This window comes from Allosphingosinicella sp., from assembly GCF_059502505.1.
Genome location: NZ_JCACEU010000014.1, coordinates 822,322 through 877,529, shown reverse-complemented (window position 1 = coordinate 877,529; position 55,208 = coordinate 822,322). Strand labels below are relative to the sequence as shown.

The following is a 55,208-nucleotide window of genomic DNA, read 5'->3' as shown; positions in this document are numbered from 1 at the left end:
CTGGTCGATAGCCCTTCCAGCCCGAGCCCACCGTCCATGCCGCGCATCGAATCGGCGGCGCTGTCCTGGTGAAAGGCTTCGCTGTCATAATCGACGTCGAGTGGCGCGTCGGCCGCGGCATCCCCGCTCTGGACGAGAAGATCGACCGTGGCAGGCTCCTCGCCTTCACCGACGCCGGCATCCGTCTCGGGAGCCTCCGCATGGGCTTCCTCGTCGCCGCCGCTGCTGTCGAGCAGTGGGTTCTTCTCGATCTCTTCGGCGATAAAGCCTTCGATCTCCAGGTTCGACAGCGCCAGCAGGCGGATCGCCTGCTGCAGCTGCGGGGTCATCACCAGCTGCTGGCTTTGCCTGAGGTCGAGGCGAGGCCCGAGACCCATGACGGTTACAGCTCGAAGCTCTCGCCGAGGTAGAGGCGGCGCACATTTTCGTCGGCGACCAAGGCCTCGGGGCTGCCTGCGAACAGCACCTGGCCATCATAGATGATGCAGGCGCGGTCGACGATGTCGAGCGTCTCGCGGACATTGTGGTCGGTGATCAGCACGCCGATGTCGCGCTTCTTCAGCTCCATCACGAGGCCGCGAATGTCCGAGATGGAAATGGGGTCGATGCCGGCGAACGGCTCGTCGAGCAGCATGATCGACGGATCGGCCGCGAGCGCGCGGGCGATCTCGCAGCGCCGCCGCTCGCCGCCCGACAGCGCCATGGCGGGGGCATCGCGCAGCCGCTGGATGTGGAACTCGTCGAGAAGTTGCTCCAGCCGCTGCTGACGGACCCGACGGTCCGGCTCCGCGACCTCGAGCACCGCCATGATGTTCTGGCTGACCGTCATGCCGCGGAAGATCGACGTCTCCTGCGGCAGATAGCCGAGGCCGAGGATGGCGCGGCGATACATCGGAAGGCCGGTAATGTCCTCGCCGTCGAGGAGAATGCGGCCGCTGTCGGGCTTCACGAGGCCCATGATCGAATAGAAGCAGGTCGTCTTGCCGGCGCCGTTGGGGCCGAGCAGGCCGACCACCTCGCCGCGCTCCACATGGAGCGAGACGTCGGTCAGGACGATCTTGCGATCATAGCTCTTGGCGATCGAGACGACCGAGAGACCACGCGTCGGATCGCCCGCCATCGCGGCTTCGAGCGGCCTTTCGATTGCGGCACTGTCGTTCATGCACCCCCGCTAGCACGCCCCCCGGCGCAGGCGAAGCGCCAAGCGCTCCGACTGGCAAGCTTCGTGCATGACTTGTCCGAAAAGGTCGAGACCGTTCGAAGCCAAACCATTCAGATTGCGCCGAACTGTTGCGCTTTAATCGCGCTTTTGCGGGACGGTGAAGGTGCCGGTCACGCGTCCGCCGGTGCCGGTGGTCGTGCCGGCGGGTCCAGCCGCGGCGCGGCCGCCGCCGTCCATCACGGCCCGCCCGCTCTCGAGATCGAGCACGAGGCGGCCGCCGCGCACCTGCGATTCGCCGCGGGTCAGCACGACGCCGCCGAGCAGCGTGATGAGCCGGTTGTTCAAATCATAGATCGCGAACTGGCCCACTGCTGTCTCGGAGGGGCTTCGCACCGTCACACCCCCGCTCGCGTCGATACGCTGGATCTGGATCCCGCCGGCATCGGAATAGGCGACGGTGACCCGGGCGGCGCGCAGCGTGAGATCGGCCTGCGTCGCGACCACGTTCCCCGAGAAGACGGCGCGATCCGCCCGGTCCTGCACCTCGATGCGGTCCGAAGCGACGGTCACCGGCGCGTTGGTATTATGCCCCTGCAAAGCGGAGGTCGCTTCCTGCCCCACGGCCGGTGCGCCGACCAGAAGCGATACGAAAGCCGCCGCTAGAGAGATGCCGAGCCTCTTCATGATCGCTATCTGAGACCGCCCTGCTCGATATGCAAGCGGGCGCGCCCGGTGAGGACGACCTCGCGGCTCGGCAGGTCGACCGTCATTCGGTCGGCTGAGAAGCGGCCGAGCGGGATGCGGCCGTCAACCCGGCCCCGACTGGCCATCGTGCGGGTGTTGAGGTCGACCGCCACGTCGCGCGTCTCCAGCCGGTAGCCGTCGGCGGCGCTGAACAGGATCGGCCCGATCACGTTCACCTTCTCCGCTTCCATGTCATAACGCCCCCTGTCGGCTTCGATCAGCGCCGGACCGCTGGTGAGCGCCATCCGCGCTTCCATGCCGCGGACGTCCACCACCGGATCGCGCGAGGACACCTGCACGGCCGACGCTGCATCGAGCGTGAACGGCCGCCCCTGATCGTCCTGGCCGCGGTAGCGCGCGGTCTGCACGCGCATGCGCTCCTTGGTCGTCTCGACCTTGTTCTTGTCGAGGATGAAGCTGATCTCCGGGCCCTTCTGCAGCGGCGCCATGGCGAGATAGGCGGTCAGCACGCCGATGAGCGCCGGAAGGCCGATCTTCATCAGCCGCACGATCACGTCGTGAGCGCCGCCCGGCGCCGCCCAGCCCTGTTTCCTCACCCGCTCGCGGGCGGCAGCTTCAGACATGCCGGTCAGACATGGGCGAAGATGTCCTCCTCGGGCCAGCCGGCGAGGTCGAGACGGGCGCGGTGCGGCAGGAAGTCGAAGCAGGCCTGGGCGAGCTGCGTCCGCCCTTCCCGCGCAAGCCGCTCGTCGAGCTTCTCCTTCAACGCGTGAAGGTAGCGCACGTCGGTGGCGGCATATTCCTTCTGCGCGTCGCTGAGCTCGGGCGCCCCCCAATCAGAGGATTGCTGCTGCTTCGAAACTTCGTGACCGAGCAGCTCCTTGACGAGCTCCTTGAGGCCATGCCGGTCGGTATAGGTCCGCACCAGCCGCGACGCCGTCTTGGTGCAATAAACGGGGCCAGCCATGACGCCCAGATAAGCCTGCATGATCGCCAGGTCGAAACGGGCGAAATGATAGAGCTTCAGCCGGCTCTGGTCGGCGAGCACCGCCTTCAGGTTGGGCGCGGCATAAGTGCTGTCCGGCGCGAAGCGGACGAGATGCTCGTCGCCGCGGCCGTCGGAGATCTGGACGACGCAAAGCCGGTCACGGTTCGGGTGGAGCCCCATCGCCTCGGTGTCGATGGCGACGGGCCCGGGGGCGAGCACGCCCTCGGGCAGGTCTTCTTCATGGAAACGCACGGTCATGAGGAGGGCATAGGCGCAAGCGCGGCCCGCCTCAATGGCCGCCGTCGCCCGTCTTTTCCCGCCGATCCTTGCGCCGCCGCGAGATGATGTTGAGCGTCTCGACGCCTGCCGAAAAGGCCATTGCGGCGTATATATAGCCCTTCGGGACGTGCACGCCAAAGCCGTCGGCGATCAGCACCGCGCCGATCATCAGCAGGAAGCCCAAGGCGAGCATCACCACCGTCGGGTTCTTGTTGATGAAGTTCGCCATCGGATCGGCGGCGACCAGCATAACGACGACCGCGACGATCACTGCGATCACCATGATCGCCAGATAGTCCGTCATGCCGACCGCGGTGAGAATCGAATCGATCGAGAAGACGATGTCGAGCAGCACGATCTGACCGATCGCCGCCCCGAAGGTCAGCGTCCCGCGCGGCGCATCGAACATGTCGTCGCTGGGATGCGGATCGACATTGTGGTGGATTTCCTTGGTCGCCTTCCAGACGAGGAACAGGCCGCCCGCGATCAGGATCAGGTCGCGCCAGGAGAATTGGGTCTCGAACGCCGGTTCGCCGTGCGTGCCCGGCGGGCCGGTGATGCCGAGGTCGAAGACGGGTGCGGTGAGGCCGACCAGCCAGGCGATCATCGACAGCAGGGCGAGCCGCATGCCGAGGGCAAGGCCGATGCCGATCCGCCGCGCTTTCTGCCGCTGCTCTTCAGGCAATTTGTTCGACAGGATCGAGATGAAGATAAGATTGTCGATGCCGAGCACGACCTCCATCACCACCAACGTCACCAGAGCGGCGACCGCCGCCGGATCGCTGAAGATGCCGAGAATGTCGCCCACGTCGCCCTCTTTTTCGGTTTCGGTTGGGCGCCTCTCTGTCGCAAATCGGCTTGCGTCGCCACCCGAAAGCGCCTCTGGGGCCGCGATGCAAAAGGCGACTCGCAGTGGGCTGCCTTTTGCGCTACAGAAATCAAAGGTGCGCCGTGATTCCGCGCCGAAACCGTTTGCGCGTTTGCCCAGCGCGGTGGTTCTTGAACAGGGTTGGGCGCGGGAAAGAATGAGACGGCATGAGTTTTGACAGAGGGCGTCGCGGCGATCGCGGCGGGCGCGGCAGAGACAAGCGCGACGGTTTCGGAGACGACAATTTCGGCAGCTCCTATGGCGGTGATCGCGGCGGCTTCGGCGGCGGCGGCGACCGTTTCGGCGGCGGTGGCGGCTACGGCGGCGGCGGTGATCGCTACGGTGGCGGTGGCGGCGGCGGTTACGGCGGCGGCGGCGGTGGATATCGCGGCGGCGGCGGTGGCGGCTTTGGTGGTGGCGGCGGCGGCGGCTTCGGCGGCGGCCGTGGCGGCGGCATGCCCCCGCAGGTCGTTGGCGAAGGCAAAGGCGTCGTGAAATTCTTCAACGGCCAGAAAGGCTTCGGCTTCATCGTCCGCGATGATGGCGGCGAAGACGTGTTCGTCCACATTTCGGCCGTCGAGCAGGCGGGCCTCACCGGCCTCGCCGAAGGCCAGCCGCTCGAATTCACGCTCGTTGATCGCGGCGGTCGCATCTCTGCGACCGACCTCAAGATCGAGGGCGAGCCGATGCCGGTCACCGATCGCGGGCCTCCGCGCGAGCGTGAAGGCGGTGGCGGCTTCGGCGGCGGCGACCGCGGCGGGCCGCAGCGCCAGCTCACCGGCGAGAAGGCCTCCGGGACAGTCAAGTTCTTCAACGCGATGAAGGGCTTCGGCTTCATCAGCCGCGACGACGGTCAGCCCGACGCCTTCGTCCACATCTCGGCCGTCGAACGCGCCGGCATGGTCTCTCTCAACGAGGGCGACCGCCTGGAGTTCGAGCTCGAGGTCGACCGCCGCGGCAAGACGGCGGCGGTGAACCTGACGCCGATCCAGTAAGGCTTCCGCTCCGGCGGATCAGAGGCCCGGCCGCTCACCCGAGCGCGCCGGGCTTTTTGTCGGTCCCGGATGGTCGGCAAGCATGAACAATAGCGGGGTGACTGCTCCTGCTCAGCTCACCATCCGGCGCAGCGTCTCGATCGTATCCGCCTCGTGCGCCGGCTTGTCGCGGCGGATGCGCGACACCCGCGGGAAGCGCATCGCCAGTCCCGATTTGTGCCGCCGGCTCTCGTGGATCGAATCGAAGGCAACTTCGAGCACCAGGCTCTTCTCCACCTCGCGCACCGGTCCGAAGCGCTGCACCGTATTGTTGCGGACGAACCGGTCGAGCCACATCAGCTCCTCGTCCGTGAAGCCGAAATAAGCCTTGCCGACCGGCAGCAGCTCCCCCTCCGGGCTCCAGCAGCCGAACGTATAGTCGGAATAATAGCTCGAGCGCTTGCCGCTCCCCCGCGCCGCGTACATCAGGACGCAGTCCGCGTTCAGCGGATCGCGCTTCCACTTGTACCAGTGGCCGACGCGGCGACCCGCCACATAGGGGCTGTCGCGCCGCTTCAGCATCACTCCCTCAATCGAGGCGTCGCGCGAGCCGGCGCGGATCTCCTCCAGCTCCTCAAAGCTCTTCGCCTCGATCAATGAGGAGATGTCGAAGCGCTCCGGATCGAGCTTCGGCACGAACGCCTCCAGCCGCGCCCGCCGCTCCTGCCAGGTCAAAGAGCGCAAGTCCTCAGGGCCATCGAATAAGACATCGTAGAGCCGGACGAAGGCGGGATAGTCGCTCAGCATCTTCGCGGACACGACCTTGCGTCCGAGCCGTTGCTGGAGGGCGTTGAAGCTCGCCGCCGCCCCGCCATGCTCCTCGGCCCCCTGGAACTCGCCTTTCACCAGCAATTCGCCGTCGACGACCCCGTCGCAGTCGAATGATTCAGCCACTTCGGGAAAGCTGCGAGTGATGTCGTCGCCGGCGCGGCTGTAGAGCCGCGTCTCGCCGCCGACCCGGACGATCTGGACGCGGATGCCATCCCACTTCCACTCCGCCGCGTAATCCTCCATCGACACCCGCGTGTCCTCGAGACCGTGCGCCAGCATGAAGGGCCGGAAGACCGGCACGTTGCTGGCGGTGGGCTGCTCCCCCCTTCCCTCCGCCCAGGCGAACAGTGGGGCGTAGGGCGGCCCTATCCCGTGCCACACTTCCTCGACGGCATCGACATCGAGCCCGAACGCCTCGGCCAGCGCCACCTTGGCCAGCCGCGCCGAGACTCCGATCCGGAGCTCTCCGGTCGCGAGCTTGAGCAATGCGAACCGCCCGCTGGCGTCGAGATGGTCCAGCATTTCGGCGAGCACCGCCGGCGCCTCCGACCGGCCGAGGCCTGCCAGCCGCTCGACGACATTGCCGATCCTGAGCGTGCCGTCGTCGATGTCGCTCGGCTGCTCCAGGCGCTTCGGCCACAGCAGCGACACCGTCTCAGCCATGTCGCCGACATAATCCCGGCTCATATGGAACAGCACCGGATCGACCCGCTCCTCGGTAATGGCCCGGATCAGCGCCGGCTTCACCGCCTTGATGTCCAGCTCACCCGTCAGCGCAGCCAGCGCATAGCCGCGATCCGGATCGGGCGTGCGCCTCAGATAATCGCCGATCAGCTTCAGCTTGGCGTTGCGCGAGCGGGTATAGACGAGAGCGTCAAGCAGCTGGGAGAAGTCACGCATCGCGATCAGGCAACCGGTTGGGCCAAGTCGTTTCGCCCCGGCTCGCCAAGGCTTCCGGCGAAGAAGCGGCGGACGCGAGCGCGATATTCCTCGGATCTCAGCTTGCTGACCTCGACATGATCAGCCTCGACCATCCAGAGCTGCTTGGCGCCCTGCGCCGCTGCGAACAGCGCCCGTGAATCGGCGGGTGTGGTGTCCCTGTCCTCCATTCCGCCGATCAAGAGCAACGGTCCGCGATAGCGCCGCAGCCCCTCCCTGGGCGATATCAATTCAGGCGCGACCCCGTATCGGAAATAGGATTGGTAGCTCAGCAACGGCTCCGACATGGCGGTGAGCACCGGCACGCCCGCGCGATCGAGCCGGTTGGCGATGGCCGTGCGAATGTCCGGATAGACGCCCTGCAGCACCAGGGCATCGACTGGCAGCGGCCCTCTGGGCCCCAGCAAGGCGGCCGCTCCGCCGAGCGACACTCCGATCACGCCTACCTTTCGACCAGGGGCGTCCTTGCGAAGCCACGCCAGCGCCGCCGCTGCGTCGCCCGCCTCGAGCCAGCCGAATGTCCGCTCGGTCGCAGCCGAGCCCCCGTGACCACGAAAATCCAGTGCAAAAACGGAATAGCCGAGACCGTTCAGCCACTCGGCATTCTCCTGGAACATCGCCCGCGACGCTTTGATGCCGTGGAGCAGCAGGATCGCCGGTGCATCTCGCTGCGCGCCCGGCCAGTAGGTACCGGCAAGCGGCGTGCCGTCTTCCGACCGCAGGCTGACGAGCCTCGCCGGCGCCTCTGGTGGCAGCACCACGCGGTTGAAAGGCCGCGCGATGATCGATCCGACCGCCCACACCGCCGCCAAGCCGAGCAGCCCGAGCAGCAGCAGGACGGCGGCGAAACGAACCGGCTTCATGGCCACCAGATTGGCACGGTCCTGCCCTTTGGCAAACCGATGCCGATCAGTCGGCATGCGGCGAGGTGAGTTCGAGCCCCCGGACGTGCCCGGCGAGTTGACCGCTGGCGAGGTTCTTGGCCTTGGCTTCCACTTCGATGTCGCACCAGGCGAGATGCTCGGCCACCAGATCATTGACGCGCAGGTTCCACATCATGTCGCTGTGCCCGCGCAGCTCGCTCGCCTTGAACCCGGCCGCGCTCAACTCGGCATAATCGGGCCGCTCCTCGTCAAGCAGCTCGGAATAGAGGCTCTCCCGCGAGACAGAGATATGTGCCGCCGGCCGCACCCCCCGCCAGCTCGCCTTCAGCCGATCCACCCGCGGATCGTCCGGTTCGAGATATTCGCCGCGGCTGTGGATCCAGTGATGATGGAAATCGACGACCAGGGCAACTTCCTCCGCGAGCGGCAGAAGGTCGTCGACGCCGAAGCTGAGCTCGTCATTCTCAATCGTGACTAGGTCGCGCGCCGCCTGAGGCAGGCGCCTGAGGCCGGCGCGCAGCCCCTCGATGCCTGCCGAAGCGGCCCCGCCATGGATGTTCACATGCGCACCCTCGGGATGCCAGCCGCCGCCGAAGCCGAGCATCGCCATGATCTCGACATGCTCCATGATGTCGGTGAGAGCGTTGGCGAGTGCCGCCTCGCTTTTCGTGGCAAGGATCGCATGCTGGCCAGGATGCATGGAGAGGCGGATGGCGTTGGCTCGCGCGAACGCGCCCGAGCCTGCGAGCCGCCGCTCGATCAGCCGGCGGAAGTCGGCGTCCGTGTAGAGATGCTTCGTCCCCGCATGGGACCAGCCCGGCAGGAAGCCGCTGACAATACGGAACATGCGCTCGAGCGGCGGCAAGGCGGCAACGAAGGCGAGCTGCGCATCGAGGGCGTCGAGATTGTGCGCCACCACTTCGGAGAGCTTCTCGAAACCGTCGATGGGTCCGAGGCGCGCCAGCTGGGCGAGAGTGACGCGGCGCATGTTGAGCCGCCTTTCCTCCGCGGCATCGCCAGTGGGCGAGACGAAGGTGCAGCAAAATCCGATCCGCGGCTGGATTGCGAGACTCATGCGCCCATAACCGCGTAGCCGCGCTTTTGGGTGCGTCAGATCAGGCGGAGCGCATTGACTGCGACCACGAGGCCCCCGAACAGGAACAGGATAGCGACGCCGTAGCGGATCGGCCGCAGCGGCAGGGTGTCCTGAAATCTGCCGCCAAGCAGGGCCGCCGGCGTGGAGGCGGCAAGGACGCCGGCCGTCGCGCCGCCCGCCGCCAGCACCATCGCATCATATTGCGCGGCGACGGCGAAGGTCAGGAACTGCGTCTTGTCGCCGAACTCGGCCAGGAAGAAAAGGATCGCGCTGGTGAGGAACGCTCCGAGGCGCCAGCCTTGGCCGATCGCGAGCGGCTTCTTGTCGAAAAAGCTGGTCGCCCCCGCATAGATGAGCGCCACCGCCACCAGAAGCGAGATGGCGCGCAGGGTAATCCCGTCATTCACCAGGGCGCCCGCGACGCTCGCGATAAGGGCGTTGGCCAGCCCGCCGACGGCGACGCCGGCAAGGATCGGGAGCGGCCGGCCGAACCGGACGGCGAGAAGGGCGACGAGAAGCTGCGTGCGATCGCCGAACTCGCCGAGCGCGGCGGCCAGGAAGCTGATGAGGAGGGCGTCCACTTGAGTGTCGTCAGGCTCCGAAGCGGACCGAGATGGAGGCGATCATCGCTTCCCCGGCGGCTTCGTCAAGCCGCGTGCAGCCGATCGCATCCTGCAGCCGGTCCAGGTAGAGCGCCGTCTCGCGGCCGCCGCAGCTGCTCGCCCGCGCCGCCCGCTCGAGCGCCTGGCCGAGGCGCACGACGGGCGTCAGGCCGTAGGCGGAGGCGAGCTGGCAGATGCCGGCGACGTTATGGGCGAAATCCCGCGGTCCCCGCCGAGTGGAATAGCTTCTGAGCGTGGCGAGGCGCTCGCACAGTTCCGCCCGGACAAGCATCATAGCATCGTGGTTGGCATGCATCCTACGGCTCCCACCGCTTAGGACCAGCATGGGCGCTTATGCTTACAGGCCGGTTAAAGAGCGGGTCGTCTTGACAAAGGCGGCGGGAGGATGCACGGGCCTCCGCCGAACGGGCGGCTTTGCGCCGCCTTCATTTTTTCGACAACTCAGGATCCGAAGAGGCTGCCATGGCCAAGCCGACGACCGTCAAGATCAAGCTCGTGAGCACCGCCGATACCGGCTTCTTCTACGTCACCAAGAAGAACCCGCGGAACATCACCGAGAAGATGACCTTCCGCAAATATGACCCCGTCGCGCGCAAGCACGTCGAGTTCAAGGAAGCCAAGATCAAGTAAGCCGCCGCGGGCTGAGGCTCGCGACGCTGGGCAGCCAGGGGCGCCACCGCGCAAGCGGGCGGCGCCCTTCACGCGTTCAGGTCATCCGGCTAGCCCTAGTCAGCCGCCGGCCGGAAGCGCCGACGCCGCTCCTCGATCTCGCATCGGAAGTGAGGCTTGATCTCGCTGTTCACGAAGGCGCCGGCCGACTCCGCCGTCAGCAGCGCGTCGTAGATCGGGCGGGGCACATCGAAATAGCTGTAGCGGTCGCCGCCCGCATACCAGATGTCGAGGAGCTGGCGGTCATCGTCATATTCCGCACGCTCCACGGCGCTTGAGGAGAATTCAGGCATCTGTTCTCGATCCTTGAGCAGCCCCTTCACCGCCTCGACGAAGCGGATTACCGAGATCGGCTTCGACACATAGCCCTCGGCCCCCGCAGCGCGGATGCGGTCCTCGTCGCCTTTGGCGGCGTAAGCGGTGACCGCCATGATCGGGATGGCCTGCAGCGCCTCGTCGGCCTTCAGTTGCTCGATGATTTCGAGGCCGCTGATGTGCGGCATCTGGATGTCCATGATGATGAGATCGGGCGCGAAGCCGCGGGCGCGCTCCACCGCCTCGCGGCCGTCGCGCACCGGCTCGGCCTCGTAGCCGTGCACGCGCAGGATGTCGCAGAAGAGCCGGAGGTTGAGTTCGTTGTCCTCGACAACGAGGATTTTTTGTCCCACGCGCGCCACCCTAAGCCATGACGATTCAGAGCACAAACGAAGAGGCGGAGACGCTCGCGCTCTCCGCGCTGGGCTGGACGTTCAGCGACGGCGAGCGGGCCGCGCGCTTCCTCGCGCTGACGGGCCTCACGCCGGAGCAGCTCCGCGCCCGGATCGGCGAGCGCTCGCTGTTGTCGGCGGCGCTCTCCTTTCTCGAGGCGCATGAGCCCGACCTCACCGCGTGCGCCGACGCCCTAGACGTCGCCCCAACGCAGTTGGTCGATGCCCGCCGAGTGCTTGAACGATGAGCCGCCCGCTCCTCATCACCGATTGCGACGAGGTGCTGCTCCACATGGTCGGCCATTTCGCCGAGTGGCTGGACGAGGCGCACGGCATGAATTTCGCGCTGGAGACGCCGGGCTTCGCCGAGGCGATCCGCTACAAGGAAGGCGGCCTCCCCGTTCCGGCCGAACGGATCTGGCCGCTGCTCGACCTGTTCTTCGACACGGAGATGCACCGCCAGAATGTCGTACCCGGCGCGGCCGAGGCCCTGACCCGGATCGGCGAGGAGGCGGACATCGTCGTGCTCACCAATATCGGCGATCAATATCAGGCGGGGCGCGTCCGCCAGCTCGAAGCCTTCGACATCCGCCACCGCGTCCTCTGCAATCGCGGCGGCAAGGGCCGGCCGGTGATCGAGCTGCTCGACGAGCTCCGCCCCAGCGTCGCTGTCTTCGTCGACGATCTCCCGGTCCATCATGAGTCGGTCGCGAAGCACGCCCCCCATGTGTGGCGCCTCCACATGGTGGCCGAGCCGCGCGTCGCCGCCCACACGCCCGCGGCGCCGCACGCCCACGCGCGGCTCGACGAGTGGGATGCGGCCACCGGCTGGATCCTCGACCGCTTCGCCGAGGGGCCTCCCCGGGCTTGACCCGGCACCGTGCCCGGTGCTTACGGCTGGCGCATGAGCATCACCGATCGCCTCGCCGAGCACGGCATCACCCTTCCCGAGCCGGCCGCGCCGGTCGCCGCTTATGTGCCCGCGGTGCGGGCGGGCAATCTGCTGCACATCTCCGGGCAGCTGCCGTTCGATGGCGGCGCGGTGATGACAGGGCGCCTCGGCGAGGATCGCGACCTCGCTTACGGCCAGGCGGCTGCGCGCGCGTGCGGCGTCATGCTGCTCGCACAGATCAACAAGGCCCTGGGGTCCCTCGACAAGGTGGAGCGGATCGTGAAGCTCGGCGTGTTCGTGAACAGCGCCGGCTCGTTCACCGACCAGCCCAAGGTCGCCAACGGCGCCTCCGAGCTGATGGAGCAGATTTTCGGCGAGGCGGGCCGCCACGCCCGCAGCGCGGTCGGCGTGCCGGTACTGCCGCTGGGAGCTGCGGTCGAAATCGATGCGGTTGTGGCCGTCCGGGCTGAATAGGCTCGATTTCCTCGACCGCGCGCTCGCGCCGGCGCCGAAGCCCAAACGGGTCGAGGCGCTCAAGGCGCTGCCCTTCGCCCATCGCGGCCTCCATGGCGGCGGCATCGTCGAGAACAGCCGCGCCGCGTTCGAGGCGGCAATCGCGGCGGGTCACGGCATTGAACTCGATGTCCGGGTGACACGCGACGCGCACGCCTTCGTCTTTCACGACGCCGATCTCGACCGGCTCGCGGAGGGCGCCGGCCCCTTCAATCGTCAGCCTTCCGCCGAGCTCGAGGGCATTCTTCTCAAGGGCACGGACGAGACCATCCCGAGCCTGCCGGAAATCCTGAAGCTCATCGGCGGCCGCGTGCCGTTGCTGATCGAGGTCAAGGCGCCCGACGAGAAGGTCGCGCCGATCTGCCTCGCCGTCTTCCATGCGCTGGACGGCTATCGCGGTGCAGTGGGCGTGATGTCGTTCAACCCCGAGGTTGGCCGCTGGTTCGGCGTCCACGCACCCCGAGTGGCGCGCGGGCTGGTCGTCACCGAAGCCGGCAGGCGCCGCCGCGGCGGCCTCAAGCGACGCCTTGCCCTCTGGCGATCCAAGCCCGACTTCCTGGCCTATGACGTGCGCGACCTCCCCTCCCGCTTCGCCGCCCGTGCGCGGGCGCGCGGCATCCCCGTCTTCACCTGGACCTGCCGATCGCCCGACGACGAGGAGCGCGCGCGTCTTCATGCCGACCAGATCATCCGCGAGCTGCCGCAATGAGCGACCGTGAGATCCTCGCGCGGCTGGCGCCCGGCGTGGCAAGCTTCGACGCCGCCGACTGGGACGCCTGCGCGGGAACGGACAATCCCTTCCTGACCCACGCCTTCCTCGCGGCGCTGGAGGAATCCGGCAGCGCCACCGCCCGCACCGGCTGGCAGCCGATCCCCGTCGCCATCGACGGGCCGGACGGCCGCCCGGCGGCGGTGCTGCCCGCTTATGCCAAGAGCCACAGCCAAGGCGAATATGTGTTCGATCATAGCTGGGCAGCGGCCGTCGAACGTGCCGGCGGGCGCTATTATCCGAAGCTCCAGATCGCGGTGCCGTTCACGCCGGTGCCGGGCCGGCGCCTCCTCTCACGTGATCCGACGCTCGCGCCGGCACTCATCTCCGCCGCCGAGAGCGTAGTCCGCAGCAACCGCCTCTCCTCGGCCCATGCCACCTTCGTCGCGGCGGAGGAATTGCCCCTGTTCGAACGCGCCGGCTGGCTGATCCGCGTCGACAGCCAGTTCCACTGGCACAACGACGATTACAGGAGCTTCGACGACTTCCTTGGCCAGCTCTCCTCGCGCAAGCGCAAGGCGATCCGCAAGGAGCGCGCCGCCGCTCTGGAGGGCCTTCGCGTCGAGCATCTCACCGGCGGTGCGATCGAGGAGCGGCACTGGGACGCCTTCTGGCGCTTCTACCAGGATACCGGCTCGCGCAAATGGGGCCGCCCCTATCTCACCCGCAGCTTCTTCTCCCTGCTCGGCGAACGAATGGCCGACCGCGTCCTGCTGGTCTTCGCGATGGACGGGGACGTTGCCGTCGCCGGCGCGCTCAACCTGATCGGAGCCGACGCGCTTTACGGGCGCTACTGGGGGACGATCGCCGAAGTGCCGCACCTCCACTTCGAAATCTGCTATTATCAGGCGATCGACTACGCGATCGCGCACGGCCTCGCCCGCGTCGAGGCGGGCGCGCAGGGCGAGCACAAATTGAGTCGCGGCTACCGGCCGGTGCCGACCTGGTCCGCCCATTATCTCGCCGATCCCGACCTCCGAACGGCCGTCGCCGATTTCCTGGAAGCGGAGCGCCGAGCCGTCGCCCACGAGATTCAGGCGCTCGGCGATTTGACGCCGTTTCGGAAGGGCGGCTAGCCTTCGGTTCAGCGCCCGGATGCAGGGCAAAAGGGGGACAGATGAAAGCTCTTGGTCTTTGCGCCTTGCTCCTCGGCTGCTGCGCGGCGCCGCTGGCGGCCGCTCCCGCCGAGCGCGCTTCGCCGATCTTCGAGGCGCGGGACCTGTTTGGGCTCGAAGTCGCCACCGATCCGCAGATCAGCCCGGACGGCCGCCACATCGCCTATGTCCGCCGCTCGAACGACATCATGACCGACCGCCCCGTGAACGCGATCTGGCTGATCGACACGCGCAGCGGCGAACAGGTGCCGATCGCCGCCGGCACGGGTTCGCACAGCCAGCCGCGCTGGTCGCCGGACGGGAAGCGCCTCGCCTACATCTCGGCAGGCGAAGGCGCACCCGCCCAGCTCCATGTGCGCTGGATGGACAGCGGCGAGAGCGTGCGGATCACCGGCCTCCCCACCTCGCCTAGCGCGATCGAATGGTCGCCGGACGGGCGGCAGATCGCCTACTCCATGTTCGTCCCGGACGAGGGCCTGAAGCTCGGCACGCCGAGCCGAAGCCCGAGGGCGCCAAATGGGCGGAACCGCTGGAGGTGATCACCGCCGTCACCTATCGCTTCGATGGCCAGGGCTATCTCCGCCCCGGCTACAACAAGATCTTCGTCGTCCCAGCCGACGGCGGCAGCCCGCGTCAGCTGACCTTCGGCCAATATCATGACCGCGGCCCGCTCAGCTGGTCGCCGGACGGCCGCACCCTCTATTTCTCCGCCAACCGCTCGCCTAAGTGGGAGACCGACACGCTCGACAGCGAAGTTCACGCGCTCGAAACCGCCAGCGGCACGATCACGGCGCTGACCAGCCGCGACGGCCCCGACGGCCAGCCGTCCGTATCCCCCGACGGCAGCAGGATCGCTTATCTCGGCTTCGACGACCGGCGGCTCGGCTACCAGAACACGATCCTCTACGTGATGAACCGCGACGGCTCCGCGTCGCGCGCGCTCACCGCCGGTCTCGACCGGAGCATCGACGAGGCCGTCTGGGCCGCGGACGGGCGCAGCCTCTATGTGAGCTATGACGAAGCAGGCGAGACGAGGGTCGCACGCGTCGGCCTCGACGGCTCGGTCCGGACGGTCGTCGACGGCTTATCGGGCTCCAGTCTCGACCGCCCCTATAGCGGCGGCGAGTTCACAATCGCAGACGACGGCAGCATCGCCTTCACCAGCGGCAGCGCCGCTCTGCCCGCGGACATCGCCTTGTTCCGCGGCGGCAAGCGCACCCAGCTGACCCGGCTCAACCACGTCCTGCGGACCACGAAGCGGATGGGCGAGGTGCGCAAATTCACGACGCCCTCCAGCGTCGACCAGCGCCCGGTCGATACGTGGATCACGCTTCCGCCAAATTATGTCGAAGGTCAGCGCTACCCGCTGATCCTGGAGATCCACGGCGGCCCCTTCCAGTCCTACGGCCCGCATTTTTCCACCGACAACCAGCTCTACGCCGCCGCCGGCTATGTCGTGCTGTCGGTCAATCCGCGCGGTTCGACCAGCTATGGCGCCGAGTTCGCCAACCTCATCCACCACGCTTATCCGGGCAACGACTATGGCGACCTGATGAGCGCGGTCGATGACGCGATCGCCCGCGGCTATGCCGATCCCGAGCGGCTGTTCGTCACCGGCGGCTCGGGCGGCGGCGTGCTCACCAGCTGGATCATCGGCAAGACCGACCGCTTCAAGGCGGCGGCGACGCAGAAGCCGGTGATCGACTGGTCGACGCAGGCGTTGACCTCGGACATCCCCAACATCGTCGCCAATTACTGGTTCGACGCGCTGCCTTGGGAGAAGCCCGAGGCCTATTGGGCGCGCTCGCCGCTGTCGCTGGTCGGCAATGTGAAGACGCCGACCCTGGTGGTCGTCGGAGCCGAGGATTTCCGCACGCCAGTGATGGAGGCGGAGCAATATTATCGCGCGCTGCAGATGGAGGGCGTGCCGACCGCTTTGGTGAAGGTGCCCGGCGCCGGCCATGGCAGCATCGCCGTCCGCCCCTCGCAGAGCGGCGCCAAGGCCAAGGCAATCCTCGCCTGGTTCGAGAAATATAAGAACGGGATGCCGGCGGGAGAGGCGGCCCGGCAGCAGGGCTCAGGCGACGCGGCGGGCGGTGGCTGCGAGCCAGGCGCGGGCCTGACGCTGCGCCTCGGCGATCTCGCGCGCGCTCATCTCCTCGGAAATCTCCGCTCGACAGGACTGTGCTTCGCTGCTGCCGTTCAGCGCGGCAAGGTTGAACCACTTATGCGCCTCGACGAGGTCGACTTCGGTGCCGCCGGTGCCGGTCGAATAAGCAACGCCAAGCTCGTAGAGCGCGTCGGCGTCGCCCTGCGCCGCATCGGTAAGCCATCGCTCCATCATGAAGTTGGCCGATTTCAGACTGGTCCCCATTTCAAGCCCCCTACTGCTTCCTTATCGAACGCAGTCTTCGCGCAGCGGGTGCAAAGAAATGGTTAACGGCCCGGTGACCATCTTTTTTGGATCAGAGCGGCTCCACAGCCAGATTGTCGATCAGCCGGGTGCGGCCGAGCTTCGCTGCCGCAACGAGGCGGGCCGGGCGTTCCAGACTAGTCACCGGCGTGAGCGTCTCCGCATCGGCTAGCGCGAAATAGTCGATTGGATCGAAGCCGGCGTCCCGAAGCTGCGACCGCGCCTTCTCCAGCGCGTCCGCCACGGCTTCCCCGTCCCGGATCGCCTGCGCAGCCTCCAGTAGTGCGCGCGGGAGGGCGCGAGCTGCGACGCGCTCTTCGTCCGAAAGATAGGCGTTGCGCGACGAGAGGGCCAAACCGTCGGCGTCACGCTGCGTCGGCACGCCGAGGATCCTCACGGCAAGGTCAAGGTCGCGAACCATCTTGCGGATCACGGCAAGCTGCTGGAAATCCTTCTCGCCGAACAGCGCGACGTCCGGCTGAACCTGGGAAAGCAGCTTCGCGACCACCGTCGCCACGCCGTCGAAATGACCGGGGCGGTGCGCGCCCTCGAAGGCTTCACTAACGCCGGCGACGCGAATGCTCGTCGCGTGCCCTTCCGGATACATGGTCGCGACGGCCGGCGCCCACAGCAGCGCGCACCCGGCCTCTGCCAGCATCGCCGCGTCTGTCGCCTCGCGCCGCGGATAGCTCGCCAGATCCTCGTTCGGGCTGAATTGTGTCGGGTTGACGAAGATGGAAGCGGCGACGTGGCTGGCCTGCTTCCTCGCTTCCGAAATCAGCGCCATGTGGCCGGCGTGCAACGCCCCCATCGTCGGGACGAGGGCGACGCTCCCGCCATCGCCGCGGATTTCCGCCACGGCTCGTCTAAGCGCATCGATCTCACGGATTATTTGCACGAAAGCACGTGCTCCGGTAGAAGGTTAACGTCGGTGTTTGAGGCGCGTTCTTTGCGGGGGCGCGCCCTGTAGATCAAGGGGGACAGCATGTTGAGTATCGCTGGCACGAGACCGCACTTCATCGTCTTCGCGAACGAGAAAGGCGGCACCGGCAAGTCCACCACCGCCGTCCACACCGCCGTCGCGCTCGCCGCCGCCGGCCGCCGCGTCGCGGCGATCGATCTCGACACGCGGCAGCGCACGCTCGGCCGCTATTTGGATAATCGCGCAGCCTCCATTCGACGGCTCCAGAAGGAGCTGCCGATGCCGGTGCACGAGACCTTCGATCCGGCCAAGGACGACAATCTCAACGCCCAGCTCGACCGCCTGGCCGACGGTGTCGAGATCGTCGTCGTAGACACCCCCGGCCGCGACGACCCCCATGCACGCGCTGCCATGCTTCGCGCCGACACCCTCGTCACCCCGATCAACGACAGCTTCGTCGATCTCGACCTGATCGGCGAGGTCGATGCCGAGACCTACAAGGTCCGCCGCCCGAGCTTCTACGCCGAATTGGTCTGGAACAGCCGCACCCAGCGTGCCAAGACCACCGGCTCCAGCGTCGACTGGGTGCTGCTCCGCAACCGCCTCCAGCATATCGAGGCCAAGAACATGCGCCGCGTCGGCAATGCGCTCGACGAGCTTTCCCGCCGCGTCGGCTTCCGCGTCATTCCGGGCCTCGGCGAGCGCGTCATCTACCGCGAGCTCTTTCCTTCCGGCCTCACTCTTCTCGATCTCCAGCAGCTCGGCAATGTCGGCCTCAGCCACATCGCCGCCCGCCAGGAGCTTCGCGAGATGATCGCCGCCTTCGGCATTCCGGAGCAGAATGCGACCGAGGAGCCGAGGCGGATGGCCGCCAACGGATAGAGATGCCCGGCATTTTCTTCCTGGCGATCCTCGGCGGGCTCGGCTGGGCCTGGTGGACGGGGCGCCTGAAGAGCTTCACCTACGAAGATGGCATTGCCGCCGCCCTCTTCCTGCTGGGTCTCAGGCTCTTCACCACCGGCAAGATCCTGCCGGGCGCCGCGCTCATGTCTGGCGCTCTGCTCTGGGCAGCCTGGCGCCGGCGCCAGCTCGCCGCCTCGACCATGTCGCCCGCGGACGCCCGCAAGCTGCTCGGTGTTGCCGACAACGCGACCCTCACGGAGATCCGCGAGGCGCATCGCCGCCTCATCACCCGCGTTCACCCCGACAGCGGCGGTTCGGCCGAGCTCGCCAACCGGGTAAACGTTGCGCGCGACACCTTGGTCGCCGAAATGAACCGCAGAACACCTCGCGCGTCCTGATTCGCACTTCCCAAATACGGAGCCCCTCATGAGTCATCGTTTCGACCCGACCTCTTTGCGCGAGTATGACATTCGCGGGATCGTGGGCGAGACCCTGAAGGAGGAGGATGCCTATGCCGTCGGTCGCACCTTCGGCACCCTTGTCCGCCGCAACGGCGGCCACAGGGTCGTCGTCGGCTATGACGGACGGCTCCACTCTCCGGCCCTTGAGAAGCAGCTCGTCCGCGGCCTGACCGAGAGCGGTGTCGACGTCGTGCGGATCGGCATGGGGCCGACGCCGATGACCTATTATGCCGAGGCCGAGCTCGAGGTGGATGGCGGCATCATGATCACCGGCAGCCACAATCCGGGCAATTACAACGGCTTCAAGATGGTGATGGCGCACACCGCCTTCTTCGGCCAGGACATCCAGAAGCTCGGCCGCATGGCCGCCGAGGGTGACTGGGACGAGGGAACCGGCACCGTCACCGACGCGGATGTGATCGAAATGTATGTCGACCGGCTCGTCCGGGATTTCGACGGCGGTGCCTTCCGCGTCGGCTGGGATGCCGGCAACGGCGCCGCCGGCCACATCCTCGAGCGGCTGGTGAAGCGCCTGCCGGGCGAGCATCACCTGCTCTACACCAAGGTGGACGGCACCTTCCCCAATCACCATCCCGATCCCACGGTTGAGGCGAATCTCGCCGACCTCAAGACGCTGGTCGCCGAGAAGAACCTGGATTTCGGCATCGCCTTCGACGGTGACGCTGACCGCATCGGTGCCATTGACGGCGAAGGCCGCGTGATCTGGGGCGACCAATTGCTCGCCATCCTCGCCGAGCCGGTGCTGAAGGAGTTGCCGGGCGAGACCATCATCGCCGACGTCAAGGCGAGCCAGGCCCTATTCGACCGCGTCGCCGAGCTGGGCGGCAAGCCCGTGATGTGGAAGACCGGCCACAGCCTGATCAAGTCGAAGATGAAGGAAACCAGCTCGCCGCTCGCCGGCGAGATGAGCGGCCACATCTTTTTCGCTCATCAATGGTACGGCTTCGACGACGCCATCTACGCGGCGCTCCGCCTGATCCGCGCGGTGACTCAGCTCGGCGGCTCGCTGACTGCGCTCCGCTCGGCCATGCCGGCGATGATCAACACGCCCGAAATGCGCTTCCAGGTCGACGAGAGCCGCAAGTTCCCGGTGGTCGAGGAGGTGCTCGAGCGCCTGTCGGGCAACGGCGCGCGCGTCGACCGCACCGACGGCGCGCGGGTCAGCACCGACGACGGCTGGTGGCTGCTGCGCGCCTCGAACACCCAGGACGTGCTCGTCGCCCGTGCCGAAGCCACGACCGAGGCCGGCCTCGACCGTCTCGTCGCCCAGATGGACGAGCAGCTCGCTTTGTCGGGCCTCCAGCGCGGCGCGCAGGTGGCGCACTGAGTTGAAAGGCGACGCGCTCGCTTACTGCATAGCCTGGGCGGCGCTCGCCTTTGCCGGCTGGCATTTCTCCGGCCTCGCCGCGGGCCTGTTGCTCTCGGCCGGCCTGTTCCTGATCGTCATGCCGACCAGCGCCCTGATCCTCACCAGAACAGGCAATTTCAGTCTGGAGCGCGGCGTCCGCTGGGGCATTCTCGCCATCGCTGCGCTCACGCTCCTGTCTTTCCTGGATCTCGCCCGCTAAGCCCTCGCGAGGGATAGGCGACCTTCCCTGCGGACAGAAAGGCGCTTCCATACATGTCCCGACTGATGACTCAGCCTACCGCCGAATGTTGGCCATAGCTTTATTGGCAACGCTGACCCTGTTCAATGAGCTCTCGATTCTTCCGGTACGCGGCACGATCGGAGCCAGAAGCAGCAGCTTCGGCCCCTGCCTCTATCGCGATTGCTATCGCCTTCTGACCAGCCGCGGCTAATGCGCATGCAGCCGTGTCCATAAATTCAGGATCATCCGGGTCGCTGGCCCAAGCACTAAGGGCCAAGGACACCGCATCCTGTCGCTCGGTGTGCTCCACTCCTTCCGGCAGAGTAGCGAACGACCAGGCAACATTGTTAGCGACGATGGGATTGTTCGGGGCCTTAGCCAGTGCGTCTCGACGAAGAGCCAGCTTCTTTGCAGGGTCACTTATGTTCCTCGTCAGAACAGCAAGAAAATAGCCTGTTGCCTCCTCCTGAGTCTGACTCTTTAGATATGTCTTTCGGGTCAGTTGAATGGGCGGGATCCGTTCGTGATATCCCTGATCGTCGAGCGAGGCCCAGCGCGTCCAATCCCAGTTCACGCGTTGCCCACCAGGACCGTGCCACCTTACGAAATTATGTCCCGGCACCTCGACAAGGCGAAGTTCGAAGCCGACCATCTGTGCAACGCTGATCAGCAACAGCGATGCCATGTCGCAATCCAGAAACCTGATCGGCTCTAACCGATTCAGATATTCAGTCCGGACCATCACATCAGAGGCTAGGGACGAGGACCATCCCTGATGGCTACTTGTTATGGGTTCCAGAGCTTCGCCTATGGAGTTGGGCCAATCTTCTTTGCGCCCAGGCTGTAAGAAGTTGTTCCGGGCGAGCGATATCGTAACGCGCTCCGCAAGTAGGAGAAACTCTTCTGCGGTTTCTGGAGGAACAGGCTTCGGACCGAGCGAGGAATAGGCATCTTTCAGCACCCTCCTAAGCAGCGGACCTGTACCCGGCTCAACCTCGCGGCTTTTCCTCTCGATTTCGAACAATTCAACGGCGAGCGTCTTCTCAATATCGACAGGCTGAGCTGCTTGGGCCAGCCCCGGAAGAACAAGCGCCTCCGATAGACAGAAAAGGACGAGAGCAACCAAGCTGCCTGGAAAGATCTTCACCGCGACCTCCATTTTCTGCCAGACTAATTCTAGACTTCCGAAATGGAAACCGGAACACGGTCCGTAATGACAGACGTCAATCGTCCTCATCCTCATAGCCGGCGAGGTTGAGCTCGCGGGCCTTGATCTGGCGCATGGCGCACCAGTGGATGAGGGCCTCCTCGCGGCCGTGGGTGACCCAGACCTCCGAGGGCGCGACCTCCTGGATGGTGGCGGTCAACTCGTCCCAGTCGGCATGGTCGGAGATGATCAAAGGCAGCTCGACATTGCGCTGCCGCGCGCGCTGGCGCACCCGCATCCAGCCAGAGGCCATCGCCGTGATCGGGTCCGGCAGGCGCCGCGACCAGCGATCATTGAGCGCGCCCGGCGGGCAAAGGATGATCCTGCCCCTGAGCTCGTCCTTCTTGACGCCCGTCGCCGGCCGCAGCTCGCCGAGCTCCACGCCATGTTCCTGATAGAGCTCGCAGAGCCGCTGCAGTGCGCCGTGGATGTAGATGGGGTCGTGATGCTCCCGCCGCCTCAGCTCGGTGATCACGCGCTGCGCCTTGCCGAGTGCATAGGCGCCGACCAGCACGCACCGCTCCGGATTGGCGTGCAGGCGGGCGAGCAGCCGGTCCATCTCGCTGCCCGTGTCCGGGTGACGGAAGACGGGCAGGCCGAAGGTCGCCTCGGTGACGAAGATGTCGCACGGCACCGGCTCGAACGGCGCGCAGGTCGGGTCCGGCCGGCGCTTGTAATCGCCCGACACCACCACCCGCTCGCCGGCGAAGTCCATCACGATCTGGGCGGAGCCGAGCACATGGCCAGCCGGCACGAAGCTCAGCTCGACCTCGCCGAGCTTCACCACCTCGCCATATTGGACCGGCCTGCCCGGCTGCGGCCCATAACGGCAATCCATGATTGCCAGCGTCTCCGGCGTCGCCCACACCTCGCCATGGCCGCCGCAGGCATGATCCCCATGGCCGTGAGTGACGAGCGCCCTCGGCTTGGGCTGCGACGGATCGATCCACGCATCGGCGGGGCGGACATAGATGCCTTCGGGAAAAGGCTCGATCCAGGAACCGAGGCGGGCCATCGGGAGCTATATGGGCCGAGGGCTCCGGCGCGCCAAGGCGGATCGTTGCGCAGGCAGCAGCGTTGGTGGGCCGGAACGAACAAGGAGCGAGACGATGGACGGCGGTGGATTCAGCTGGAGCTTGTTGACGATCGTCGGGCCGATCCTGCTGTTCCTCGTGCTGCTCTGGGCAGTGCTCCGGAACCGCAAGCCCAAGCAGGGCGATATCGATCGGACCGAGCGGGCGACCAAGGAGCTCTACCGCGAAGAGGACATCGCCCATCGGCGCGACAATGATTTCGGGACCTGATATCCCGCCCGGATGCTGACCTCTCCTTCCGCGAACCTGCCGCAGGTCATCGCGGACTGGTTCGCGGCGAAGGACTGGGCACCGCGCCGCCACCAGCTCGAGATGCTCGCCGCGGCCCGCGCGGGGCGCAACGCGCTGCTGGTCGCCCCGACCGGGGCCGGCAAGACGCTGGCCGGCTTCCTGCCGAGCTTGGTCGAGCTCATCGAAGCACCGACCGACGGGCTCCACACGCTCTACGTCTCGCCGCTCAAGGCGCTCGCCGTCGACGTCCAGCGCAACCTGCTGACGCCGATCGCGGAAATGGACCTGCCGATCCGCGTCGAGACCCGCACCGGCGACACTCCCACCGACCGGAAAGCTCGGCAGCGGGTGCGGCCGCCGCAGATGCTGCTCACCACACCGGAATCGCTGAGCCTGCTCCTCAGCCACGAGGACAGCGCTCTGCTCTTCGCAAACCTCTCGACGATCGTGGTGGACGAGGTGCACGCCTTCGCGGCGGGCAAGCGGGGCGATTTGCTGAACCTAGCCATGGCGCGGCTGCAGACGCTCGCACCCAATCTCCGTCGCGTCGGCCTCTCCGCCACCATCTCCGATCCCGAGGCATACCAGGGCTGGCTCGCCCCGCACGCCGACATCGACACCGTCGACGTGGTGCTCGGCGATCCCGGCGCCGAGGCGGACATCCGCATCATGCTGCCCGAGGAGGACAAGATTCCCTGGGCCGGCCATAGCGGCCGCTGGGCCGCGCAGAACGTCATGCGCGAGATCGAGCAGCACAAAACGACGCTCATCTTCTGCAACACGCGCTCTTTGGCCGAGCTCATCTTCCAGGACCTCTGGGAGGTGAACGAGCACCATCTCCCCATCGGCATCCATCACGGCTCGCTCGCACTCGAAGCGCGCCGCAAGGTCGAGGCCGCCGTGGCCGACGGGCGCCTGCGCGCGCTCGTCTGCACGGCCAGCCTCGATCTCGGCGTCGACTGGGGCGACGTCGACCTCGTCGTCCAGATGGGCGCTCCCAAGGGCTCGTCGCGCCTGCTGCAGCGCATCGGCCGCGCCAACCATCGCATCGACCAGCCCTCCGAAGGCATTCTCGTCCCCGGCAACCGCTTCGAATATCTCGAAGCTCGCGCCGCGCTCGACGCGGTGGACGAAGGCGAGCTCGACGAGGAAATCTTCCGCCCCGGCGCCCTGGACGTGCTTGCGCAGCACATCATGGCCGTCGCCTGCGCCGCTCCGTTCCGGGAGGAGGAGTTGCTGGAGGAAGTGCGTTCCTCCGCCCCTTATGCCGGTCTCTCGGAGGAGCTGTTCCAGGCCATCCTCTCCTTCATCGAAAGCGGCGGCTATTCGCTGAAGGCGTATGACCGTTTCCGCCGCATCACGAAGGATGCCGATGGCCTGTGGCGAGTCTCGCACCCCCGCTTCATCCAGCAGCATCGGATGAATGCCGGCATCATCGTCGACACGCCGCTCTACTATGTACGCTTCAAGAACGGGCGCGTGCTCGGCACGGTCGAAGACAATTTCGCGGAGACTTTAAGCCCCGGCGACACCTTCTTCTTCTCCGGCCTGGTGCTGGAGGTGGAGCGGATCGACGGCATCGACCTGATCGTCAAGGCGACAACAAAGTCAGCCCGCATCCCGACCTATATGGGCGCGCGGATGGCAATCAGCACCAACCTCGCCGACCGCGTCCGCGCCTTCCTCCACGATCGCGAGCAGTGGCCGCGCTTCCCCGATCCGGTGCGCGACTGGCTGCAGGTCCAGGACTATCGCTCCGCTATCCCCGCGCCGGACCAGTTGCTGGTCGAGTCCTTCCCGCACGAGGGCGTCCACTACATGGCCGCCTACAGCTTCGAGGGCTGGAACGCGCACCAGTCGCTCGGCATGCTGATCACCAAGCGCATGGAGAATGCCGGCCTGAAGCCATTGGGATTCGTCGCCAACGATTATGCCCTCGCCTGCTATGGCCTCGAGCCGATCACCGATCCAGCTCCGCTCTTCTCGTCGGACATCCTCGAGAAGGAGTTCGTCGACTGGGTCGAAGGCTCGCATCTCCTCAAGCGCGCCTTTCGCGAGGTCGCGGTGATCGGCGGCCTCGTCGAGCGCGCGCATCCCGGCAAGCGCAAGACCGGCAAGCAGGTCACCTTCTCGACTGACCTGATCTACGACGTGCTGCGCCGCTACGAGCCCGACCACCTGCTCCTGAAAGCCGCCTGGGCCGACGCCCGCGAGAAGATGACCGATGTCGGCCGCCTCGCCCGCCTGCTCGACCGCGCGCAGAGCACGATGCTCCACGTCACCCTCGACCGCGTTTCCCCAATGGCCGTGCCGGTGCTGACAATCATCGGGCGCGAGCGGATGGCTCAGGGTACGGTCGACGACCAACTCCTGATCGAAGCCGAAAGCCTGGCGGAAGTGGCGATGCGGCTGGACTAGAGCCTAGACCATCTTCTTCGGATTGCTGAAAACCCGCGTCACTTCCGGCTCGAAGCTCTCAAGAGGATCGACGGCGAAGCCCGGATCGAAGGCTGGCGCGTCCCAATCGTCGACCAGTTTCTCCGCCAGGCCGAACCAGCTTTGGCCGCGGAAGCGTTCGCGGGCTTCCTTATCCTTGCCGAGATGCTCGTAATAATAGCGGCCCTGGAAATCCTGGTGCCAATAGACCGCCTGGTAGACGTCGTCCGACACGTAGGGCTTCAGCATCTCGGCGGCGATCGGACCGTGGTTCGGGATCGAGAAGAGCTTGCCGAGATCGTGGCAGAGTGCCGCCACCACCTCCTGGTCCGACGCGCCGTCGCGCCGGGCGAGCGTCGCCGCCATCAGACCGTGCGTAAGCTGGTCCGCGGCGAACCCGACCTCGATCTCCTCCAGCCGCCTCAGGCTCTCCATGATCTGCCGGGGCGCGGCGCTCTGCTGATGTTTGTCATGCTCGGCGGCGATGTGCGCCCAATCCTCGGCGCGGCCTTCCTTCATGCTGGTGAACATCGCGCTCTCCTCAAGATCGGGCGATTTTAGCAGGCGCGAGCCGGTGCCGCTAGGCGCCGGTCAGCCCGGAGACGTCCAGCAGCAGCTTCAGGTTCAGCGCGACGATCACCGCCGCGATCGTCCAGGCGGCGATCTTCAGCCAGACAGGGTTCGCGAATTCGCCCATCTTGGCGCGGTCGCTGGTGAAATAGACCAGGGGGATAACCGCGAAGGGCAACTGCATGCTGAGCACCACCTGGCTCAGGACGAGCAGCTTGGCGGTGCCGCTCTCGCCATAAAGCACCGCCACCGTGACCGCCGGGACGATCGCCAGCATGCGGGTGACGAGGCGGCGCAGCCAGGGGGGCAAGCGGATCGCCAAGAAACCCTCCATCACGATCTGCCCCGCCAACGTCGCGGTGATCGTGGAATTCTGCCCGGATGCGAGCAGCGCGACCGCGAAAAGCGTGCTCGCCATCGCGGCGCCGAGCGCCGGCGCGAGCAACTGATAGGCGTCCTGGATTTCGGCGACGTCGGTGCGGCCGGTGACGTGGAATGCGGAGGCGGCAAGAATCAGGATTGCCGAGTTGATGAACAGGGCCAGCATCAGCGCCACCGTGCTGTCGATGGTGGCGAATCTCACCGCCTCGCGGCGTCCCTTCGGCGTCCGCTCGAAGGCGCGGGTCTGAACGATCGAGGAGTGGAGGTAGAGGTTGTGCGGCATCACCGTCGCGCCGAGGATGCCGATCGCGATGTAGAGCATCGCCGGATTGGCGACGACCTCCGCCCTCGGCACATAACCGCCCAGCACCGCGCCCCATTCCGGCTGCGACAGGTAGAGTTCGTAGGCGAAGCAGGCGGCGATCACCACCAGCAAGGCGATGATGAAGGCCTCCAGGCGCCGGAAGCCGCGTTGCTGCAGGAACAGGATCAGCAGCACGTCGAATGCGGTGATGCAGACGCCCCAGACCAGCGGCAGGCCGAACAGCAGCTGGAGCGCGATCGCGGTGCCGATTACTTCGGCAAGGTCGCAGGCGACGATCGCCAGCTCGCAGAGCAGCCACAGCATGATGCCGACGGGGCGGCTGTAATGATCGCGGCAGGCCTGGGCGAGATCGCGTCCGGTGACAATTCCCAGCTTCGCCGACAGCGACTGGAGCAGGATCGCCATGATGTTGGAGAGCAGGATGACCGACAGCAAGGTGTAGCCAAAGGCCGATCCGCCGGCGAGGTCGGTCGCCCAGTTGCCCGGATCCATGTAGCCGACCGCAACCAGATAGCCGGGGCCGGCGAACGCCCCCATCTTGCGCCAGAAGCGCGCATCCTTGGGCACCGCGATGGTGCGGAAGACCTCCGGAAGGCTGTCTCCCGACGTCGTCCGCCAAGCCCATTTCGACTGAAGCTGGTCCACGCGCCTCCCCGCCATGAGCGACATCTTAGCTCATGCCGTAAATATTAGCCTAGGCTAAATTGTTCCGTCGGGCCGCTCCGTGTAGAGGAAGGGCCATGTCGCCCCCGCCGCTTCCGCCCCCCGAGGACCAGGCCCGCCGCTTCGCCCGCGTCCGTGAGGCGCACCGCACCGAGATGCAGGAGGATTATGTCGAGCTGATCGGCGACCTCATCGACGCGACCGGCGAGGCGCGCGCCGCCGACCTCGCGGAGCGGTTCGGGGTCACGGCCGCAACGGTCGCCAACACCCTCGCCCGGCTGAAGCGTGCCGGCCTGATCGAGACGCAGCCCTATCGATCGATCTTCCTCACAAGCAAGGGCGCGAAGATGGCGGACCAGGCGCGCAGGCGCCACGCGCTGGTCGTCGAATTCCTGCTGAGCCTCGGCGTCTCGCAGGAAACAGCCGAGTTAGATGCCGAAGGGCTGGAGCATCATCTGAGCGCGGAGACGCTCGCGGCGATGGACGTCTTCAGCCGGCGCGCGGCTGGGCCTGCCGCAAAGCCTGCTTCTCGAGCTCGGAATTGAGCTCGCCGCCCATCAGCAGGATGAAGGCGGTGAGGTACAACCAGGTCAGGAACACCACCACGGCACCCAGCGAGCCATAGGTGGCGTTGTAGCTGCCGAAATTAGCGACATAGAAGCCGAAGCCAAGCGTCCCCGCGATCCATAGCAGGGTCGCCGCGATCGAGCCCGGCGTCAGCCACCGCCAAGGCGGATCCTCGCGGTTGGGCGCGTAGCGGTAGATGAGAGCGATGACGAGGCTCACCGCCGCGGCCGCCGCGATCCAGAAGGCGATTTTCAGGATGGTGTGGACGATCGGCGAGGAGAAAGGCAGCAACGCCTCGATCCAGCCGAGCACCGAGACGCCAAGGAGGGCAAGCAGCAGCGCCGCCACTGCGCCCATGGTGATGAGGGCCGCCAGCAAGGTCGTGCGGACGAAGCCGCGATCTTCCTCGACATTATAGACCACGTTTAGGGCGGTGATGATCGAGCTGGCGCCCCGCATTGCGCCGTAGATCGAGAGCAACAAGGCGAGCAGCAGCCCGAAGCCCTTTTTCGAGGAAGCAGTCTGGCTGACGCTGATCAATTGCTCCCCGATCAGCCGCGCCGCATCGGCCGGCATCGCTTGGAAGAGCGAGCGGACGTGCTGCACCACCGAGGCGGGCTCGGCGACCAGACCATAGGTGAGCACGAGCGCCGCCAGCATCGGCACGAAAGCGAGAAACGCATAGAAAGCGACACCCGCGGAAATAATGCCGACATTGTCGCGGCCGGATTCCTTGTAGGTGCGCATCAGCACCTGCCACCAGCCCCTCGCGGGGATATCCCCTGGCGACTTTCCGACCGCGCCGCTGTGCCTGGCAACATCGCTCATCCGCTCGCTCCCGCTTCCATGGCTTCGGAAAGCTGCCGGGCGCGACAAGAGTTCCCTTGCCCTGCCGCCAAGCCGCGATAAGAGTTCGCAAAAAAGGAAGTTGCTGCATGAAGCCCGCCTTGTTCGCTGCCTTGGGCCTGACTCTCGCCGTCCCTGCCTCGGCGCAGCAGACGGTGAGTCCGGTGGACCGGCTGTTCCATGAGCAGATCCTGACGCTGGACACGCATCTCGACACGCCCAGCTTCTTCGAGCGGCCGGGCTGGCGCTTCGGCGACTTGCACCAGGTCGCGGAGGACGGCAGCCAGATCGATCTGCCGCGTATGGAAGTGGGCGGCCTCGATGGCGGTTTCTGGGTCATCTACACACCGCAGGGGCCGCTGACGCCGGCCGGATACGCCAAGTCACGCGACGACGCGCTGATGCGGGCGGTCGCGATCCAGCGCGTGGTTGCCGAACATGACGACGAGCTCGCTTTCGCGACCACTGCGGCCGATGCCGAACGCCTCCACAAGGCGGGCAAGCGCATCGTCTATCAGTCGATCGAGAACAGCTATCCGCTCGGCCAGGATCTCAGCATGCTCACCACCTTCCACCGCCTGGGCGTGCGGATGGCGGGGCCGGTGCACAGCAAGAACAACCAGTTCGCCGACTCGACGACCGACACGCCCCGGTGGAATGGCCTCAGCCCGCTCGGCCGCCAATGGGTGATGGAGATGAACCGGCTCGGCATAGTCATCGACGGCAGCCACTCCTCGGACGCTGCGCTGGAGCAGATGATCGCGCTCTCCAAGACGCCGCTCATACTCTCCCACTCGGGCCCGAAGGCGATGTTCGATCACCCGCGCAACATCAGCGACGATCTGATGCGCAAGCTCGCCCGCTCCGGCGGCGTCATGCAGATGAACAGCATCTTCCTGGCGCCGAACGTCAACGCGCCCGAGCGCGACGAGATCGAGGAACGGCAGAGGAATTACTGGGTCCTCAGTCCGGCCGAACGGCGCCGGCTGGTCGCCGACCGCACCGCCTCCTTCAACCGCCAGCCCTTCAGCAACGCCGATTTCGAGATGTTCATGCGCAGCGTGCTCCACGCGATCCGGGTGATGGGCGTCGATCATGTCGGCATGGGTGCCGACTGGGACGGCGGCGGCGGCGTCGTCGGAATGGAAGACATCACCGGGCTTCCCCGGATCACGGCCCGCCTGCGCCAGGCGGGGCTCAGCGACGCCGATATCGAGAAGATCTGGAGCGGCAACGTGCTGCGCCTCCTCCGCCAGGCGGAAGCCGGCGCAGCACGGCGCTGATCCTTCGTGGAGGATTCCTCCAGCATTGGCGACAGCGCCGCCGTTCCGGACGGTTCGGCGCTGGCGCAGGCCGCATTGCGGGAAAGCGAGCAGCGTTTCCGCCTGATTGCCGATTCGGCGCCGGTGCCGATGTGGGTGACGAAACTCGATCGCAGCCGCGGCTTCGTGAACATCGCTTATGCCGACTTCCTCGGCGTATCGTACGACGACGCGCTGAACTTCGACTGGCGAACCAGGATTCATCCCGACGATGTCGATCGGCTTGTCCAGGAATCGGTTGCCGGAGAGGCGACCCTGAAGCCGTTTGCCCTGGAGGCTCGCTACCTTCGCCACGACGGCGCCTGGCGCTGGCTGCGTTCCGTCTCACAACCTCGCTGGGGTCCGGACGGTGAACATGCCGGCTTTATTGGTGTCGCTCATGACATCACTGAATCGAAAGAAGCCGAGCAGGCGCTGCGCGAACTCAACGAGACGCTCGAAAGGAGAGTCGCGGAGCGAACCGCGGATCTGTCGGCCGCGCTCGACCGGCTGCAGGCAGAGGTCGGCGAGCGGCTTCGCGCCGAGGAAGCGCTGCGCCAGGCTCAGAAAATGGAGGCAGTGGGTCAGCTCACCGGCGGCATCGCCCACGATTTCAACAATCTGCTGACGCCGATCATGGGCGGCCTTGAGCTGATCGCCATGCGCACCACCGACGAGCGGCTGAAGCGGATGGCGCAGACAGCGCTGGAATCCGCTCGCCGCGGCGCCAAGCTGACCAGCCAGTTGCTCGCCTTCTCCCGCATCCAGCGGATCAGCATCGCGCCGGTCGCGGTCAATCGGGTCGTCGGGAACATGGAGGAGCTGCTCCGCCACTCGATCGGCCGCAGGATCGGCATGGAGACGCGGCTCGATGAGGCTGCAGGCCACGGGCTCTGCGACGCCAATCAGCTTGAGAATGCGATCCTCAACCTCGCGATCAATGCCCGGGACGCCATGCCCGAGGGCGGCACCCTCACGATTTCGACAGGCCGGATAATGAGCCCCGGCGAGCCGGAGCTGCCGCCGGGCGACTATGTCTGCGTGTCGGTGGGAGACACCGGCCTGGGGATGGCGCCGGACGTGCTCGAGCGCGCCACCGAGCCCTTCTTTTCGACCAAGCCGCTCGGCAAGGGCACCGGCCTCGGACTGGCTCAGGTCTACGGCATCGCCCGCCAGTCGGGCGGTACTGTGCGGATCGAGAGCCAGCCGGGGACCGGCACGATCGTTCGCCTGCTTCTCCCGGCTGTTGCTCCGGAGGAGGTGAGCGACGGCGACGAAACCGGCGACGCGAGGATCGTGCCCGTCATTCCCGCAAAGGGCGTGAAGGTGCTCGTCGTCGACGATGACCTCGACGTGCGCGCCTTCCTGTCAGCCGCGCTCGAAGGTCTCGGCTATTCCGTTTACGAGGCGGAGGACGGCGCCGAGGGCCTGAAGAAGGTGGATGAGGTCGCGCCCGACCTGCTGCTGCTCGACTATGCAATGCCGCAGATGAACGGCGCCGACGTCGCCCGAGCGGTGCGGCGCAGCCACCCGCATCTGCCGATCATCTTCGTCACCGGCTATGCCGAGAGCGACCAACTCGAGGCGGCGCTCGGGGGCAAGGTGCCGCTGCTGCGAAAGCCGTTCACTGTGGCGCAGCTTGCGGCGGCGATCACGCTGCATATTCCGGCGGAAAAGCGCGCGTCCTCACCCTCTTGAAGCCGAAAAGCCGCTTCCTAAATCTCTGCCGTCGGAAGACTGAGTTCGTGGTTTCCGGCCTGTATCTGGGGCGCCGGCCTCAGCGGCCACGCGCCTCATCGTCAATGTTGCTCAAAGGAGGACATGGATCATGAGAACCGGTTTTGATTTTTCGCCCTATCGTCGCTCGACCGTCGGCTTCGACCGGCTGTTCGACTTTCTCGAGAATGCCGCCCGGCAGGACGCCGGCGACAATTACCCGCCCTTCGACATCGAGAAGGTGAGCGACGATTCCTATCGCATCACCCTCGCCGTGGCCGGCTTCAGGCAGAATGAGATCGACATCGTCGCGCGCCAGAACCTGCTGGTGATCACCGGCCGCAAGGCGGAGAACCGCAACAAAGACGGCAATTTCCTTCACATGGGAATCGCCACCCGCGCGTTCGAACGCCGCTTCGAGCTGGCCGACTTCGTCCGCGTCGAGAATGCGGAGCTTCGCGACGGCCTGCTCACCCTCGAGCTGGTCCGCGAGATCCCCGAAGCGATGAAGCCGCGCAAGATTGCGATCAACGGCGGCTCCTCGCAGACGATCGAGGCGCAGCCCGAGGCCGAGCAGCAGCCGCAGGAAGAGCGCCAGTCGGTCGCTGCGTAATTGAGAAAAGGAGGCGGCGCCGGTGCGTCCGGCGCCGTCTTCCTTTCCGCCGGCAGAACGGCTGATTCAGCTTCGGTTTAGGTATGTCGGCGCACATCGGAGAATGTGGTGCCAAAAACCTTACGGACTCGTAAGGGCCCGCTCCTTCTGCGGGATTGCGCCACCTCAAGCGGGGCGCTTGGAAGTGGGGCTGGGACGTTAGTTACTGTCATGAATATCAAGAAGAAATTACTCAATCCATTCGTCCTCGGCGCGCAAGGCTTCGTCGCCGGCGCGATCCTGTTCTGGTCGACGCACGCTTCCGAATCGGATCTGCCGCAGGCGCCGACCGCCGTGCAGGTGCCCGTCGTCCAGCAGATTGCCGGGATCTAAGCGACCCGCTTGAAGTCGCGCATTGCGGGCTTATACGCGCCTGATGGTTCGCTTTTCGTTCGCTGATCAGGATCTCATGGCGCTGCCGCAGGGGGCGCTATTCTGGCCCTCCCGCGGTGCGCTGCTGGTCGCCGACCTGCACCTGGAAAAGGCGAGCTGGTTCGCCCGCTGGGGGCAGATGCTGCCCCCCTACGATTCCATCGCGACGCTGGCGGATCTGACGGCGCTGGCGGCGAGCACCTCGGCCCGCGAAATCTGGTGTCTCGGCGACAGCTTCCACGATCGTCACGGCTGCGATCGCCTGCCGACGCGGGCGCGCGAGCTGCTGACCGCTCTCACCTCGTCCATCCGCTGGACCTGGATTACCGGCAACCACGATCCCGGCTTCGCCGACCATTGCGGCGGCACGATCGTCGATGAGGCGGAGGTCGACGGCCTCATCCTTCGCCATGAAGCTGACGCCGCCGATCCGCGGCCCGAGCTGTCCGGCCATTTCCACCCCAAGCTTCGCATCACCCATCGCGGCCGCAAGGTGTCCCGCCGCTGCTTCGTCGCGACGCCGCGCAAGCTGATCCTGCCCGCTTTCGGTGCGCTGACCGGAGGGCTCGACGCACATCATCCCGAGATCGTCCGCGCCGTCGGTCCCGATGCCGAGGCGCTTGTCCCAGTTGCGGACCGTTTGCTGAGGTTCCCGGTGGCAGCCTGAGGCGGGGCTTTCCCGCCTGTCCGGCGTTCTCTACAGGAGCCGCGACAGAGGATCCCGAGACATGGCCGAACAGGACACCGCCACTGCGCCCGCGCTGCCGACGCTGGAGGACATGCAGCACTGGACTTACGTGATGGGTCGGGCACAGCAGCTGATGATGGAGCATCTCGCCAATCAGGCGAGCGAGGCGGGTGAGAAGATCGTCGCGGCCGAACCGAAGCCGACGCTCGCCGCGTGGCCGGGCGCAGCCTTTTTCGCCGACCCCTCCAAGCTTGCCCAGGCGCAGATGGACATGTGGACGCAGGGACTCGCCATCTGGCAGCGCGCGCTCGGCGGCCAGCCCGACAAGAGCGAGCTCACCCAGAAGGCGGACAAGGACAAGCGCTTCAACGCGCCGCAATGGCGCGACAATCCCTTGTTCGACACGATCCGGCAAAGCTATCTGCTGATCTCCGACCGGCTGCTGGGCTCGGTCGACGCGCTGGAGGGGATCAGCGACAAGCAGCGGGAGCAGCTCCGCTTCACCACCCGTGCCTTCGTCGACGCGATGAGCCCGTCCAACTTCGCGCTCACCAACCCACTGGTGATCGAGAAGGCGATCGAAACGCGGGGCGAGAACCTCTTGAAGGGCCTGGAGCACATGCTCCGCGATATCGAGAAGGGGCAACTCACCCACACCGATCCGAACGCGTTCGAGGTCGGGCGGAACATCGCCACCACGCCGGGCAAGGTCGTCAAGCAGACGCCGCTCTACCAGCTCATCCAATATGCTCCGACCACCAAGGAGGTGCTGGAGACGCCGCTGATCATCTTCCCGCCCTGGATCAATCGCTTCTACATCCTCGACCTCAACGAGAAGAAGAGCTTCATCCGCTGGGCAGTGGCGCAGGGGCTGACCGTGTTCGTCGTGTCGTGGAAGTCCGCCGACGAGACGCTCGTGGACGTCACCATGGACGATTACGTCAAGGCCCAGGTCGATGCGATCGACACCGTGCGCGACCTGCTCGACGTCGAGACCACGCACCTGATCGGCTATTGCGTCGCGGGCACGACGCTCGCCGCGACCTTGGCTTACCTTGAAGCGCGGGGCGAAGCGGACAAGGCGGCGAGCGCCACCTTCTTCACCGCCCAGGTGGACTTCTCCGAGGCCGGCGACCTCAACCTGTTCGTCGGCGACGATCAGATGCAGATGATCGAGCAGCTCTCCGGCAAGGGCTATATGGACGGCCGCTACATGGCCGCGACCTTCAACATGCTGCGCGGCCGCGACCTCATCTGGAACTACGTCACCAACAATTATCTGCTGGGCGAGGATTATACCCCCTTCGACCTGCTCCACTGGAACAGCGACACCACCAACTTGCCGGCCAAGTGGCACCAGGCGTATCTCCGCGACTATTATCGCGACAACAAGCTGGTCCAGCCCGGCGGGATCACGATCGACGGCACCCCGCTCAACATCGGCCGCGTGAAGACGCCGACCTACGTCCAGGCCGGCCGCGAGGACCATATCGCGCCTGCCCACAGCGTCTGGAAGATCACCCATCACTTCCAGGGTCCGCTGCGGTTCGTATTGGCCGGATCCGGCCACATCGCCGGCGTCGTGAATCCGCCGGAAGCGCAGAAATATCAATATTGGACCAACGAGGACCGCGTCGACACGCTAGAGGAGTTCATCGAGGGGGCGAAGGAGACCAAGGGCAGCTGGTGGCCCGACTGGCTCGAGTGGATCAAGACGCGCTCGGACGAGACGGTTTTTGCAATGGGCTCACGGATGCCGGGCGAAGGCAAGCTTCCCGCGATTGAGGACGCCCCGGGAAGTTACGTGAAGGCGCGATAGCCGGGCCTTTTCGGCCCCCGATCAAGCTTATGCTGCACTGCACAAAAAGTGCTTGCAATTGTGCATCCGCTCACCTAATTGTTGCACTGCAGCATTAGGAGCAGTTCGACCATGGCCGACAAGAAAGCCAAAGCCGGCGCCGCCAAGGCGCTGAAGGCGAAAACGCCCAAGCAGCCGAAGCTGGAAGCTCCGGTTGAACTGAAGGCGCTGCCGAAGCCCGGCAAAGCCGCCAGCCACATTGAGACACAGAGCAAGGGAACCAGCATCATGAACAAGCAGATCAACGACACCATCGAGATGAACCGTGAGGCCGGCAAGGTCGCCGCCGAGAAGTTCCAGGCCGCTTTCGGCGACGTCAACGAGCGCGCCAAGACCGCCATGGAGAAGAGCGGCCGCCTGATGGAAGAGATGACCGACCTCGGTCGCGGCAACGTCGAGGCGCTGGTCGCTTCGTCCAAGATCGCCGCCCGCGGCGTCGAGACGCTCAGCCAGGACGTCGCCGAGTTCGGCCGTCGCAGCTTCGAGGAGGCTTCCGCCAACCTCAAGAGCTTTGCTGAAGTCAAGTCGCCGACCGACTTCTTCCGCATGCAGAGCGAGTTCGCCCGCGCCCAGTTCGACGCGATGATCGCCGAGAGCTCGAAGATGAGCGAAGCGATGATCAAGCTCGCCGGCGAAGTCGCCGAGCCGATCACCAACCGCTACACGGTTGCGGCCGAGCGCGTGAAGACGATCGCTCTCTAAGCGATTGCTGAACCGCTGAAGAATTGGGCGGCCCTCCCTAGGGAGCGGCCGCCCTTTTCGCATGTCCGGCAGCCGGATCGTGCAGCTTTATCGACCGTAAACCACTTCTGACTCTTGTCCCGCCAGCCGCCTCTGCCATATTTAAGAACTGCCATGAGCATCGATGAATCGCTGATCACCGCCGCCGGCGAGCGGAAAGGGGATGACGAGGGCACCGGCCTCGGCGTCGCCACCCGGACGCGCACCCGCACCAAGACTCCGTCGCCCTACAAGGTGCTGATGCTGAACGACGATTACACGCCGATGGAGTTCGTCGTCCTGTGCCTGCAGCGCTTCTTCAAGATGGATATCGAGGATGCGACGCGGGTGATGCTGCACGTCCACCAGCGCGGCGTCGGCGTGTGCGGCATCTTCAGCTACGAAGTCGCCGAAACCAAGGTGGCGCAGGTGATCGACTTCGCCCGCGAGAATCAGCACCCGCTCCAGTGCACGCTGGAGAAGGCGTAAATTAGGATGCCCGGCGAGCGCCGGGGCCAGTTGTTCTGATTGTGTGCCGCTGGACCCCCGCCTTCTCGGGGAACAAAGGCTGCTCCCTTGCACCGCCTCCCCAAAGCCCTAGAAGCTCCACATGGACCGTATCATCATCCGCGGCGGCAAGCCGCTGAGCGGCAAGATCTGCATCTCGGGCGCCAAGAACGCCGCCCTCACCCTCCTCCCCTGCGCGCTGCTGACCGACGAGCCGCTGACGCTGAGAAACCTGCCGCGCCTCGCCGACGTCGACAGCTTCGGTCACCTGCTTAATCAACTTGGCGTCTCGACCACGATCGAAGGCTCCAAGCCCGACGAGTTCGGCCGGGTGATGACGCTTCGTGCGTCAAACATCAGCTCGACCGTCGCACCCTACGACATCGTCCGGAAGATGCGTGCGTCGATCCTCGTGCTTGGTCCGCTGCTCGCCCGCGCGGGTGAGGCCACCGTGTCGCTGCCCGGCGGCTGCGCGATTGGCATGCGCCCGGTCGACCTGCATCTGAAGGCGCTGGAAGCGCTCGGAGCCGAGATCGAGATCGCGGCGGGTTACGTGAAGGCGACCGCGCCGAAGGGCGGGCTCGTCGGCGGCACGATCAGCTTCCCGATCGTCTCGGTCGGCGCGACCGAGAACGCGCTGATGGCGGCGGTGCTCGCCAAGGGCACGACGGTGATCGAGAATGCCGCGCGCGAGCCCGAGATCACCGATCTCGCCAAATGCCTGATCGCGATGGGCGCCCGTATCGAGGGGCTGCGCACCGACACTCTGACGGTGGAAGGCGTGCCCGAGCTCCACGGCGCCACCTATGCGGTCATGCCCGACCGTATCGAGGCCGGCAGCTATGCCTGCGCGGCGATGATCACGGGCGGCTCATTGGAGCTGGTCGGCGCCCGCAAGGAGACGATGCCGTCCATCCTTTCCGGACTTCAGGATGCCGGCGCGATCATCGAAGACGTAGCCGGCGGCCTAAAGGTCACGGCCGACGGCGGAATCAAGCCGCTGTCCCTATCGACCGCCCCCTTCCCTGCCTTCCCGACCGACATGCAGGCGCAGTTCATGGCGATGCTGAGCCTCGCCGACGGCACCAGCCTGCTGACCGAGACGATCTTCGAGAACCGCTACATGCACGTGCCGGAACTGAATCGCATGGGCGCCGACATCGACGTGCGCGGCCGCTCGGCCGTCGTGCGCGGCGTCGACAAGTTGGTCGGCGCGCCTGTGATGGCCACCGACCTTCGAGCTTCGATGGGCCTGGTTCTCGCCGGCTTGGCCGCCGAGGGCGAGACCCACGTCAACCGCGTCTACCACCTCGACCGCGGCTACGAGCGGCTCGAGGAGAAGCTCCAGGCCGTCGGCGCCGACATCGAGCGGGCCAGCGACGGCTAGTCCGCGTCGGTGAGCTGACGCTCGCCGCCGAGTTTGTGGACGCGGCCGTGCTTCATGACGAAGCCGACATTCTCGAGCAGCCGCACATTCTCGGTAGGATCGCCAGCGACGGCGATGATGTCGGCATCCTTGCCGGGCTCGATCGTGCCGATGCTGGCCGAGCGGCCGAGCAGGTCGGCGGCGCCCACCGTGGCGCTGCGGATCGCAGCGGCGGGGGTCATGCCGGCATTGACCATCAGCGCGAACTCCTGCGCGTTCTGGCCGTGCGGGCTGACGCCGCTGTCGGTGCCGAATGCGATCTTGACGCCTTCGCGGATCGCGCGGGCGAAGCTCTTCTCGGCATTGCCGGCCGCCTCCTGCGCCTTCTGATATTGCGCCGGAGCGAGCGCCCCGCGCTGGCCATCGCGTAGCGCCGCCGCCGGCGCGAGCAAGGTCGGCACGTAATAGGCGCCGGTCTGGCGGTAGAGGCGGAAGGTCTCGTCGTTTGTGAAGGTGCCGTGCTCGATCGAGTCGACGCCAGCCCGCAACGCGCCGTTGACGCCGTCTACACCGTGCGCGTGCGCGGCAACCTTGCGGCCAAAGGTCTTCGCCGTGCGCACCACCGCCTGCATCTCGTCGTCCATCATCTGCTGGGCGAGCCCGCCCGGCACGTTGGAAAGCACCCCGCCGGTGGCGGCGATCTTGATCACGTCGGCGCCGGCGGAAATCTGCTCGCGAGTGGCGCGGCGGCAATCGTCTGCGCCGTTGCAGGTGTTGGTCGCGCGCGGCGCGAATACCGCGTCGAGATCGCGGTTGAGGCCGTTCACGTCGCCATGGCCGCCGGTCACCGATACGCTGCGGGCCGCCGCGACGATGCTGGGGCCGGCGAACTGGCCGGCATTGATCACGTCGCGCAACGTCGTGATGGTCGGACCGTCGGCGCCGAGATCCCGTACAGTTGTGAAGCCGGCGAGCAGCGTCTCCCGTCCGTTGAGCAGCGCGGTATAGGCTTCGTCCTCATAATCGCGGCTGTTCGCCTCGAGCCGGCGCTGAAGGCGGTCCTTGAGGCCTGACAGGTGGACGTGGCTGTCGATCAGGCCCGGCAGCACGGTGCTCGTCCTGAGGTCGACCACCCGCGCGCCTGGCACGTCGACGAAGCCGTCGCGCACCTCGGCAATGCGGCGGCCGCGGACGATGACGCTGGCATTGCGGCGCGGGGCGCTGCCGGGGACGGCGAGCAGGGTGCCGGCGTGAATGACGGTGACCGCCTCCGGCTGCGCCGCCGGAGCAGCGGGCTGGGCCTGAGCGAAAGCGGGCGCGGCAAGCGCAAGAGCGGCGGTGGCAGCGAAAAGGCTGGCGAGCTTCATGGCAATCTTCCCCTGTTGAGCGCGCAGCAAAGGCGCAAATCGCACGCCGATCAAGAGGAAGAGAGGGTCTTGCCGAAGCGAAAGCTCGTCCGCTCGTAGCCGAGCCGCTGGTAGAAAGCATGGGCGCGCTCGCGCCTGACATTGCTCGTGACCTCGATAATGCCGCAGCCGCGCTCCGCCAGCCACGCCTCTGCCACCTGGACCAGCGCCCTGCCCACGCCTCGCCCCCGTGCGGCCTCGGTGACGACCAACATGCTGATCCGGCCGACCGGGCGCGGTCGATGCAAGACATGGGTGATGCTCATGGTGAGGCAGCCGATGAGTTGCCCCTCCTCCGCCACCAGCGGCGGAAGCCCGCGGTCGATCAGCGGCGGCAGCCTTTCGGCAAGGTCGTTTTCGGAAGTCTTGTAGCCGAGCTCCCGCACCAGCCGCGCCATTTCGGCGGTATCCTGAAGGCTCCCCTCCCGAATGGCGAAGCTCAAGTCCAGACTTCGATGCTGTGGATCAGCAGCCCGACGAGGCCGCCGACGAGGGTGCCGTTGATGCGGATATATTGGAGGTCACGACCGACGGCGGCTTCGAGGCGGCCGGTGATGGTGCGCGCGTCCCAGCCGCGGATCGTGTCGGAAACCAGGGCGACGATGCCGCTGCCATAAGCAGCGACGACGCCGACCACGGCGCGGCGGGCGAACTTGTTGATCGTCGCCTTGAGATGCTCGTCCTGCTGCAGCGTCGCCCCGAGCTGCCGAATGGCGTCGCCGAACTTGCCGGCCATGGTGGCGTCCGGATCGCGGGCGGCCTTGAGCAGGCCGGCGCGCGCCTTCTCCCAGAGGCCGTCGATCCAGTCGGTGACCGCCTTGTTGGCGATGATCTCGTTCTTCATCTCCTCGACCTTGAGGCGCAGCTCGGGGTCATGCTGCAGCTTCCAGGCGAGGTCCGCCATGCCCTCCTCCGCCTTGAGGCGGAGCGGGTGGTTGGTGTCGACTGCCATGTCGATGGTGAGCCGCCTCAGGCCGTCGATGATGCCGTTGGACAGCTTCTCGTCGAGCCCGGCGAGCTTCATCACCCAATTCGCGCGCTGGCTGACCATGCCGCGGATCATGGCCTCGTTGGCGTCGAGCGTTCGTCCCGCCCAGGTGATCAGCCCGTCGAGGATCGGGATGTGGCGGTCCTCGTCGATCGCCGCCTCCATGCTCTGCCCGAGCATGGGGGAAGCCTCCATCGCCCGCATCCGGCCGGCGACGGCGCCCTTCACCATGCCGCCGAGCCGCTCTTCGTCGAGCGCCTCGAGTATGTCCGCGACCAGGCGTGACGCACCTTCGCGTAGCCGACCCTCACCGGGTGGGCTTGCCAGGAAGCGTCCGGCCGCTCCGGCGACGTCGATGCCGCGCATCCGCCGCGCGACCACGGAGGGAGTGAGGAAATTGTCCTTCAGGAACAAGGCGAGCGTGTTGCCGATGCGGTCCTTGTTGCGCGGGATGATAGCGGTGTGCGGGATCGGCAGGCCGAGCGGATGGCGGAACAGGGCCGTCACCGCGAACCAGTCGGCGAGGCCGCCCACCATCGCCGCCTCGGCAAAGGCGCGGACGAAGCCCCAGGCGGGGTAGGCGTCGTCATAGCGGCCGGCGACGAGGAAGATCGCCGCCATCAGCACCAGCATGCCGGTTGCGATGATCCGCATTCCCCGCACCCCGCCCTGGGCCGGATTGAAGGCCGCAAGCGACAGCTTCACGGGACGAGGACCGGAAGGAGGAAGCGGCCGGACGGCTTGGACAGGCTCATGCCTGTGTCAAAGCGCCCGGCCGGCTTTGGTTCACTCGGCAGGCTGAGGAGCGGTCGGCCGATCCTCGGGACGGTAGGTGAGGATGCGGCCGAACTTGGGCGCGATCCAGCGCTCGAAGCTGTCGGCGAGGCTGAAGCCTGCCGGCACGATCACCAGCGTAAGCACAGTCGACAGAATCAGGCCGCCGATCACCACGATGCCCATCGGCTGACGGAAGCTGCCGTCGCCGGAGAGCGCCAGCGCGGTCGGGATCATGCCCGCGACCATCGCCACCGTCGTCATGACGATCGGCTGCGCACGCTTATGGCCGGAATCCGCGATCGCCTCGTCCTTCGGCACGCCTTTATCCATCTCCTCGATGGCGAAGTCGATCAGCAGGATCGAGTTCTTGGCGACGATGCCGAGCAGCATCAGGATGCCGATGAACACCGGCATCGACATCGCCTGGCCGGTGAGATGGAGCGCGATCGCTCCGCCCAAAGGCGCCAGCAGCAGCGAGCCCATGTTCACGAACGGCGGGACGATGCGCTTGTAGAGCAGCACCAGCACCGCGAAGACGAGGAAGATGCCGGCGACGACGGCCATGCCGAAATTCTCGACCATCTCCTTCTGCATCTCGGCTTCGCCGAACTCCGCCTGCTTCACGCCTTGGGGCAGGTTCTGCATCGTCGGCAGCTGGTTGATCTTGCTCAACACTTCGACGACGCCGGGCGCCATATCGGCGCCGACCATGATCCGCCGCTCCTGGTTGAAGCGCTGGATCTGGGTCGCACCCGCGCCGAAGCTGATGTCGGCCACCACCTTCAGCGGCACCGAGCCGCCGGACGTGGTCGGCACCGGCATGTTCTCGATGGTCGCGAGGCTGGTGCGCGATTCCTCGGGCAGCATCACACGGATCGGGATCTGGCGGTCGGACAGCGAGAATTTGGCGCTGTTCTGGTCGATGTCGCCCTGCGTCGCGATCCGGATCGACTGGCTGAGCGCCTGCGTGGTCACGCCAAGATCGGCGGCCAGATCGAAACGAGGCGTGATCATGATCTCCGGACGCCTGAGGTCGCCCTCCACCCGCGCAGCGCGAATCTCCGGCAGGGCGTTCATCTCGGTGACGAGCTTCGCCGCGGTCTCCTCCAGCAGCTTCGGATCGCTGCCGGCCAGCATGACCGATACCGCTCGGCTGCCGCCGAAGCCGTTATTGTTGCGGAAGAACACGCGCGCGTCGGCGATCTGCTGGAGCTTGGGCGCGGTCTCGCGCTCGAACACGGTGCTCTTGCGCTCGCGGTCCTCGCGCAGCGTCATATACACGCTGGCGCGGCCGACCTGCACCGATCCGAATGCGGACTGCACTTCCGGCTCGGCGGTGACGATGCGAGTGATCTGATCGACCACGGCTTCGGTCTGCTTCAGCGTCGACCCCGGCGGCATTTCGACGGAGATCGAGCTGAACGGACTGTCGCTGTTCGGAAAGACGATGAACGGCAGCGTCGCGAAGGCGAAGATGGTCGATGCGAAGGCGAGGAAGCCGACGCCCATCGTCTTCCAGCGATTGCGGAGCGACCAGCGCAGCACGCTCATATAGCGATCCATCACCCAGCCCTCGCCATGGCTGGCGACACCGTGCGACTTCAGGAAATAAGCCGCCATCATGGGCGTGATGAGGCGCGCGACGGCAAGGCTCATCAGCACCGAGACGACGATGGTGAGGCCGAAGCTCTTGAAATACTGGCCGATGATGCCGTCCATCATAGCGACGGGCAGGAACACCGCGACAATCGAGAAGGTGGTCGCGACGACCGCAAGGCCGATCTCGTCCGCGGCCTCGATCGAGGCCTGATAGGCGGATTTGCCCATCCGCATGTGGCGCACGATATTCTCGATCTCCACGATCGCGTCGTCGACCAGCACGCCGGCGACAAGGCTAAGCGCCAGCAGGGTGACGCCGTTCAGCGTGAAGCCCAACATGTCCATGAACCAGAAGGCCGGGATCGCCGACAGCGGGATCGCGATCGCCGAGATGATCGTCGCGCGCCAATCGCGAAGGAACAGGAACACGACGATGACCGCCAGCACGGCGCCTTCGATCAGCGCCTCCATGGCGGACTTATACTGGTCCTTGGTGTAGTCGACGGTAGTGAACCGCTCCTGGAAGGTGACCTTGGGGTTCTCCTTCTCGAGCTTCCTCAGTTCCGCGACCACTTCGTCATGGACTGTAACTTCCGAATAGCCCTTGGCCTTCTCGATGCCGAAGCTGACGACCTGCTTGCCTTCGACCTTGCCCATCGAGCGCTGCTCGGCGTGACCATCGCGGATCGTCGCGATGTCGGCGAGCCGAACCGTGCGGCCACCGCCGACCGAAACCTGCTTCTGGCTGAGATCATAGGCATTCTCGGCATTGCCGAGCACGCGCACCGCCTGCTCGGCGCCCGCGATCTCGGCGCGGCCGCCCGGCGCGTCGACGTTGGTCAGCCGCAGCTGCTGGTTGACCTGAGCCGCGGTGATGCCGTGCGACTGCATCTTGGCCGGATCGAGGATGACACGGATCTCGCGATTGACGCCGCCGCCGCGGCTCACGGCCGCCATGCCTTCGACGCTGAGCAGCCGCTTGCTCACGACATTGTCGACATACCAGCTCAGTTCCTCGAGCGTCATGTCGGTGGTGTGGGCGGAGAAGAAGCCAAGCGGGCCGCCGTCCGCATCGATGCGGGTCACACGCGGCTCAAGGATGCCCTCGGGCAGGTCGCCGCGAATCTGCGAGATGGCGTTGCGGACGTCGTTGACGGCGCGGTCGACCGGCGTGCCGAGTTCGAACTGCACGAAGGTGCTGCTGCTGCCCTCACGGACCGTCGACTGGATTTCGTCGACGCCGTTGATGCCGCGGATCGCCGCCTCGACACGCTGGGTGACCTGGGTCTCCAGCTCCGACGGCGCTGCGCCCGGCTGCGACACGGTGACGTCGGCGGCCGGGAAGCTGATGTCCGGATTGTTGTTCACGTCCATCCGCATGAAGCTGACGATGCCGAGCAAGGTCAGGGCGGCGAAAAGGACGAGCGGAATGACCGGGTTGCGAATCGCCCAGCTGGAAATGTTACGCATGGTCAGTCACTCCAATGGCGCTCAGCGGGCGCTCGCCCGCTGAGGCCGGATCTTGTCCCCGGGGTTGAGGAAGGCGCCGGCCGACAGCACGACCCGTTCGTTCCCGCTCAGGCCCTCGGTGATGACGACGCCCTTGTCGGTCACGGAGCCGACCCGGACGGGGCGCCGCTGCACGACATTGTCGGCGCCGGCGACATAGACATAGCTGCCGCGCGCATCGTTCAGCACCGCCGATTCCGGCAGCAAAGGCGCCTCCGTCGAGCCGGCGACGATCGCCGCGGAGGCGAAGCCGCCCGGACGCAGCGCCGGGCTGTATGGGACCGCGACCCTCGCCTCGCCTTGGCGGCTCTGCGGATCGATGATCGGCGACACCTGCCAGACCGAGCCCTGCACCGTCTCGTTCGAGCCGACCGGCGTAACCGTTGCGGGCATACCCGGACGGATGAGCGCGAGATCGCCCTGCGGCAGCTGCGCGAGAACTTCCATCTGGCCGCCTTGCGCGATCCGGAAGAGCGCGCCGGAGCCCGGGCTCACGACCTGACCCGGCTCGACGTTGCGATCGAGAACGAGACCTGCGGCAGGCGCCCGGATGTCGAGGCGGCCGATACGGGCGCGCGTCTCGCCGAGCTGCGCCTGGGCGACCCGGACGCGTGCGTTTGCGGCATCGCGGGTGGCGATGCGGCGCTCGACGTCGGCCTTGGAAACAAAGCCGCGGGAGACCAGCGCCTGCGCGCGCTCCAGCTCCTGCTGCGCAAGGCGCGCGTCGGCCCGCGCAACCTCGATCGAGGCGGCGAGCGACTGGGCCTGCTGCGACTGGACCGAACGCTCGATCACGGCGAGCGTCGCGCCGGCGCCAACCCACTGGCCCGGCTGGACGAGCACCCGCGTCACCATGCCGCCCTCGCCCGACACGCCGACCGGCATGTCGACGCGCGCGGCGAGCGTGCCGGTCGCGGAGATGGTACGCGCGACCTGCTGACGGCCCGGCACGACGACGGTGACGCTCGGCGCGGTCGCCGCCCCGCCCTTGGGCGCGCCGGCCGGAGCAGCCTTCTCGCCGCTGCCGCCGAACATGAAGAAGGCGGCCGCCGCGAGGGCCACCAGGGCGATGACGGCGATGATCAGGCGCGTGCGCCGGCGCTTGCGATCGACCAGCACGTCATCGACGACCTCCCCCTCGAGGGAGCCGCGCCGCCAGCCAGTGGTTTCGAAGTTCATCGTCTTCATCTTCCCTAATCACCGCATAGCGGCAGCGCCGCGCCGGAGACTGTATTACGAGAATAAGTCACCAGCCTCAAGAGACTAAATTTCGCGGCTCGCCCCCGACCAAGGCCTGCTCTACACGAAGAGGGAGCCATTTTCCACGGAAAGCGGCTTTCTTTCGACAAACGGCACGTTCGCGGGGCTGAGCGTATGTGGGGAGCAAGAAAGGACCTTCAATGCTGGAAACATATGGCTTTCTCGGCTGGATCATCATCGGGTTGCTCGCCGGCGCGCTCGCCAAGCTGATCATGCCGGGGAAAGACCCCGGCGGCTGCATCGTCACCATCATTTTGGGCATTGCTGGCGCGCTGCTCGCCGGCTTCGTCGGCAATGCGGTGGGCTGGTATACGCAAGGACAGGCTGGCGGTTTCATCGCGGCCACCATCGGTGCCATCGTCATCCTCTGGATCTACCGCCTGCTGTTGCGGCGGCGCTGATCCGCAGCCGTAACGTTCAGCAACGGTGCAGGGGCCGGCATGTTGTAGCGTACGGAATGCGCATCGGCGCAATGGTAAGCGTGGGAGAAGAAGAATGTTGAGGACGATGATGGCCGCCGGTCTGCTGGCGGCAATGGCAATCCCGGCTGCAGCGGCGGCCCAGCCGGCGGCAACCTTGCTGGACGGAACTCGGCTCGACGTGGTCGCGGCCGGTGAGGTGACGCGCGTGCCGGACGTCGCGCGGATCAGCGCCGGCGTGGTCACGCAGGCGCCGACCGCGACTGCCGCGATCCAGCAGAATGCTCAGCGGATGGAGCGCGTGCGGGCGGCGCTGAAGCGCGCCGGCATTGCCGATCGCGACATCCAGACCAGCTCGATCAATCTGAGCCCCGAATATCGCTACGTGGAGAACCAGGCACCGGTCCTCACCGGCTATCGCGCGGGTAACGAGGTCTCGGTCCGTTTTCGGGACATCGCCAATACCGGCCGCATCCTCGACGCCCTCGTCGCCGAGGGCGCCAACCAGATCAACGGGCCGATGTTGATGCTCGACAAGCCGGAGGAAGCAATGGACGAGGCCCGCGCCGCTGCGCTCCGCACCGCTCAGGCCCGGGCCGCCATGTATGCGCGCCAGCTCGGCAAGCGCGTGACTCGCATCCTCTCCGTCAGCGAGAGCGGAACGCCCTTCCAGCCCTATCCGCGCCCGATGATGCAGGAAGCACGCGGCATGGTCGCGGACGCAGCCTCGAAGATCGATCCCGGCGAGCAGACGGTTTCCGTCAACCTCACCGTCACGTTCGAGCTGGAATGAGACAGCGCCTCGAACCCACTAGGGAAATCGCATAGTTCGCGCTAGTTAGCCCGCGGATTGATTTCTGTCCGCTATGCTCCGCCGAACGCGGGCGCAGCGGGCTGGATTTTCGGGGCGGGCGCGACTTGGGACGGGGCGGCAAGAGCATCGGGCGGAACGCCGGCTATAATCTGGCCGGTGCCGCCATTCCGCTGCTCCTTTCGCTCGTCACCGTTCCCATCTACCTCAAGCTGGTCGGGCCGGACCGCTACGGCGTGCTGGCGATCGCCTGGCTGATGCTCGGCTATCTGGGGCTGTTCGACCTAGGCCTCGGCCGCGCGACGGCCTTCCGCATCGCTGCGCTTTGCGACGCGCCGGCCGAGGAGCGGGCGACGACCTTGTGGACGGCGATCGTCGTCAATCTCGGCATGGGGATCGTCGGCGCGCTCCTGCTGTGGGCGGCCGCCGACTGGTTCTTCACCCACATCTTCAAGGTCGACCCAGCGATCCGGCCGGAGATCGTTGCCGGCGTGCCGTTCCTGGCGATGACGGTGCCGGTCGCGACCATGACAGGAGTGATGACGGGCGCGCTGCAGGGCCGCGAGCAGTTCCTCCGCACCAACTCCATCTCGGTCACCTCGACCGTGCTGTTCCAGCTCTTCCCGCTGGGGGTCGCATGGACGATGGGGCCTTACCTGCCGCGGCTCCTGCTCGCCGCCCTTGCCGCGCGTCTGGTCGCGATCGCCATCCTCTGGGTGCTCTGCCATGCCGAGCTGACGCGGGGGCATCCGATCCGGGTCGAGAAGGCACGGATCAGGGAGTTGCTGAGCTTCGGCGGCTGGGTCTCCGTCACGTCCTTCGTCGGCGCGATGCTGGTCGTCACCGACCGCTTCCTGATCGGCGCGGTCCTCGGCGCCGTCGCCGTCACCGTTTACGCAATTCCATTCCAGCTGGCGCAGCGCATCGCAATCATTCCGTCGTCGCTCACGACGGCCTTGTTCCCGAGGCTGTCGGCCGCACCGCCCGACGAGCAGAAGCGCCTCGGCGCCCTCGCCTTCCGCACCTTGGCGTCCCTGGTGACGCTGCCGGTGCTCGGCGGCGTGCTGCTGATAGGTCCGTTCCTTGAGCTGTGGGTCGGCCACGATATCGGCAGCCAGGCCGCGCCGGTCGGGCGGCTGCTGCTGATCGGCTATTGGATCAATGCCTTCGCGCTCGTTCCCTTCACCCGTCTCCAGGCAAGAGGACAGCCGAGCCGGGTGGCGCTGATCCTGCTCGCGCAGGTGCCGCCCTATCTGCTCGGCCTCTACTTCGCGATGAAGCTCTACGGCATCATCGGCTGCGCGATCATGTTCGTCGTGCGGTGCTTCGTCGACCTGGTCCTGCTCGCCTGGTCCGCCGACCGGCGCTTCACCGGCTTCGAACTGCTTTTCGCGAACCTGGGCTTGCTCCTCCTGGCTGCCCTCCTCCACAGGATCAGCGATCCGTTCGAGCCGCTCTGGCTGGGCGTAGCCACCCTGCTGCTGCTCGCTGCCGCCGGCCTGGGCTTCGTCACCTTGCCGAAAGACGTTCGCAACAAACTAACGGCGATGATTCCCGCCCTGCGGATGAAGAGGGTTTAAGGATGGGACTGCTCTCGAGGCTGCGCGGCGGACAGCGCAAGAGGCCGTTCCTCGCCGATCGCTATCGGCAGCACCGGATCGGCCGCGGCAGCTATGGCGACCTCAACGTCGTCGAGTTCGGCGAAGGCACCACGCTCACGGTCGGCAATTATTGCTCCTTCGCCCGCGGCGCGCAGGTCATGCTGGGTGGCAATCACCGGCTCGACTGGGTGACGACCTACCCGTTCAGCGCCATCGACCGCCGCTTCTCGCACTTCACCGGCCATCCCCACAGCAAGGGCGATGTCGTGATCGGCAACGACGTCTGGGTCGCGCGCGAGGCGATGATCCTGTCGGGCGTGACGATCGGCGACGGCGCCGTGATCGGCGCCCGCGCGGTGGTCAGCCGCGACGTGCCGCCCTACATGATCGTCGCCGGCAATCCCGCCGTGGAGGTCCGCCCGCGCTTTCCCGCCCCCGTTATCGAGCGCCTGCTGGCGCTCAGCTGGTGGGACTGGCCGGAGGAGCGCATCGCCGGCGCCATGCCCCACCTCCTCTCCAACGATATCGAGACCTTTCTCGACGCCGCCGAAAAGGGCGAAATCTGAACATGAAGCCGAGATTTGCCGCCGCCGCCGCCGTCAACGACCATGCGGTGCTGCACCAGTGCCTGTCCGCCTCGCCCGACATCGCCTCGGGCGCCCTCAGCCTGCGCACCTATGAGGGCTTTCGCTCCGCCGCCGCCGCCTACAATCGCGCTCTGGAGGAGACCAACGCCGAGATCCTCATCCTGGTGCATCAGGACGTCTATCTGCCGCGCGGCTATCTTGCGAAGCTCGACGCGGCCCTGCGCCAGCTCGACGAGATTGCCCCCGACTGGGCGGTGGCGGGCGTGGTAGGCGCAGACAAGGAGGGCGTGCTTCATGGACGCGTCTGGTCGACCGGCGTCGGCGATGTGATCGGCGGCGACGGCGGCCTTCCGGCTAAGGTCGAGACCCTCGACGAGATGATCCTGCTGATCAGGACCGCGCCCGGCCTGCGTTTCGATGAGACCATGCCCGGCTTCCACCTCTATGCGGCGGACATCATCCAGATCGCGGCCTCGGCGGGCTGCACGACCTGGGTAGTCGACGCGCCGGCGGTGCATCACAGCCGGCCGGTGATCAATCTGGGGGGCGGCTACAAGCAGGCCTGGTACCACATGCGCCGCAAGTGGCGGGACCGGCTGCCGATCCGGAACCTGGTCTGCCCAATCACGCCCTCGCCGCTGACGGTGATCGAGAAGGACATCCGCATCCGCATCAAGCACCGCGGCCGCGCGCGCCGCGGCGCGCTCGCACCCGAGGAGCCCGCCGCCATCGCCGCCCGCCTCGGCTTCGACAGCTAGGCTCAGCGCTCGATAAATCCTTCCCGGAGCGCCGGGGAGAAAGGATTAGCTGTAGAAGATGTGGAGGCCGATCTTGTCCTCGCGGTCGAGCGCCTTGCGCCAGACGGGAGCGACATAGTCGGCGTGATACCAGAGGACGTCGGTGGAGAGCTTCTGGTCGAGTTTTTCGCGGGCGATGCGGGCGACGGCGACGGCCTTGCTCCAGGCCTTGCTGTCCTCGTCGATCTCCGGGAACTTGCCGTTCTTCACGAACGAGAATTGCCAGGGCTGCTTCACGACCGCGCAGATGGTGTCGGGATATTTCTTGGAAGCCTGCCGGTTGAGAACGACCTCGGCGACCGCGAGCTGCCCCTCGATCGACTCGCCGCGCGCTTCGAAATAGACCGCTCCGGCCAGGCAATGCTGCTCCTCGTCGGGAACCTCGGCCGCGGCGAGCTGCTCGACCATCTCGTTCAGCGAGCGCGGGCGGGGCGCCGTCTTCTGCGCGAAGGCAACGACATCGTTCGCAGCCTGGGCCAGCTCTTCCGCCGTCTCGTCGTCGATCTCGGCCGCAGCGTGATCGAGATAGGAAGCGGTCGCAATGCCATCGACCTCGCCGGCGGCGGAGGGATCGGTGGCTGCGAAAGGCAAGGCAAGGGCTACAGCCGCGGCAATGCCGCCGGCGCGAACAAGTCGGTTCATCTGTTCTCTAGTCTATGCGGTTGGCTGTATGGGGATGCAGATCCGCTATCCCGTCGCCCCCCGTCTCGCTCGTTCCCGCCTTACATCGGCGCCCGGAACTCGCTCCCGCTCAGTGCTGAACTGCAGATCGGTGACTCATGGTTAAGAGTCAACGCAACTGTGGATAAGTCGCGCTGAGTCGAACGGAGTCAGCGACGACTGGAGGAACAAACCCGCAAATCTCGTTCTTCATCAAGGTGGTAGAGAATGATTTGCTGCTAATTCAAGTGCTTGAGCTGATTTCCGCAGTTCAGCCTGCGATGAGCTTGACGAACGCGCTCGAGACCCAGCCGGAGCGGCACGGACCTTCATAGTCCCGGCGGCCGGTCACAGGCGAGGACACGCCGCAGGTGGCGGCGAGCGTGCCGTCTTCGGCATAGACCACCCCCATCCACCGCTGATCGTGGGAGCGAGTGCACACGAAGAATTGCGTGCCGCCGGGTATCGCTCCCGCCTCCGCCGCCGCGTCGTAGGGCGCCGCACGGACCTGGAGCGGCGCTCCGGCCGCCAGGTGTCGGGTCGTGGCGGCGGTTGCGCAGGCGTCGAAATTCGGCCCGAGTTCGCCGATCCGCACCGGCACCGCGCCGGGGATGACCGGCGACGCTTCACCTTCCGCTTTGAGGTCTGCGGCGAAATGATCGTCCTTCACCGCCTCGCCGCAGCCGGCGAGGATGAAGAGAGGGAGCAAGAGCAGACGCGACGGCATGGACTCCATGTGGCGCGTCGCGCCCGGAAAATCTATGCTCCTGTTGGGAGGAGCAGCATGGCCTATTGGCTGATGAAGTCGGAACCGGGCAGCTATAGCTGGCACGATCTCGTCCGCGACGGTGGCACCGAATGGGACGGCGTGCGCAACCCGGCCGCGCGTCTCCACCTCCGGGCCATGAAAGTGGGAGACGAGCTGCTCTTCTATCATAGCGGCGCCGACAAGGCGGCGGTCGGCATCATGCGCATCGCCCGCGGAGGCGCCCCCGATCCGAAGGACGCGAACTGGACCTCCGTCGCCGTCGAGCCGGTGGCACCGCTTGCCAAACCTGTGACGCTCGCGGCCATGAAGGCCGACCCGCGCCTCGCCAGGCTCGAGATGCTGCGGCAGTCGCGCCTCTCCGTCTCGCCCGTGTGCGACGATGAATGGACCGCGCTCCTAGAGATGGCGGGCGGCGCAGGTTGAACGGGCGCGGCCATAGCCTCTCCTTATGGTTGCCCCCGCGCTTGTCATGCGGCGCATCCAATCGCGTGGCGCTAGCCTGATCGCGTCACCGACGGGAGATATTGCCGATGCTCAATCGTCGCCGCTTTCTGCTCGGCTCCGCCGCGACCATGGCGCTGCTGTCCGCCGGCTGCCAAACGACGGAGCAAATAGCCCTCTCTCGGACGCGCCAGCTGGCCGCCGCCGGCCTGTCGGCGCCGATCGAGATCGTCGATGATCCCTATGGGGTTCCACATATCCGCGCCGGATCGATCCCCGATGCCTTCTTCGGCCAGGGTTATGTGGTCGCGCGCGACCGGCTGTTTCAGATCGATCTTTCGCACCGCCGCGAGCTGGGGCGGCTGGCGGAGGCTTTCGGCCCGGACTTCGCTGCGCATGACGGCGTGGCGCGGCTGTTCCACTATCGCGGCGACTTGGACGAGGAACTGGCGCGGGTCCCCCCCCATATCGTCGATTGCGCGCGCGCCTATGTCGCCGGGATCAATGCACGCATCGACGAGGTGCTGGCCGACCCTGCCCTGCTGCCGCTGGAATATTCCATCCTCGGCGTCCGTCCGCTGAAATGGGACGTGCGGGAGTTCGTGCTGGCACGGGGCGTGCAGATCGGCAATGTCGACGACGAGATCCGCCGTGCCAGGCTGGCAGGGCTGGGTCTGCTGGAGATGGACGCAGTGATCGCGCCGCTCCGTCCCGCCTGGCCGCTCAGCGTGCCGGAAGGGCTCGACGCCGCGGCAGTGTCGGAGGCGGACCTCGGGGTGGCGCGGCTGGGCGGGCTGCCCTTCGGCTCGATCGTCCCAAGCCCCGACCCGTCCGATCCCGCCGCGAACGCAGATGACCGCGCCAATGCCGGCAGCAATGCCTGGACCGTAGGGCCCGAACGGACCACGACCGGTCGGCCGATCCTCGCCAACGATCCACATCTCGGGATCGGCGGCTTCGGCCCGCGCCACGTCGCCCATCTCAGCGCGCCCGGGCTGGACGTGATCGGCGGCGGGTCTCCCGGCCTGCCCGGAATCATGCAGGGCCATACGGACCGCTTCGCCTTCGGCCGCACCAACTTCCATATCGACCAGGAGGATCTGTTCGTCCTGGAGCTGCATCCCGAGGATGCGGAGCGCTATCGTCACGGCGACAGCTGGAAGCGCTTCGATCGGGTCGAGATCTCCGTGCCGGTGAAGGACGCGCCGCCGAAGGCCGTGACGCTCCGCTATGCGGTGCAGGGGCCGGTGCTCTCTCACGATCCCGCACGGCGCCGCGCCACCGCACTGGCGGCGGTCGAGCTGCAGCCTGGCGCCAGCGGTGCCTTCGCCATGATCGCGATCAACCTGTCGCGCGACTGGGCGAGCCTGCGCGACGCCTTCCGGTTCCATCCCTCCCCCACCAACTTCCATTATGCCGACGTGGACGGCAATCATGGCTGGCAGGTGATCGGCTTCGTGCCGGTGCGCCGCAAGGGCGAGGGCCTCATGCCGGTGCCGGGCGACGGGCGCTACGACTGGACGGGCGTGCGCGACTTCCGGGCGCTGCCGAGCGAATATAATCCGGCCAAGGGCTGGTTCGCATCGGCCAACCAGAACAACCTCCCGTCGGACTGGCCGCGCGACCGCATTCCCGCTTTCTCCTTCCGAGACCCCTATCGCTATCAGCGGATCGCCGACATCCTCTCCACGCAGCCGCGGCACGGCATTGCCGACAGCATCACGCTACTCAACGACACCCTGTCCACGCCCGCGCGGCAGCTCCTCGCGCTCCTGCCCGCGCAAGGGTCGGCCGGAGCGCAACCGGCGATCGCGATGCTGCGGGGCTGGGATGCGCGGCTCGAAGCCGATAGCGGGGCGGCCGCCTTGTACGAGATCCTGTGGCGCGAGCTTGGCACCCGCATGCTGGCTGCCATCGTGCCCGAGAGGGGGCGGGAGCTGGTGGACGAGATCGCCCCGTCGGTGCTGCTGGGGCTGCTGGCCCGTCCCGACCAGCGGCTCGGCCCGGATCCCGCCGCGGCACGCGATGCCTTGTTCGACTCCGCGCTGAGCGCCGCCTGGGCGTCGGCGCGCGAACAGCTGGGGCCTGACCCCGCCGCGTGGCGCTGGGGAACGCTGCACCAGGTGCGGATCGCGCATCCATTGTCGCGCATCCCGTCCATCGCCGCAGCCTTCCCGCCGATCGAGGGCGAGGGATCGGGTGGCGATTCCTTCACCGTCATGGCGCGCTGGGTGCGCGGGGGTTCCGGATGGAACGTCAGTGGCGGCGCCAGCTACCTGCAGGTGATCGACGTCGGCGCCTGGGACAATTCGCTGATGCTCAACCTGCCGGGCCAGTCGAACGACCCGCGCTCGCCGCACTATCGCGACCTCTACGAGCCGTGGATCCAGGGCGAGCTGCAGCCGATGCTGTTCAGCCGCGCCGCCGTCGATGCGAACGCCAGGAGCCGCACGATCCTACGACCATGAGGCGCGCGTTCAGCGCGCCAGCGCCGCGCACAATCGGCCGGTTGCCAGTGCGATGCGGGACTCGGCGGTGTCGCGGTTGGAGGGATCGTTGCGCACCCCGCGCGTCTCGGTGTTGAACGCAAGCAGGCTGCCGGCCCGCTGGTCGGGGCAGAGGCTCAGATAGGCGCGGAACCCATTCTGGTCACCATTGTGGCCGATGAAGCGGACCGGCCCGTCCCGATCGACGAAGAAGGACAGGCCGCTCTGCGTCGTCTCCGCCATCCGCCCCTGGGTGAAGTCCGCGCCGGCGACGATCTGCGGACGCCACATTTCTTCGAGCGAGGACCGCCTGAGGACGAGGTCATATTCGGCCTGACGCTTCGGATCTCCGAGCAGGAAGGCCAGATATCTGGCCATGTCCGGCATGGGCGCGTTGAGGCCGCCGTTGGAGACCGTCACGCCGGTATCCACATCGAAAGGCGCATCAACGCGTTTGCCGTCGCGAATGTAATAGCTGTGCGAGCGATGCCGGAGCAGATGCGGCGGCGTGCGGTCGAAATAGCTGGCATGCATGCCGAGCGGCTTCAGGATGTTCTTGTCGACATAGACTTCGAAATCCTCACCCGACAGCCGCTCGATTACCTGCCCAAGATAGACGATGCCGGGATTGGAGTAGCTGAAGCGGGTGCCGGGGCGGAACTGGACCTCCGTATAGGGAAGCATCGCCTCCAGCTGAGCCCAGCCGGGCGGCTCGAACGGCTGCCACTCCTGGTCGCGCCAGGGCCATGTGCCCCCGCGGAAGCCGGCGCTGTGGCTCATCAGATGCCTGATCGTGATCGCGTCCGTATTGCCGAACGGGTTATGCACGGCGCGAAGCTCCGGCACGTAGCGTACGATCGGATCGTCCAGCGACAGCAGCCCGCGATCACGCAGCTGCATGATCGCGATTCCGGTCATCGTCTTGGTGATCGACGCCCAGTGATAGATCGTCTGCGCATCGACCGGCACGCGCGCATCCGCGTCCTGCTCGCCGAGATGATCGGCGGCGACGGTGCGCCCGTCGCGCACGGCGTAGAAACTGCTCCCGACGATCCCGGCCCGCCGCATCTCGGCGCGATGCAGCTTTCGGAAGTCTCCGAGCGCCGCTTCAAAGGAGCGCTCACCGGCCGCAGCGGCTGGACTGGCCGTCAGCAAAACACCCAGAAGTGCGGCGGCAAGCACGCCTTTGGCGGACGCGCCCTTCCTGTCCTCGTCTACGTTGGTCATGGCGCCTATTAGGCACCTGACGGGCTAATTCCCAGTGGCGGCCTGTTC

Annotated in this window: 58 protein-coding genes and 2 pseudogenes (2 of these 60 only partly in view); 31 read left to right on the top strand and 29 right to left on the bottom strand. The window is 66.5% G+C overall.

The features are described 5' to 3' along the window. From rpoN to AC5JBD_RS06590, 6 genes are all read right to left on the bottom strand, one after another. Positions 1–377 carry the beginning of an RNA polymerase factor sigma-54 gene (gene rpoN, locus AC5JBD_RS06615; protein ID WP_495720962.1) on the bottom strand. It extends 1,141 nt beyond the left edge of the window, so 377 of the gene's 1,518 nt are visible here — the first part of the coding sequence; its start codon is at positions 375–377; its stop codon lies beyond the left edge, outside the window. 5 nt (positions 378–382) lie between these two features. Beyond that, on the bottom strand, positions 383–1,162 hold the full coding sequence (gene lptB, locus AC5JBD_RS06610) for an LPS export ABC transporter ATP-binding protein (protein ID WP_495720961.1): 780 nt from the start codon (positions 1,160–1,162) through the stop codon (positions 383–385). Between the two features lie 135 nt (positions 1,163–1,297). Further along, positions 1,298–1,846 carry an LptA/OstA family protein gene (locus AC5JBD_RS06605; RefSeq protein ID WP_495720960.1) on the bottom strand — a complete coding sequence of 183 codons (549 nt, stop codon included), beginning with the start codon at positions 1,844–1,846 and terminating at the stop codon, positions 1,298–1,300. Positions 1,847–1,851: 5 nt separating this feature from the next. Beyond that, positions 1,852–2,490 (bottom strand): LPS export ABC transporter periplasmic protein LptC, encoded by a 639-nt coding sequence (locus tag AC5JBD_RS06600; protein WP_495720959.1) that lies wholly within the window; start codon positions 2,488–2,490, stop codon positions 1,852–1,854. A 5-nt stretch (positions 2,491–2,495) separates the two neighbouring features. Continuing rightward, positions 2,496–3,113, bottom strand: a complete 618-nt coding sequence (locus AC5JBD_RS06595) for a ribonuclease D (protein WP_495720958.1) — start codon at positions 3,111–3,113, stop codon at positions 2,496–2,498. A gap of 31 nt (positions 3,114–3,144) precedes the next feature. Continuing rightward, positions 3,145–3,942, bottom strand: coding sequence for a TerC family protein (locus AC5JBD_RS06590; RefSeq protein ID WP_495720957.1), 798 nt, complete (start codon positions 3,940–3,942; stop codon positions 3,145–3,147). Between the two features lie 227 nt (positions 3,943–4,169). Here AC5JBD_RS06590 and AC5JBD_RS06585 point away from each other — a divergent pair, with 227 nt between their 5' ends. After that, positions 4,170–4,997 (top strand): cold-shock protein, encoded by an 828-nt coding sequence (locus AC5JBD_RS06585; protein WP_495720956.1) that lies wholly within the window; start codon positions 4,170–4,172, stop codon positions 4,995–4,997. 111 nt (positions 4,998–5,108) lie between these two features. On the opposite strand, the gene AC5JBD_RS06580 is transcribed toward AC5JBD_RS06585, so the two are convergent. The 5 genes from AC5JBD_RS06580 to AC5JBD_RS06560 are packed head-to-tail and all read right to left on the bottom strand — an operon-like array spanning position 5,109 to position 9,644. Continuing rightward, on the bottom strand, positions 5,109–6,707 hold the full coding sequence (locus tag AC5JBD_RS06580) for a cisplatin damage response ATP-dependent DNA ligase (RefSeq protein WP_495720955.1): 1,599 nt from the start codon (positions 6,705–6,707) through the stop codon (positions 5,109–5,111). 5 nt (positions 6,708–6,712) lie between these two features. Next, a complete protein-coding gene (locus AC5JBD_RS06575) occupies positions 6,713–7,609 on the bottom strand; it encodes an alpha/beta hydrolase (RefSeq protein ID WP_495720954.1) in 897 nt (298 codons plus the stop codon). A gap of 46 nt (positions 7,610–7,655) precedes the next feature. Further along, the gene (locus tag AC5JBD_RS06570; protein ID WP_495720953.1) at positions 7,656–8,705 is read right to left on the bottom strand and encodes a hypothetical protein; all 1,050 of its coding nucleotides are present in this window, start codon (positions 8,703–8,705) and stop codon (positions 7,656–7,658) included. A 35-nt stretch (positions 8,706–8,740) separates the two neighbouring features. Continuing rightward, positions 8,741–9,307 carry a TMEM165/GDT1 family protein gene (locus AC5JBD_RS06565; RefSeq protein ID WP_495720952.1) on the bottom strand — a complete coding sequence of 189 codons (567 nt, stop codon included), beginning with the start codon at positions 9,305–9,307 and terminating at the stop codon, positions 8,741–8,743. A 10-nt stretch (positions 9,308–9,317) separates the two neighbouring features. Then, on the bottom strand, positions 9,318–9,644 hold the full coding sequence (locus tag AC5JBD_RS06560; protein WP_495720951.1) for a hypothetical protein: 327 nt from the start codon (positions 9,642–9,644) through the stop codon (positions 9,318–9,320). 167 nt (positions 9,645–9,811) lie between these two features. Between AC5JBD_RS06560 and rpmG the strand changes: the two genes are divergently transcribed. Further along, positions 9,812–9,979, top strand: a complete 168-nt coding sequence (gene rpmG, locus AC5JBD_RS06555; RefSeq protein WP_008602901.1) for a 50S ribosomal protein L33 — start codon at positions 9,812–9,814, stop codon at positions 9,977–9,979. 95 nt (positions 9,980–10,074) lie between these two features. On the opposite strand, the gene AC5JBD_RS06550 is transcribed toward rpmG, so the two are convergent. Together AC5JBD_RS06550 and AC5JBD_RS06545 are read right to left on the bottom strand one after the other, a co-directional pair. Beyond that, positions 10,075–10,311, bottom strand: a complete 237-nt coding sequence (locus tag AC5JBD_RS06550) for a KTSC domain-containing protein (protein WP_495721200.1) — start codon at positions 10,309–10,311, stop codon at positions 10,075–10,077. A gap of 15 nt (positions 10,312–10,326) precedes the next feature. Then, a pseudogene (locus tag AC5JBD_RS06545) lies at positions 10,327–10,686 on the bottom strand (response regulator); the annotation flags it as partial. 17 nt (positions 10,687–10,703) lie between these two features. Here AC5JBD_RS06545 and AC5JBD_RS06540 point away from each other — a divergent pair. From AC5JBD_RS06540 to AC5JBD_RS06515, 6 genes and pseudogenes are all read left to right on the top strand, one after another. Beyond that, positions 10,704–10,973: a DUF3572 domain-containing protein gene (locus tag AC5JBD_RS06540; protein WP_495720950.1), complete on the top strand. Its 270-nt coding sequence runs from the start codon at positions 10,704–10,706 to the stop codon at positions 10,971–10,973. Continuing rightward, positions 10,970–11,596, top strand: a complete 627-nt coding sequence (locus AC5JBD_RS06535) for an HAD family hydrolase (protein ID WP_495720949.1) — start codon at positions 10,970–10,972, stop codon at positions 11,594–11,596. The genes AC5JBD_RS06540 and AC5JBD_RS06535 overlap by 4 nt, the downstream gene beginning before the upstream one ends. A 33-nt stretch (positions 11,597–11,629) precedes the next feature. Beyond that, a complete protein-coding gene (locus tag AC5JBD_RS06530; protein ID WP_495720948.1) occupies positions 11,630–12,091 on the top strand; it encodes a RidA family protein in 462 nt (153 codons plus the stop codon). Next, on the top strand, positions 12,063–12,839 hold the full coding sequence (locus tag AC5JBD_RS06525) for a glycerophosphodiester phosphodiesterase family protein (protein WP_495720947.1): 777 nt from the start codon (positions 12,063–12,065) through the stop codon (positions 12,837–12,839). The genes AC5JBD_RS06530 and AC5JBD_RS06525 overlap by 29 nt, the downstream gene beginning before the upstream one ends. Next, positions 12,836–13,975: a GNAT family N-acetyltransferase gene (locus AC5JBD_RS06520; RefSeq protein ID WP_495720946.1), complete on the top strand. Its 1,140-nt coding sequence runs from the start codon at positions 12,836–12,838 to the stop codon at positions 13,973–13,975. The genes AC5JBD_RS06525 and AC5JBD_RS06520 overlap by 4 nt, the downstream gene beginning before the upstream one ends. 41 nt (positions 13,976–14,016) lie before the next feature. Beyond that, positions 14,017–16,058, top strand: a pseudogene (locus AC5JBD_RS06515) (S9 family peptidase); the annotation flags it as partial. A 33-nt stretch (positions 16,059–16,091) separates the two neighbouring features. Here the strand turns inward: AC5JBD_RS06515 and AC5JBD_RS06510 are convergent. Continuing rightward, the gene (locus AC5JBD_RS06510) at positions 16,092–16,388 is read right to left on the bottom strand and encodes a hypothetical protein (RefSeq protein WP_495721199.1); all 297 of its coding nucleotides are present in this window, start codon (positions 16,386–16,388) and stop codon (positions 16,092–16,094) included. A gap of 91 nt (positions 16,389–16,479) precedes the next feature. After that, positions 16,480–17,325 carry a pantoate--beta-alanine ligase gene (gene panC / locus AC5JBD_RS06505; protein WP_495720945.1) on the bottom strand — a complete coding sequence of 282 codons (846 nt, stop codon included), beginning with the start codon at positions 17,323–17,325 and terminating at the stop codon, positions 16,480–16,482. Positions 17,326–17,412: 87 nt separating this feature from the next. Here panC and AC5JBD_RS06500 point away from each other — a divergent pair, with 87 nt between their 5' ends. The 4 genes from AC5JBD_RS06500 to AC5JBD_RS06485 are packed head-to-tail and all read left to right on the top strand — an operon-like array spanning position 17,413 to position 20,302. Further along, a complete protein-coding gene (locus AC5JBD_RS06500) occupies positions 17,413–18,231 on the top strand; it encodes a division plane positioning ATPase MipZ (protein ID WP_495720944.1) in 819 nt (272 codons plus the stop codon). A gap of 2 nt (positions 18,232–18,233) precedes the next feature. Then, positions 18,234–18,650, top strand: coding sequence for a J domain-containing protein (locus AC5JBD_RS06495; RefSeq protein WP_495720943.1), 417 nt, complete (start codon positions 18,234–18,236; stop codon positions 18,648–18,650). Between the two features lie 28 nt (positions 18,651–18,678). Next, positions 18,679–20,061 (top strand): phosphoglucomutase/phosphomannomutase PgmG, encoded by a 1,383-nt coding sequence (pgmG, locus tag AC5JBD_RS06490; protein ID WP_495720942.1) that lies wholly within the window; start codon positions 18,679–18,681, stop codon positions 20,059–20,061. Position 20,062: 1 nt separating this feature from the next. Further along, positions 20,063–20,302, top strand: coding sequence for a hypothetical protein (locus AC5JBD_RS06485; RefSeq protein WP_495720941.1), 240 nt, complete (start codon positions 20,063–20,065; stop codon positions 20,300–20,302). Between the two features lie 100 nt (positions 20,303–20,402). On the opposite strand, the gene AC5JBD_RS06480 is transcribed toward AC5JBD_RS06485, so the two are convergent. Beyond that, positions 20,403–21,470, bottom strand: coding sequence for a hypothetical protein (locus AC5JBD_RS06480; protein WP_495720940.1), 1,068 nt, complete (start codon positions 21,468–21,470; stop codon positions 20,403–20,405). Between the two features lie 76 nt (positions 21,471–21,546). Beyond that, positions 21,547–22,545 carry a ligase-associated DNA damage response exonuclease gene (locus AC5JBD_RS06475; protein WP_495720939.1) on the bottom strand — a complete coding sequence of 333 codons (999 nt, stop codon included), beginning with the start codon at positions 22,543–22,545 and terminating at the stop codon, positions 21,547–21,549. A gap of 94 nt (positions 22,546–22,639) precedes the next feature. Here AC5JBD_RS06475 and AC5JBD_RS06470 point away from each other — a divergent pair, with 94 nt between their 5' ends. Together AC5JBD_RS06470 and AC5JBD_RS06465 are read left to right on the top strand one after the other, a co-directional pair. Continuing rightward, the gene (locus AC5JBD_RS06470) at positions 22,640–22,834 is read left to right on the top strand and encodes a hypothetical protein (protein WP_495720938.1); all 195 of its coding nucleotides are present in this window, start codon (positions 22,640–22,642) and stop codon (positions 22,832–22,834) included. A gap of 12 nt (positions 22,835–22,846) precedes the next feature. Next, entirely contained in the window at positions 22,847–25,273 is a 2,427-nt protein-coding gene (locus AC5JBD_RS06465) for a ligase-associated DNA damage response DEXH box helicase (protein WP_495720937.1), read from the top strand. Positions 25,274–25,276: 3 nt separating this feature from the next. On the opposite strand, the gene AC5JBD_RS06460 is transcribed toward AC5JBD_RS06465, so the two are convergent. Together AC5JBD_RS06460 and AC5JBD_RS06455 are read right to left on the bottom strand one after the other, a co-directional pair. Next, a complete protein-coding gene (locus AC5JBD_RS06460) occupies positions 25,277–25,822 on the bottom strand; it encodes an HD domain-containing protein (protein ID WP_495720936.1) in 546 nt (181 codons plus the stop codon). A gap of 49 nt (positions 25,823–25,871) precedes the next feature. Then, on the bottom strand, positions 25,872–27,236 hold the full coding sequence (locus tag AC5JBD_RS06455) for an Nramp family divalent metal transporter (RefSeq protein WP_495720935.1): 1,365 nt from the start codon (positions 27,234–27,236) through the stop codon (positions 25,872–25,874). Between the two features lie 71 nt (positions 27,237–27,307). Between AC5JBD_RS06455 and mntR the strand changes: the two genes are divergently transcribed. Further along, on the top strand, positions 27,308–27,775 hold the full coding sequence (gene mntR / locus AC5JBD_RS06450) for a manganese-binding transcriptional regulator MntR (protein ID WP_495720934.1): 468 nt from the start codon (positions 27,308–27,310) through the stop codon (positions 27,773–27,775). On the opposite strand, the gene AC5JBD_RS06445 is transcribed toward mntR, so the two are convergent. Next, positions 27,720–28,625, bottom strand: coding sequence for a YihY/virulence factor BrkB family protein (locus tag AC5JBD_RS06445; protein ID WP_495720933.1), 906 nt, complete (start codon positions 28,623–28,625; stop codon positions 27,720–27,722). The genes mntR and AC5JBD_RS06445 overlap by 56 nt on opposite strands. Positions 28,626–28,732: 107 nt before the next feature. Here AC5JBD_RS06445 and AC5JBD_RS06440 point away from each other — a divergent pair, with 107 nt between their 5' ends. The 9 genes from AC5JBD_RS06440 (at position 28,733) to murA (ending at position 37,844) form a co-directional block, all read left to right on the top strand. Then, entirely contained in the window at positions 28,733–29,926 is a 1,194-nt protein-coding gene (locus AC5JBD_RS06440; RefSeq protein ID WP_495720932.1) for a dipeptidase, read from the top strand. 6 nt (positions 29,927–29,932) lie between these two features. Next, positions 29,933–31,642, top strand: coding sequence for a hybrid sensor histidine kinase/response regulator (locus AC5JBD_RS06435; protein WP_495720931.1), 1,710 nt, complete (start codon positions 29,933–29,935; stop codon positions 31,640–31,642). A gap of 130 nt (positions 31,643–31,772) precedes the next feature. Further along, entirely contained in the window at positions 31,773–32,273 is a 501-nt protein-coding gene (locus AC5JBD_RS06430; protein ID WP_495720930.1) for an Hsp20 family protein, read from the top strand. 210 nt (positions 32,274–32,483) lie between these two features. Beyond that, positions 32,484–32,645 (top strand): hypothetical protein, encoded by a 162-nt coding sequence (locus tag AC5JBD_RS06425; protein WP_495720929.1) that lies wholly within the window; start codon positions 32,484–32,486, stop codon positions 32,643–32,645. A gap of 43 nt (positions 32,646–32,688) precedes the next feature. Next, positions 32,689–33,351, top strand: coding sequence for a ligase-associated DNA damage response endonuclease PdeM (pdeM, locus tag AC5JBD_RS06420; protein WP_495720928.1), 663 nt, complete (start codon positions 32,689–32,691; stop codon positions 33,349–33,351). Between the two features lie 61 nt (positions 33,352–33,412). Further along, the gene (locus AC5JBD_RS06415) at positions 33,413–35,191 is read left to right on the top strand and encodes a PHA/PHB synthase family protein (protein WP_495720927.1); all 1,779 of its coding nucleotides are present in this window, start codon (positions 33,413–33,415) and stop codon (positions 35,189–35,191) included. A gap of 111 nt (positions 35,192–35,302) precedes the next feature. Beyond that, a complete protein-coding gene (locus AC5JBD_RS06410; RefSeq protein WP_495720926.1) occupies positions 35,303–35,932 on the top strand; it encodes a phasin family protein in 630 nt (209 codons plus the stop codon). Between the two features lie 153 nt (positions 35,933–36,085). Continuing rightward, entirely contained in the window at positions 36,086–36,439 is a 354-nt protein-coding gene (gene clpS / locus AC5JBD_RS06405; protein WP_495720925.1) for an ATP-dependent Clp protease adapter ClpS, read from the top strand. Positions 36,440–36,560: 121 nt separating this feature from the next. Beyond that, positions 36,561–37,844 carry a UDP-N-acetylglucosamine 1-carboxyvinyltransferase gene (gene murA, locus AC5JBD_RS06400; protein WP_495720924.1) on the top strand — a complete coding sequence of 428 codons (1,284 nt, stop codon included), beginning with the start codon at positions 36,561–36,563 and terminating at the stop codon, positions 37,842–37,844. Here the strand turns inward: murA and AC5JBD_RS06395 are convergent. The 5 genes from AC5JBD_RS06395 to AC5JBD_RS06375 form a co-directional block, all read right to left on the bottom strand. Then, positions 37,841–39,190: a metal-dependent hydrolase family protein gene (locus AC5JBD_RS06395; protein ID WP_495720923.1), complete on the bottom strand. Its 1,350-nt coding sequence runs from the start codon at positions 39,188–39,190 to the stop codon at positions 37,841–37,843. The genes murA and AC5JBD_RS06395 overlap by 4 nt on opposite strands. A gap of 50 nt (positions 39,191–39,240) precedes the next feature. Next, a complete protein-coding gene (locus tag AC5JBD_RS06390; protein WP_495720922.1) occupies positions 39,241–39,672 on the bottom strand; it encodes a GNAT family N-acetyltransferase in 432 nt (143 codons plus the stop codon). After that, positions 39,669–40,871, bottom strand: coding sequence for a DUF445 domain-containing protein (locus AC5JBD_RS06385; RefSeq protein WP_495721198.1), 1,203 nt, complete (start codon positions 40,869–40,871; stop codon positions 39,669–39,671). The genes AC5JBD_RS06390 and AC5JBD_RS06385 overlap by 4 nt, the downstream gene beginning before the upstream one ends. A 132-nt stretch (positions 40,872–41,003) precedes the next feature. Continuing rightward, on the bottom strand, positions 41,004–44,069 hold the full coding sequence (locus AC5JBD_RS06380; protein ID WP_495721197.1) for an efflux RND transporter permease subunit: 3,066 nt from the start codon (positions 44,067–44,069) through the stop codon (positions 41,004–41,006). Between the two features lie 15 nt (positions 44,070–44,084). Beyond that, the gene (locus AC5JBD_RS06375; protein ID WP_495721196.1) at positions 44,085–45,281 is read right to left on the bottom strand and encodes an efflux RND transporter periplasmic adaptor subunit; all 1,197 of its coding nucleotides are present in this window, start codon (positions 45,279–45,281) and stop codon (positions 44,085–44,087) included. 221 nt (positions 45,282–45,502) lie between these two features. Between AC5JBD_RS06375 and AC5JBD_RS06370 the strand changes: the two genes are divergently transcribed. The 5 genes from AC5JBD_RS06370 to AC5JBD_RS06350 all read left to right on the top strand — a co-directional run bounded on the left by AC5JBD_RS06370 (position 45,503) and on the right by AC5JBD_RS06350 (position 49,538). Continuing rightward, positions 45,503–45,763, top strand: coding sequence for a GlsB/YeaQ/YmgE family stress response membrane protein (locus AC5JBD_RS06370; protein ID WP_495721195.1), 261 nt, complete (start codon positions 45,503–45,505; stop codon positions 45,761–45,763). A 94-nt stretch (positions 45,764–45,857) separates the two neighbouring features. After that, the gene (locus AC5JBD_RS06365) at positions 45,858–46,574 is read left to right on the top strand and encodes an SIMPL domain-containing protein (RefSeq protein WP_495720921.1); all 717 of its coding nucleotides are present in this window, start codon (positions 45,858–45,860) and stop codon (positions 46,572–46,574) included. A gap of 125 nt (positions 46,575–46,699) precedes the next feature. Continuing rightward, positions 46,700–48,172 carry a flippase gene (locus AC5JBD_RS06360; RefSeq protein ID WP_495720920.1) on the top strand — a complete coding sequence of 491 codons (1,473 nt, stop codon included), beginning with the start codon at positions 46,700–46,702 and terminating at the stop codon, positions 48,170–48,172. Positions 48,173–48,174: 2 nt separating this feature from the next. After that, positions 48,175–48,759 (top strand): CatB-related O-acetyltransferase, encoded by a 585-nt coding sequence (locus tag AC5JBD_RS06355; RefSeq protein ID WP_495720919.1) that lies wholly within the window; start codon positions 48,175–48,177, stop codon positions 48,757–48,759. 2 nt (positions 48,760–48,761) lie between these two features. Then, positions 48,762–49,538, top strand: coding sequence for a hypothetical protein (locus AC5JBD_RS06350; protein WP_495720918.1), 777 nt, complete (start codon positions 48,762–48,764; stop codon positions 49,536–49,538). 45 nt (positions 49,539–49,583) lie between these two features. On the opposite strand, the gene AC5JBD_RS06345 is transcribed toward AC5JBD_RS06350, so the two are convergent. Beyond that, positions 49,584–50,219 carry a cell wall hydrolase gene (locus AC5JBD_RS06345; protein WP_495720917.1) on the bottom strand — a complete coding sequence of 212 codons (636 nt, stop codon included), beginning with the start codon at positions 50,217–50,219 and terminating at the stop codon, positions 49,584–49,586. A 289-nt stretch (positions 50,220–50,508) separates the two neighbouring features. Beyond that, complete coding sequence (locus AC5JBD_RS06340) at positions 50,509–50,964, bottom strand: hypothetical protein (protein WP_495720916.1); 456 nt, start codon at positions 50,962–50,964, stop codon at positions 50,509–50,511. A 57-nt stretch (positions 50,965–51,021) separates the two neighbouring features. Here AC5JBD_RS06340 and AC5JBD_RS06335 point away from each other — a divergent pair, with 57 nt between their 5' ends. Beyond that, the gene (locus AC5JBD_RS06335) at positions 51,022–51,429 is read left to right on the top strand and encodes an EVE domain-containing protein (RefSeq protein WP_495720915.1); all 408 of its coding nucleotides are present in this window, start codon (positions 51,022–51,024) and stop codon (positions 51,427–51,429) included. 107 nt (positions 51,430–51,536) lie between these two features. After that, a complete protein-coding gene (locus tag AC5JBD_RS06330) occupies positions 51,537–53,915 on the top strand; it encodes a penicillin acylase family protein (protein ID WP_495720914.1) in 2,379 nt (792 codons plus the stop codon). Positions 53,916–53,924: 9 nt separating this feature from the next. Here the strand turns inward: AC5JBD_RS06330 and AC5JBD_RS06325 are convergent, their stop codons facing one another. Together AC5JBD_RS06325 and AC5JBD_RS06320 are read right to left on the bottom strand one after the other, a co-directional pair. After that, positions 53,925–55,160, bottom strand: a complete 1,236-nt coding sequence (locus tag AC5JBD_RS06325; RefSeq protein WP_495720913.1) for a serine hydrolase domain-containing protein — start codon at positions 55,158–55,160, stop codon at positions 53,925–53,927. Between the two features lie 24 nt (positions 55,161–55,184). Further along, positions 55,185–55,208, bottom strand: partial view of a hypothetical protein gene (locus tag AC5JBD_RS06320; protein WP_495720912.1) — the 3' portion only. It continues 534 nt past the right edge of the window; the window shows 24 of its 558 coding nt (coding positions 535–558); its start codon lies beyond the right edge, outside the window; the stop codon is at positions 55,185–55,187.

Coding starts and splice junctions, on each gene's coding strand:
- AC5JBD_RS06510 (WP_495721199.1), bottom strand. CDS start 16,388: ATGGGGACCAGTCTGAAATCGGCCAACTTCATGATGGAGCGATGGCTT.
- AC5JBD_RS06495 (WP_495720943.1), top strand. CDS start 18,234: ATGCCCGGCATTTTCTTCCTGGCGATCCTCGGCGGGCTCGGCTGGGCC.
- clpS (WP_495720925.1), top strand. CDS start 36,086: ATGAGCATCGATGAATCGCTGATCACCGCCGCCGGCGAGCGGAAAGGG.
- AC5JBD_RS06530 (WP_495720948.1), top strand. CDS start 11,630: ATGAGCATCACCGATCGCCTCGCCGAGCACGGCATCACCCTTCCCGAG.
- AC5JBD_RS06370 (WP_495721195.1), top strand. CDS start 45,503: ATGCTGGAAACATATGGCTTTCTCGGCTGGATCATCATCGGGTTGCTC.
- AC5JBD_RS06465 (WP_495720937.1), top strand. CDS start 22,847: ATGCTGACCTCTCCTTCCGCGAACCTGCCGCAGGTCATCGCGGACTGG.
- AC5JBD_RS06540 (WP_495720950.1), top strand. CDS start 10,704: ATGACGATTCAGAGCACAAACGAAGAGGCGGAGACGCTCGCGCTCTCC.
- AC5JBD_RS06500 (WP_495720944.1), top strand. CDS start 17,413: ATGTTGAGTATCGCTGGCACGAGACCGCACTTCATCGTCTTCGCGAAC.
- AC5JBD_RS06430 (WP_495720930.1), top strand. CDS start 31,773: ATGAGAACCGGTTTTGATTTTTCGCCCTATCGTCGCTCGACCGTCGGC.
- AC5JBD_RS06350 (WP_495720918.1), top strand. CDS start 48,762: ATGAAGCCGAGATTTGCCGCCGCCGCCGCCGTCAACGACCATGCGGTG.
- AC5JBD_RS06335 (WP_495720915.1), top strand. CDS start 51,022: ATGGCCTATTGGCTGATGAAGTCGGAACCGGGCAGCTATAGCTGGCAC.
- AC5JBD_RS06470 (WP_495720938.1), top strand. CDS start 22,640: ATGGACGGCGGTGGATTCAGCTGGAGCTTGTTGACGATCGTCGGGCCG.
- AC5JBD_RS06410 (WP_495720926.1), top strand. CDS start 35,303: ATGGCCGACAAGAAAGCCAAAGCCGGCGCCGCCAAGGCGCTGAAGGCG.
- AC5JBD_RS06600 (WP_495720959.1), bottom strand. CDS start 2,490: ATGTCTGAAGCTGCCGCCCGCGAGCGGGTGAGGAAACAGGGCTGGGCG.
- AC5JBD_RS06345 (WP_495720917.1), bottom strand. CDS start 50,219: ATGAACCGACTTGTTCGCGCCGGCGGCATTGCCGCGGCTGTAGCCCTT.
- AC5JBD_RS06585 (WP_495720956.1), top strand. CDS start 4,170: ATGAGTTTTGACAGAGGGCGTCGCGGCGATCGCGGCGGGCGCGGCAGA.
- AC5JBD_RS06520 (WP_495720946.1), top strand. CDS start 12,836: ATGAGCGACCGTGAGATCCTCGCGCGGCTGGCGCCCGGCGTGGCAAGC.
- AC5JBD_RS06425 (WP_495720929.1), top strand. CDS start 32,484: ATGAATATCAAGAAGAAATTACTCAATCCATTCGTCCTCGGCGCGCAA.
- AC5JBD_RS06570 (WP_495720953.1), bottom strand. CDS start 8,705: ATGAGTCTCGCAATCCAGCCGCGGATCGGATTTTGCTGCACCTTCGTC.
- AC5JBD_RS06535 (WP_495720949.1), top strand. CDS start 10,970: ATGAGCCGCCCGCTCCTCATCACCGATTGCGACGAGGTGCTGCTCCAC.
- AC5JBD_RS06455 (WP_495720935.1), bottom strand. CDS start 27,236: ATGTCGCTCATGGCGGGGAGGCGCGTGGACCAGCTTCAGTCGAAATGG.
- AC5JBD_RS06355 (WP_495720919.1), top strand. CDS start 48,175: ATGGGACTGCTCTCGAGGCTGCGCGGCGGACAGCGCAAGAGGCCGTTC.
- AC5JBD_RS06385 (WP_495721198.1), bottom strand. CDS start 40,871: ATGCGGATCATCGCAACCGGCATGCTGGTGCTGATGGCGGCGATCTTC.
- AC5JBD_RS06560 (WP_495720951.1), bottom strand. CDS start 9,644: ATGCATGCCAACCACGATGCTATGATGCTTGTCCGGGCGGAACTGTGC.
- AC5JBD_RS06330 (WP_495720914.1), top strand. CDS start 51,537: ATGCTCAATCGTCGCCGCTTTCTGCTCGGCTCCGCCGCGACCATGGCG.
- AC5JBD_RS06415 (WP_495720927.1), top strand. CDS start 33,413: ATGGCCGAACAGGACACCGCCACTGCGCCCGCGCTGCCGACGCTGGAG.
- AC5JBD_RS06340 (WP_495720916.1), bottom strand. CDS start 50,964: ATGCCGTCGCGTCTGCTCTTGCTCCCTCTCTTCATCCTCGCCGGCTGC.
- lptB (WP_495720961.1), bottom strand. CDS start 1,162: ATGAACGACAGTGCCGCAATCGAAAGGCCGCTCGAAGCCGCGATGGCG.
- murA (WP_495720924.1), top strand. CDS start 36,561: ATGGACCGTATCATCATCCGCGGCGGCAAGCCGCTGAGCGGCAAGATC.
- AC5JBD_RS06525 (WP_495720947.1), top strand. CDS start 12,063: ATGCGGTTGTGGCCGTCCGGGCTGAATAGGCTCGATTTCCTCGACCGC.
- AC5JBD_RS06575 (WP_495720954.1), bottom strand. CDS start 7,609: ATGAAGCCGGTTCGTTTCGCCGCCGTCCTGCTGCTGCTCGGGCTGCTC.
- pgmG (WP_495720942.1), top strand. CDS start 18,679: ATGAGTCATCGTTTCGACCCGACCTCTTTGCGCGAGTATGACATTCGC.
- rpmG (WP_008602901.1), top strand. CDS start 9,812: ATGGCCAAGCCGACGACCGTCAAGATCAAGCTCGTGAGCACCGCCGAT.
- AC5JBD_RS06325 (WP_495720913.1), bottom strand. CDS start 55,160: ATGACCAACGTAGACGAGGACAGGAAGGGCGCGTCCGCCAAAGGCGTG.
- AC5JBD_RS06475 (WP_495720939.1), bottom strand. CDS start 22,545: ATGGCCCGCCTCGGTTCCTGGATCGAGCCTTTTCCCGAAGGCATCTAT.
- AC5JBD_RS06580 (WP_495720955.1), bottom strand. CDS start 6,707: ATGCGTGACTTCTCCCAGCTGCTTGACGCTCTCGTCTATACCCGCTCG.
- pdeM (WP_495720928.1), top strand. CDS start 32,689: ATGGTTCGCTTTTCGTTCGCTGATCAGGATCTCATGGCGCTGCCGCAG.
- AC5JBD_RS06445 (WP_495720933.1), bottom strand. CDS start 28,625: ATGAGCGATGTTGCCAGGCACAGCGGCGCGGTCGGAAAGTCGCCAGGG.
- AC5JBD_RS06395 (WP_495720923.1), bottom strand. CDS start 39,190: ATGAAGCTCGCCAGCCTTTTCGCTGCCACCGCCGCTCTTGCGCTTGCC.
- AC5JBD_RS06595 (WP_495720958.1), bottom strand. CDS start 3,113: ATGACCGTGCGTTTCCATGAAGAAGACCTGCCCGAGGGCGTGCTCGCC.
- AC5JBD_RS06375 (WP_495721196.1), bottom strand. CDS start 45,281: ATGAACTTCGAAACCACTGGCTGGCGGCGCGGCTCCCTCGAGGGGGAG.
- AC5JBD_RS06440 (WP_495720932.1), top strand. CDS start 28,733: ATGAAGCCCGCCTTGTTCGCTGCCTTGGGCCTGACTCTCGCCGTCCCT.
- AC5JBD_RS06605 (WP_495720960.1), bottom strand. CDS start 1,846: ATGAAGAGGCTCGGCATCTCTCTAGCGGCGGCTTTCGTATCGCTTCTG.
- mntR (WP_495720934.1), top strand. CDS start 27,308: ATGTCGCCCCCGCCGCTTCCGCCCCCCGAGGACCAGGCCCGCCGCTTC.
- AC5JBD_RS06550 (WP_495721200.1), bottom strand. CDS start 10,311: ATGCCTGAATTCTCCTCAAGCGCCGTGGAGCGTGCGGAATATGACGAT.
- AC5JBD_RS06365 (WP_495720921.1), top strand. CDS start 45,858: ATGTTGAGGACGATGATGGCCGCCGGTCTGCTGGCGGCAATGGCAATC.
- AC5JBD_RS06460 (WP_495720936.1), bottom strand. CDS start 25,822: ATGTTCACCAGCATGAAGGAAGGCCGCGCCGAGGATTGGGCGCACATC.